42 protein-coding genes, 1 tRNA gene and 2 pseudogenes are annotated in these 45,019 nt (G+C 64.4%); 27 read left to right on the forward strand and 18 right to left on the reverse strand.

Annotated features, from left to right (window positions below):
• The first annotated feature begins 122 nt into the window (after window positions 1–122).
• Window positions 123–1,472 (forward strand): uracil-xanthine permease family protein, encoded by a 1,350-nt coding sequence (locus QZS21_RS05490; RefSeq protein WP_295581121.1) that lies wholly within the window; start codon window positions 123–125, stop codon window positions 1,470–1,472.
• Window positions 1,473–1,740: 268 nt separating this feature from the next.
• Here the strand turns inward: QZS21_RS05490 and QZS21_RS05495 are convergent, their stop codons facing one another.
• Entirely contained in the window at window positions 1,741–3,129 is a 1,389-nt protein-coding gene (locus QZS21_RS05495; protein ID WP_295581123.1) for an MATE family efflux transporter, read from the reverse strand.
• Window positions 3,126–3,575, reverse strand: coding sequence for a MarR family winged helix-turn-helix transcriptional regulator (locus QZS21_RS05500; protein ID WP_295581125.1), 450 nt, complete (start codon window positions 3,573–3,575; stop codon window positions 3,126–3,128). The genes QZS21_RS05495 and QZS21_RS05500 overlap by 4 nt, the downstream gene beginning before the upstream one ends.
• Before the next feature lie 171 nt (window positions 3,576–3,746).
• On the opposite strand from QZS21_RS05500, the gene QZS21_RS05505 reads away from it, so the two are divergent.
• Window positions 3,747–4,592, forward strand: a complete 846-nt coding sequence (locus tag QZS21_RS05505; protein ID WP_295581127.1) for a DegV family protein — start codon at window positions 3,747–3,749, stop codon at window positions 4,590–4,592.
• 134 nt (window positions 4,593–4,726) lie between these two features.
• On the opposite strand, the gene rbr is transcribed toward QZS21_RS05505, so the two are convergent.
• Window positions 4,727–5,341, reverse strand: a complete 615-nt coding sequence (gene rbr / locus QZS21_RS05510; RefSeq protein WP_295581129.1) for a rubrerythrin — start codon at window positions 5,339–5,341, stop codon at window positions 4,727–4,729.
• An 87-nt stretch (window positions 5,342–5,428) separates the two neighbouring features.
• On the opposite strand from rbr, the gene trxB reads away from it, so the two are divergent.
• Window positions 5,429–6,334, forward strand: coding sequence for a thioredoxin-disulfide reductase (gene trxB, locus QZS21_RS05515; protein WP_295581131.1), 906 nt, complete (start codon window positions 5,429–5,431; stop codon window positions 6,332–6,334).
• A 245-nt stretch (window positions 6,335–6,579) separates the two neighbouring features.
• Here the strand turns inward: trxB and QZS21_RS05520 are convergent, their stop codons facing one another.
• The 3 genes from QZS21_RS05520 to QZS21_RS05530 form a co-directional block, all read right to left on the reverse strand.
• Window positions 6,580–8,328, reverse strand: coding sequence for a Na/Pi cotransporter family protein (locus QZS21_RS05520; RefSeq protein WP_295581133.1), 1,749 nt, complete (start codon window positions 8,326–8,328; stop codon window positions 6,580–6,582).
• A 266-nt stretch (window positions 8,329–8,594) separates the two neighbouring features.
• On the reverse strand, window positions 8,595–9,461 hold the full coding sequence (locus tag QZS21_RS05525; RefSeq protein WP_295581135.1) for a patatin family protein: 867 nt from the start codon (window positions 9,459–9,461) through the stop codon (window positions 8,595–8,597).
• 30 nt (window positions 9,462–9,491) lie between these two features.
• Window positions 9,492–9,722 carry a helix-turn-helix domain-containing protein gene (locus tag QZS21_RS05530; RefSeq protein WP_295581137.1) on the reverse strand — a complete coding sequence of 77 codons (231 nt, stop codon included), beginning with the start codon at window positions 9,720–9,722 and terminating at the stop codon, window positions 9,492–9,494.
• A 310-nt stretch (window positions 9,723–10,032) separates the two neighbouring features.
• Here QZS21_RS05530 and QZS21_RS05535 point away from each other — a divergent pair, with 310 nt between their 5' ends.
• The 3 genes from QZS21_RS05535 (at window position 10,033) to QZS21_RS05545 (ending at window position 14,284) form a co-directional block, all read left to right on the forward strand.
• The gene (locus QZS21_RS05535; protein WP_295581201.1) at window positions 10,033–11,508 is read left to right on the forward strand and encodes a DUF1538 domain-containing protein; all 1,476 of its coding nucleotides are present in this window, start codon (window positions 10,033–10,035) and stop codon (window positions 11,506–11,508) included.
• 38 nt (window positions 11,509–11,546) lie between these two features.
• Window positions 11,547–12,212: a P-II family nitrogen regulator gene (locus QZS21_RS05540; protein ID WP_295581139.1), complete on the forward strand. Its 666-nt coding sequence runs from the start codon at window positions 11,547–11,549 to the stop codon at window positions 12,210–12,212.
• A gap of 431 nt (window positions 12,213–12,643) precedes the next feature.
• A complete protein-coding gene (locus QZS21_RS05545; RefSeq protein WP_295581141.1) occupies window positions 12,644–14,284 on the forward strand; it encodes a hypothetical protein in 1,641 nt (546 codons plus the stop codon).
• Between the two features lie 189 nt (window positions 14,285–14,473).
• Here QZS21_RS05545 and QZS21_RS05550 read toward each other — a convergent pair.
• Window positions 14,474–14,565 (reverse strand) — tRNA-Ser (locus QZS21_RS05550).
• 151 nt (window positions 14,566–14,716) lie between these two features.
• Window positions 14,717–14,896, reverse strand: a complete 180-nt coding sequence (locus tag QZS21_RS05555) for a hypothetical protein (protein WP_295581143.1) — start codon at window positions 14,894–14,896, stop codon at window positions 14,717–14,719.
• 131 nt (window positions 14,897–15,027) lie between these two features.
• On the opposite strand from QZS21_RS05555, the gene QZS21_RS05560 reads away from it, so the two are divergent.
• Together QZS21_RS05560 and QZS21_RS05565 are read left to right on the forward strand one after the other, a co-directional pair.
• Complete coding sequence (locus tag QZS21_RS05560; RefSeq protein ID WP_295581145.1) at window positions 15,028–16,137, forward strand: histidine phosphatase family protein; 1,110 nt, start codon at window positions 15,028–15,030, stop codon at window positions 16,135–16,137.
• 291 nt (window positions 16,138–16,428) lie between these two features.
• On the forward strand, window positions 16,429–17,382 hold the full coding sequence (locus QZS21_RS05565) for a calcium/sodium antiporter (protein ID WP_295581147.1): 954 nt from the start codon (window positions 16,429–16,431) through the stop codon (window positions 17,380–17,382).
• 275 nt (window positions 17,383–17,657) lie between these two features.
• Here QZS21_RS05565 and QZS21_RS05570 read toward each other — a convergent pair whose 3' ends face one another.
• Together QZS21_RS05570 and QZS21_RS05575 are read right to left on the reverse strand one after the other, a co-directional pair.
• Window positions 17,658–18,263 (reverse strand): CoA pyrophosphatase, encoded by a 606-nt coding sequence (locus tag QZS21_RS05570; protein WP_295581149.1) that lies wholly within the window; start codon window positions 18,261–18,263, stop codon window positions 17,658–17,660.
• Window positions 18,263–19,159 carry a diacylglycerol kinase family protein gene (locus tag QZS21_RS05575; protein ID WP_295581151.1) on the reverse strand — a complete coding sequence of 299 codons (897 nt, stop codon included), beginning with the start codon at window positions 19,157–19,159 and terminating at the stop codon, window positions 18,263–18,265. Before QZS21_RS05575 ends, QZS21_RS05570 begins: the two co-directional genes overlap by 1 nt.
• Window positions 19,160–19,299: 140 nt before the next feature.
• Between QZS21_RS05575 and QZS21_RS05580 the strand changes: the two genes are divergently transcribed.
• From QZS21_RS05580 to QZS21_RS05610, 7 genes are all read left to right on the forward strand, one after another.
• Entirely contained in the window at window positions 19,300–20,535 is a 1,236-nt protein-coding gene (locus QZS21_RS05580) for an AI-2E family transporter (protein ID WP_295581152.1), read from the forward strand.
• Window positions 20,536–20,769: 234 nt separating this feature from the next.
• On the forward strand, window positions 20,770–22,326 hold the full coding sequence (locus QZS21_RS05585; protein WP_295581154.1) for an ABC transporter substrate-binding protein: 1,557 nt from the start codon (window positions 20,770–20,772) through the stop codon (window positions 22,324–22,326).
• 51 nt (window positions 22,327–22,377) lie between these two features.
• Window positions 22,378–23,331, forward strand: a complete 954-nt coding sequence (locus QZS21_RS05590) for an ABC transporter permease (RefSeq protein ID WP_295581156.1) — start codon at window positions 22,378–22,380, stop codon at window positions 23,329–23,331.
• The gene (locus tag QZS21_RS05595; RefSeq protein WP_295581158.1) at window positions 23,328–24,143 is read left to right on the forward strand and encodes an ABC transporter permease; all 816 of its coding nucleotides are present in this window, start codon (window positions 23,328–23,330) and stop codon (window positions 24,141–24,143) included. Before QZS21_RS05590 ends, QZS21_RS05595 begins: the two co-directional genes overlap by 4 nt.
• The gene (locus QZS21_RS05600; RefSeq protein WP_308588707.1) at window positions 24,140–24,934 is read left to right on the forward strand and encodes an ABC transporter ATP-binding protein; all 795 of its coding nucleotides are present in this window, start codon (window positions 24,140–24,142) and stop codon (window positions 24,932–24,934) included. Before QZS21_RS05595 ends, QZS21_RS05600 begins: the two co-directional genes overlap by 4 nt.
• A complete protein-coding gene (locus QZS21_RS05605) occupies window positions 24,931–25,665 on the forward strand; it encodes an ABC transporter ATP-binding protein (RefSeq protein ID WP_295581160.1) in 735 nt (244 codons plus the stop codon). The genes QZS21_RS05600 and QZS21_RS05605 overlap by 4 nt, the downstream gene beginning before the upstream one ends.
• Window positions 25,666–25,669: 4 nt before the next feature.
• The gene (locus QZS21_RS05610; RefSeq protein ID WP_295581162.1) at window positions 25,670–26,758 is read left to right on the forward strand and encodes a DUF3810 domain-containing protein; all 1,089 of its coding nucleotides are present in this window, start codon (window positions 25,670–25,672) and stop codon (window positions 26,756–26,758) included.
• 50 nt (window positions 26,759–26,808) lie between these two features.
• Here QZS21_RS05610 and QZS21_RS05615 read toward each other — a convergent pair whose 3' ends face one another.
• The 4 genes and pseudogenes from QZS21_RS05615 to QZS21_RS05630 form a co-directional block, all read right to left on the reverse strand.
• Window positions 26,809–28,239 carry an S-layer homology domain-containing protein gene (locus tag QZS21_RS05615; RefSeq protein ID WP_295581164.1) on the reverse strand — a complete coding sequence of 477 codons (1,431 nt, stop codon included), beginning with the start codon at window positions 28,237–28,239 and terminating at the stop codon, window positions 26,809–26,811.
• Window positions 28,240–28,273: 34 nt separating this feature from the next.
• Window positions 28,274–29,260, reverse strand: a complete 987-nt coding sequence (locus QZS21_RS05620; RefSeq protein ID WP_295581166.1) for an LCP family protein — start codon at window positions 29,258–29,260, stop codon at window positions 28,274–28,276.
• A gap of 156 nt (window positions 29,261–29,416) precedes the next feature.
• Complete coding sequence (locus QZS21_RS05625) at window positions 29,417–29,668, reverse strand: hypothetical protein (RefSeq protein WP_295581168.1); 252 nt, start codon at window positions 29,666–29,668, stop codon at window positions 29,417–29,419.
• A 45-nt stretch (window positions 29,669–29,713) separates the two neighbouring features.
• A pseudogene (locus QZS21_RS05630) lies at window positions 29,714–29,860 on the reverse strand (sporulation transcriptional regulator SpoIIID); the annotation flags it as partial.
• A 337-nt stretch (window positions 29,861–30,197) separates the two neighbouring features.
• Here QZS21_RS05630 and QZS21_RS05635 point away from each other — a divergent pair.
• From QZS21_RS05635 to QZS21_RS05675, 9 genes are all read left to right on the forward strand, one after another.
• Entirely contained in the window at window positions 30,198–30,959 is a 762-nt protein-coding gene (locus QZS21_RS05635; RefSeq protein ID WP_295581170.1) for an amidohydrolase family protein, read from the forward strand.
• A 94-nt stretch (window positions 30,960–31,053) separates the two neighbouring features.
• On the forward strand, window positions 31,054–32,208 hold the full coding sequence (locus QZS21_RS05640; protein WP_295581172.1) for a substrate-binding domain-containing protein: 1,155 nt from the start codon (window positions 31,054–31,056) through the stop codon (window positions 32,206–32,208).
• Between the two features lie 95 nt (window positions 32,209–32,303).
• Complete coding sequence (locus QZS21_RS05645) at window positions 32,304–33,791, forward strand: sugar ABC transporter ATP-binding protein (RefSeq protein WP_295581175.1); 1,488 nt, start codon at window positions 32,304–32,306, stop codon at window positions 33,789–33,791.
• A gap of 76 nt (window positions 33,792–33,867) precedes the next feature.
• Window positions 33,868–34,782, forward strand: coding sequence for an ABC transporter permease (locus QZS21_RS05650; RefSeq protein ID WP_295581177.1), 915 nt, complete (start codon window positions 33,868–33,870; stop codon window positions 34,780–34,782).
• 3 nt (window positions 34,783–34,785) lie between these two features.
• On the forward strand, window positions 34,786–35,751 hold the full coding sequence (locus QZS21_RS05655; RefSeq protein ID WP_295581179.1) for an ABC transporter permease: 966 nt from the start codon (window positions 34,786–34,788) through the stop codon (window positions 35,749–35,751).
• Between the two features lie 87 nt (window positions 35,752–35,838).
• Window positions 35,839–36,225, forward strand: coding sequence for a nuclear transport factor 2 family protein (locus tag QZS21_RS05660; RefSeq protein ID WP_295581181.1), 387 nt, complete (start codon window positions 35,839–35,841; stop codon window positions 36,223–36,225).
• 166 nt (window positions 36,226–36,391) lie between these two features.
• A complete protein-coding gene (locus QZS21_RS05665) occupies window positions 36,392–37,147 on the forward strand; it encodes a metal-dependent hydrolase (RefSeq protein WP_295581183.1) in 756 nt (251 codons plus the stop codon).
• A gap of 25 nt (window positions 37,148–37,172) precedes the next feature.
• Complete coding sequence (locus QZS21_RS05670; RefSeq protein ID WP_295581185.1) at window positions 37,173–38,357, forward strand: MFS transporter; 1,185 nt, start codon at window positions 37,173–37,175, stop codon at window positions 38,355–38,357.
• A 4-nt stretch (window positions 38,358–38,361) separates the two neighbouring features.
• Window positions 38,362–39,075, forward strand: a complete 714-nt coding sequence (locus QZS21_RS05675) for a cyclase family protein (protein ID WP_295581187.1) — start codon at window positions 38,362–38,364, stop codon at window positions 39,073–39,075.
• Window positions 39,076–39,282: 207 nt separating this feature from the next.
• On the opposite strand, the gene QZS21_RS05680 is transcribed toward QZS21_RS05675, so the two are convergent.
• The 3 genes and pseudogenes from QZS21_RS05680 to QZS21_RS05690 all read right to left on the reverse strand — a co-directional run.
• Window positions 39,283–40,827, reverse strand: coding sequence for a recombinase family protein (locus QZS21_RS05680; protein WP_295581189.1), 1,545 nt, complete (start codon window positions 40,825–40,827; stop codon window positions 39,283–39,285).
• Between the two features lie 16 nt (window positions 40,828–40,843).
• Window positions 40,844–40,987 carry a hypothetical protein gene (locus QZS21_RS05685; protein WP_295581191.1) on the reverse strand — a complete coding sequence of 48 codons (144 nt, stop codon included), beginning with the start codon at window positions 40,985–40,987 and terminating at the stop codon, window positions 40,844–40,846.
• Between the two features lie 192 nt (window positions 40,988–41,179).
• A pseudogene (locus QZS21_RS05690) lies at window positions 41,180–41,308 on the reverse strand (sporulation transcriptional regulator SpoIIID); the annotation flags it as partial.
• Between the two features lie 181 nt (window positions 41,309–41,489).
• Between QZS21_RS05690 and QZS21_RS05695 the strand changes: the two are divergent.
• From QZS21_RS05695 to deoD, 3 genes are read left to right on the forward strand one after another with little or no spacing between them, the layout of a single operon-like run.
• Window positions 41,490–42,011 carry a nitroreductase family protein gene (locus QZS21_RS05695; protein WP_295581193.1) on the forward strand — a complete coding sequence of 174 codons (522 nt, stop codon included), beginning with the start codon at window positions 41,490–41,492 and terminating at the stop codon, window positions 42,009–42,011.
• A gap of 13 nt (window positions 42,012–42,024) precedes the next feature.
• Window positions 42,025–43,095, forward strand: a complete 1,071-nt coding sequence (mtnA, locus tag QZS21_RS05700) for an S-methyl-5-thioribose-1-phosphate isomerase (protein WP_295581195.1) — start codon at window positions 42,025–42,027, stop codon at window positions 43,093–43,095.
• Between the two features lie 33 nt (window positions 43,096–43,128).
• Window positions 43,129–43,863, forward strand: coding sequence for a purine-nucleoside phosphorylase (gene deoD, locus QZS21_RS05705; RefSeq protein WP_295581197.1), 735 nt, complete (start codon window positions 43,129–43,131; stop codon window positions 43,861–43,863).
• 290 nt (window positions 43,864–44,153) lie between these two features.
• Here the strand turns inward: deoD and QZS21_RS05710 are convergent.
• Window positions 44,154–45,019, reverse strand: an 866-nt coding sequence (locus tag QZS21_RS05710) for a DUF4179 domain-containing protein (RefSeq protein WP_295581199.1), incomplete at its 5' end; no start/stop codon positions are given.

Genomic DNA, 45,019 nt, shown 5'->3' on the forward strand with positions numbered 1-45,019 from the left:
GCTTCTGTTCTGCAAAGATTTTTAGACAATCAAAAATTTTGTTTGCTTTCACCAAAAGCTGTGGTATCATAGAGGAGAAATCGGAAAAAACGACGAACAGGGTTTGAAAGGGGAACACCGCCATGGAAATACCCAACTCCCGCAGTCTGCTGTTTCAGTTCCGGGGCGTCCCGCCGCTGGGCACCTCCGTCTCTCTGGCGTTTCAGCATCTGGTGGCCATGATTGTGGGCTGCGTCACGCCGCCCATCATCATCGCCGGGGCCGTGGGGCTGGGCCAGGCGGACCGGGTGCTGCTGATCCAGGCCTCCCTGGTGATGTCCGCCGTGTGCACGCTGTTCCAGCTCTTCCCCATCGGGGGGCGGTTCGGCTCCGGTCTGCCGGTGATTCTGGGGGTCAGCTTTGCCTATGTGCCCAGCATGCAGGCCATCGCCGCCTCCGGCGGCGGCATCTCCGCCATTGCCGGAGCCATGCTGGTGGGCGGCGTGGTGGCGATTCTGGTGGGGGTGTTCGTCAAGCGCATCCGCCTGCTGTTCCCGCCGGTCATCACTGGGACGGTGGTCTTCACCATCGGCCTCTCCCTCTACCCCACCGCTATCAACTACATGGCCGGCGGCACCGGAAACACGGCAGAGGCCGTGGCGGCCAAGGGCCTTTCGGAGGCGCTGGTCTACGGCTCCTGGCAGAACTGGCTGGTGGCCGCCCTGACGCTGACGGCGGTGATGGTGCTGAACCACTATGGGAAGGGACTTTGCAAGCTGGCCTCCATCCTGCTGGGCATGGTGTTCGGATACGGCGTGGCGGCGCTCTTCGGCATGGTGAGCTTTGCCGACGTGGGGACGGCGGCCTGGTTCTCCCTGCCCCGCTTTCTCCACTTCGGCGTCAGCTTCGACGCCCCCAGCTGCATCGCGGTGGGGCTGCTGTTCGCCATCAACTCCATTCAGGCCATCGGGGATTTCACCGCCACCACCGTGGGCGGCATGGACCGGGACCCCACGGACCGGGAGCTCCAGGGCGGCATCATCGCCTACGGCGCCACCAACATCCTGACGGCCCTCTTCGGCGGCCTGCCCACCGCCACCTATTCCCAAAACGTGGGCATCGTCACCACCAACCGGGTGGTGAACCGGACGGTGTTTGCCCTGGCGGGGGGCTTTCTGCTGCTGGCGGGGGTGTCCCCCAAATTTGCGGCGGTGCTGACCACCATTCCCCAGTGCGTGCTGGGGGGCGCCACCATCACCGTGTTTTCCACCATCGCCATGACCGGCATGAAGCTCATCGCGTCCCAGGAGCTGACCGCCCGGAACACCACCATCGTGGGGCTGTCCGCCGCCCTGGGCGTGGGGATCTCCCAGGCCAGCGCCGCGCTGAGCCAGTTTCCGGAGGCGGTGACCATGATCTTCGGCAAGTCTCCGGTGGTGATCGCCACGCTGATGGCGGTGCTGCTGAATTTGATTCTGCCGCGGGAGAAGTGAAAAGAGGCCGGTCCGGCGTTTGCCGGACCGGCCTTCCTGCGTTCCCGGGAGAGTGGGGGATGGCCGCGTTCTGCGCGGTCGTCCCTCACCCCCCGTGGGGCGGCGTTCTCCCGCCCCTGCGCCGATGCGCGGATTTTCCCGTCCTGCCCCTGGGGCGAAACTCCCCCGCTCCCCACCGGGGCACGGCGGCCCCATGTGGAACAACCCCCCAGAATCCAAGCAGCCGGTCCGGCCTGACGGCCAAACCGGCTGCTTTGGAAGCGGTGCGCTATTTCCCGGAGGGATCCCCCTCCAGCTCCGCCATGCTCTTTTTGAATTGAAGGGCAAACAGAATCGCCGTGGTGCACACCGCCAGAAAGTCCGCCACCGGCTCCGCCAGGAACACGGCGAAGGCCTTGTTGGCAAAGAAATTGGGCAGGATATAGATCAGGGGCACCAGCAGGATGATTTTCCGCAGCACTGCCAAAAACAGGGAGGTCTTGGCGTTGCCCAGGGCGATAAAGGTCTGCTGGCAGGCGATCTGAACGCCGAAAATGCCGGTGGCGGCCATATAGATCCGCAGGGCCCAGGCGGCGTAGTTCACCAGGTCGGGGTTGCTGTTGAAAATCAGGGCGAACATCCGGGGGAACAGCTGCACCAGAATCCACAGCGCCAAGGAGTAGGTGACGCAGGCTTTCAGCAGGCAGAGGAAGGCCGCCCGCACCCGGTGGGCGTTCCGGGCGCCGAAGTTGTAGCTGATGATGGGCTGGGCCCCCTGGGTCAGGCCCTGGAGAGGCATCATGGCGAACTGCATGATGCTGGTGAGCACCGTCATGGCGCCAACGGCGATGTCCCCGCCGTACTTCAGCAAAGAGGAGTTGAAGCACACGGCGATGAGGCTCTCCGTGGACTGCATGATGAAGGGGGCCAGGCCCAGGGCCAGACAGGGCAGGACCACCTTGGCCTGGGGCCGCAGGTCCTCCCGCCGCAGCCGCCACTTGGTCTGCTTCCCCAGCAGGAACCGCAGGACCCACACCGCCGACACCGCCTGGGACAAGATGGTGGCCAGCGCCGCCCCCCGGACGCCCATGTTCAGCCCGAAGATGAAGATGGGGTCCAAAATGGTGTTCAAAACGGCACCGATCAGCACCGTTTTCATGCTGACGGTGGTGAAGCCCTGGGCGGTGATATAGGCGTTCATACCCAGGGTCAGCTCCACAAAAACGGTGCCCAGGGCGTAAATCCGCATGTAGTCCAGGGCGTAGCCGATGGTGTTCTCACTGGCGCCGAAGGTCAGCAGCAGGGGCCTGGCATACACCCGGAACACCACCGACAGCACCAGGGACACCACCAGCAGCATGGTGAAGCAGTTGCCCATGATGTGCTCCGACTGACGCACGTCGCCCCGCCCCTCGGAGATGGAGGCCCGGGGGGCGCCGCCCATGGCCAGCAGGGCCGCGAAGGCGGAGATCACCATGATGATGGGCAGGCAGACGCCCACGCCGGTGAGGGCCAATTGGCCCACGGTGTCCACCGGCGTCATGTGGCCGATGTACACCCGGTCCACCAGGTTGTAGAGCATGTTGACGATCTGGGAGGTGATGGTGGGCAGCGCCAGGGAAAACAGCAGCTTCCCCACGCTCCCCGTGCCCAGATCCACGCCTTTTGGTCCGCTCATCTGCCGCCCTCCTCCGCCAAAGCGTCTCCGTTGTCCAGCACCCGCTCCAAAAAGGCCTGGAACTGTTCCGATTCCTCCGGGGAAAAGCCGGAGAACAGCCGGGCAGCGCAGGCGCTCTGCACCGCCTGGGCCCGCCGGGCCAGAGGCAGGGCCTCCTCCGCCAGGGCCAGGTGGACGATCCGCCGGTCCGTCCCGTCGGGCCTGCGGTGCAGCAGCCCCTGGGCCGCCAGCAGCTCCACCGCCTGGGACACCTGGGACTTGGACAGGCCCCGGAACTCCGTCACGTCCCGGGCGGTATCATAGCCGGGGTTGTTGCTCAAAAACAGCAGCACGTTCATCTCCCGCATGGACAGGCCGCTCTGGGCCAGCAGCGGCGCAAATTGGCGGGCATAAAACCGCCCGAACTGCTGATAGAATTGCAGCAGACGGGTATAGGATATGGCCATGGGACACCTCCGTTTGTTTTGCAAAAAACAGTTTTGAACAGAACAGTTACTACCATACCACCCAAAGGCGGACCTGTCAAGAGGAAGGCGTTTGGGCATTGACAAACAGCGGCAGACGCGGTATGATGGTGTAAAATATGATATACAAAACTATATTACAAGGAGAATCATATGACTTGGAATATTGTGTGTGACAGCAGCTGCGACCTGCGGACCAGCGACTTCGAGAGCGAGCTGATGCGGTTTGAGACGGTGCCGCTGCGGCTGCAGGTGGGCGAGCGGGAATTCGTGGACAACGACCAACTGGAAGTGGGGGAGCTGCTGGCGGCCATGGCCGCGGAGAAGAGCGCCTCCTCCACCGCCTGCCCCTCCCCGGCGGCCTTTGCCCGGGCCTTTGAAAAGGGGGACCGGACGGTGTGCTTCACCATCTCCTGCAACCTCTCCGGCACGTACAACGCCGCCGTACTGGGCCGGGAGATGGTGCTGGAGGAGCACCCGGAGAAGGAGATCTGCATCATCGACTCCAAGGCCACCGCCGGGGCGATGGTGCTGCTGATCCGCCGGGCCAGGGAGCTGGTGGAGGCGGACCCCGAGGCGGAGTTTGAGGACATCTGCAATCAGCTGCGGGTGTACCAGGCGGCGCTGCGGACCTGCTTCACCCTGGAGAGCTTCGACAACCTCATTAAAAACGGGCGGATGCGCCCGCTGGTCGGCACGCTGCTCCACACGCTGGGCATCCACGTCATCGCCGAGGCCACGCTGCAGGGCACCATCCATGTGGCGGATAAGGCCCGGGGGGAGGCCAAGACCTACAAGGCCCTCACGGCCCTGATGGCGGCCAGCAAGGACTGCGCCGGGGGAGAGGTGGTCATCTCCCACTGCGAGAATCTGGCGGGGGCCCTGCGGCTGAAGGAGCAGATTCTGGCGGACCTGCCGGTAAAGCGGGTGGATATCCTGCCCTGCCGGGGGCTCACCAGCTTTTACGCCATGGAAAAGGGCCTCATTGTGGGCTATTGAGGACCGCGCGGTTCCGGTTTTGTCAGGGCGTCCCCGCCGGATGGGCGGGGGCGCCCTTTGTATTGCGGGGGCGGGGGCCCTGGGCGGAAAAAGAGCGCCGCGGCATCTGCCGCGGCGCTCTTTTTGGAAGGTTTTCAGCGGTTCAGCACGGAGGCACCGCCGTAGGGGACCATCTCCAGGCGGATGAAAAAGCCCTGGTCGTGGTCGCAGACGGGGCAGCTCTTGGGGGCCTCCAGCCCCTCGTGGATGTGTCCGCAGTTCAGGCACATCCAGCCGCACTGGGTGTCGGAGACGAAGAGCTTGCCGCTCTCCAGCAGGTCCGCGAAGTGACCGAAGCGGTTGCCGTGGGTCTGCTCAATCCGGGCGATCTGCTGGAAGGAGGCGGCCACCGGGGCGAAGCCCTCCTCCCGGGCGGTTTCGCCGAAGGCCTTGTACACCGGGTCGAACTCCTCGTACTCGTTGTGCTGGGCGTAGCGCAGCAGCTGCACCACGTCGCGGGTGTAGTCCACGGGGTAGCCGCCGTCAATCTGGACGGTCTGGCCCCCCAGCTCCTTCATGTGGTTGTAAAAGATTTCCGCGTGCTCCTTCTCCTGGCTGGCGGTGAACTGGAACACCGCCTCCAGCACGTGGAGCTTTTGCTGCTTGCACAGCGAGGCGGCGAAGGTGTAGCGGTTCCGGGCCTGGCTCTCGCCGGCGAAGGAGCGCATCAGGTTCTTCAAAGTCTCGCTGTCCTGAAAAGAAACGGCCATGGAAAGTTCCTCCTGCTTTCGTTGATGGGGGTATTTTTTGCAAAGCGGCGGATACTATGCATGATTTTCAACGGACGGAGGGGCCATATGGAGGATGTTTTGATCGTTGGCAGCGGCCCGGCGGGAGACGCCGCCGCCCTGTACGCCGCCCGGGCAGGGCTGCGGACGTTAGTGCTGGCGGGGACGGAGCCCGGCGGACAGCTGGGCACCACCGAGGAGGTGGAGAACTACCCCGGGGTGGAGCTGGTGGGCGGCATGGAGCTGGCGGAGCGGCTGCGCCGGGGAGCGGAGGCGGCCGGGGCGGTGTTCCGGTGGGAGGCGGCGTCGGCCCTGGCGCTGGCGGGGGAGGCCAAGCGGGCGGAGACGGCCCAAAATACCTATACCGCCCGGGCGGTGATCTGCGCCATGGGCGCGGCGCCCCGGCGGCTGGAGGTGCCGGGGGAGGAGGCCCTGCGGGGCCGGGGCGTCAGCTACTGCGCCACCTGCGACGGGGCCTTTTTCAAGGGAAAGACGGTGGTGGTGGCCGGAGGCGGCAACTCCGCGGCGGGAGAGGCGCTGACGCTGTCCCGCCTGTGCCGGCAGGTGTACCTCCTCCACCGGCGGGACACCCTGCGGGCGGAGCGGCAGTACCTCCGCCGGCTGGAGGCGGCGGAGAACGTGGCTTTCCTCTGGAACGCCCGGGTGGAGGCCATCCTGGGGGAGAGCGCCGTCCAGGGCGCGGCCTACACGGACCTGCCCACGGGGGAGCGGCGGGAGGTGGCCTGCGACGGGGTGTTTGTGGCGATTGGCCGCCGTCCCAGCACGGCGCTGCTGGCGGGGCAGGTGGCCCTGGACGAGTGGGGATACGTGCTGGCGGACGAGACCACCCGGACGGAGGTGCCCGGGGTGTTCGCCGCCGGGGACCTGCGGGCCAAGCCCCTGCGGCAGATCGTCACCGCGGCGTCGGACGGCGCCGTGGCGGCCCACATGGCAGAGCGGTATCTGGACCGTTGAGACAGGCCCTCCGGCGTCAACCAGAGGGCTTGCGACTGCCCGAGGGAGCCGCGGGTACGCGCCCGGGAGGAGTGCGGTCCGCCGGGAGCGCACCCGGGGATCGAAACGCCCGCTTTGCCGCGCACACGCCGCGGCAAAGCGGGATTCCCTTTGCGGCTCATGGTCCCGGCGGCGAACCGCTGGGAGACCTTATCGGCAAATGAAAGCCCTCCGGCCATAGGCCGGAGGGCTTGTCCCTTTTTCGTTTAAGGGGTGGGCAGGCGGTATTTCTGCATGTCCTGCTTCAGCGTGGTGTTGAAATCCCCTGCCACCTTGACGTCGTGGAGGTAGGCGTGGCGGTTCAGGCCGCCGTCTCGCTCTTCGATGATGCATACGGCGATGTTGGAGCAGTGGTCGGACACCCGCTCGAAGTTGGTGAGCAGGTCGTTGAGGACGAAGCCCAATTGAATGGTGCACTCCCCGGTCTGGAGGCGGCGGATGTGACGCAGACGGATTTCCTCGATCAGCTGGTCGATGGTCTCCTCCAGGGGCTCCACGGTCCGGGCGGCCTGGGGATCGTCGGCGGAGAAGCAGGCGAAGGACAGCGCCATGATGTCCCGCAGGGCGTCCAGCAGCACCTGGAGCTCCGCCTCGGCGGTCCGGGAGAAGTGGAGGTCCTTCTCGTGGAGCTCCTGGGCGGACTCCTGGAGGTTCAGGGCGTGGTCGCCGATGCGCTCAAAGTCGCTGATGGCGTGGAGCAGGCGGGAGACGGTCTGGATGTCGCTCATGGACACGCCGTGCTGGGAGATCTCCACCAGGTAGGCCCCCAAATGGTCCTCGTAGGTGTCCAGCTTGTCCTCATTGGAGAGAATCTGGGCCTCCCGGGTTTCCGTGTAGCCGGAGAGCTGGTCGATGGCGAGGAGCAGCGTCTCGTGGGCCAGTTTGCCCATGCGGTTGGCCATGGACACGCACTCGTTGATGGCCACGCCGGGGGTCCGCATCAGCAGGGGGTCCAGGAAGGCGAACTGCTCGGTCTTGTTCTCCGTCCGCACCAATCTCCGCGCCAGCTTTTCCAGCTGGCGGGAGAAGGGCAGGAGCAGCAGGGTGGTGAACACGTTGAACACGGTGTGGCACAGGGCGATGCCCACGGCGCCCACCGAGAACTCCATAAAGCCGAAGTGGAAGATGGCGTGGCCGCCGTAGAAGAGGATCAGGCACACCAGGGTGCCGATGACGTTGAAGGAGATGTGGATGACCGCCACCCGTTTGGCGTTGCGGTTCACGCCAATGGAGCTGAGCAGGGCGGTGACGCAGGTGCCGATGTTCTGGCCCATGATGATGGGAATGGCCATGCCGTAGGTGATGGAGCCAGTGAGGGCCAGGGCCTGTAAGATGCCCACGGACGCGGCGGAGGACTGGATGACGCCGGTGAACACCGCGCCCACCAGCACGCCCAAGAGGGGATTGTTGAAGGCAGTGAGCAGGCTGGAGAACTGGGGCATGTCGGCCAGGGGACTGACGGCCTGCTTCATCAGCTCCATGCCGTACATCAAAATGGCGAAGCCCACCATGATCCGGCCGATGTCCCGGCGGCGCTGCTTTTTGGACCCCATGATGAGGATGATGCCCGCCAGGGCCACCAGGGGGGAGAAATTCTCCGGTTTGAGCAGGTTGATGAACACGCTCTCGCTCTCAATGCCCGTCAGGGACAGGATCCAGGCGGTCAGGGTGGTGCCGATGTTGGAGCCCATGATGACGCCGATGGTCTGGCCCAGCTCCATGACGCCGGAGTTCACCAGGCCCACCAGCATCACCGTCATGGCGGAGGAGGACTGGATGGCGATGGTGATGCCGGCGCCCAGCAGCAGGCTCTTCAGGGGGCTGGAGGTCATGCGTTTCAGGAGGCGTTCCAATTTGCCGCCCGCCATCTTCTCCAGGCTCTTGGACATGGTGTTCATGCCGTAGAGGAAGAAGGCCAGGCCGCCGCAGAGGGTAAAGACAGAAAAGATGTCCATGCCAATGCTCCTTTATCCGTTCCCATATTTACAAGATTTGCGCCGTGCCGCAAGGAAACACCATCAGCCGCCGCGGCGGCTAATGGTATCAATCAGATATGCTTATGCAGCGAATCCATTATATATGTAAATGCCGGGGGAGGAAAGAGGCCGGGGCGATTTTTGTAAGAAATGGGTAAAATGCCGGGGCGCGGCCGGGAGAAATGGGAAAAACTTTGTGAGAAACACAAAAAGAGGCGCCGGCCCTCCGGACCGGCGCCGCGGGATCAAAGGGGGGCGCCGCCCTCCCACAGGACGCGGACCGCCTCGGCGGAGCGGCGGCCGGCAAAATAGCCGGACTGCCACAGCGCCCGGAGCACCTCCACGTCCCGCTCCGTCCGGGAGCAGCCCAGGGTGTCCTCCGGCGCGATGACCAGGGCGCCGCCCGCCGCCTCCAAGGCGAAGAGGGCCGCCCGGCTCTCGTTGTAAGCCGTCGCCCGGCGGCGCATGGTCTCCAGAAACCGGGGGTATTTGCGGAAGGTCCGCTCCAGCACCGGGAGGCTCCGGTCCGTCTCCTTGCGGTAGTCCCGCTCCCGGGTCAGGACCACCACCAGCCGGTCGCAGCCCAGCTCCAGGGCGCGGCGCCAGGGGATGGGATCGGCGCAGCCGCCGTCCAGATAGGGCTGGCCGCCGATGTGGAACACCGGGAACATCAGGGGAATGGCGCAGGTGGCCTCCAGCAGCAGGTTGGGGCTGTCCCGCCGGGGGACGGGCAGGTAGTCCGCCCGGCCGGTGTCCAGATTGGTGACCACCGCCTCCACCGTGCCGGGGTAGGCGTCGAAGGTGTCGTAGTCAAAGGGGAGGAGCTGGTTGGGGATGGTCTCGTAGGAGAATTTCAGCCCGAAGTAGCACCGGTTCTCCCGGTCGGCCAGGTTCCGCCAGCCCATGTAGCGGCGGTCATTGGCAAAGGTGGTCAGCAGTTTCAGGTTCCGGCGGCTCTGCCGGGAGAGGTAGCTGACGCCGTAGGCAATGCCGGCGGAGACGCCGATGGTGTAGTCCGGCAGGGGCAGCCCCCCGTCCAAAAAGGCGTCCAGCACGCCGGCGGAAAAGATGGTCCGCAGGGCGCCGCCCTCCAGAACCAGACCGGTTTTCATACAAGGTCACTTCCTTTGAAGAAATGGAACTCACACTTGGAAAAAGGCGTCGTACTCCACGCCCAGGACCTGCTTGAGCGCCTGAAGGTCGCCGGCCTTGATGTTCCGGCGGCCGGACTCGATGCCCGCCAGGGTGCTGCGGGACATCAGGCTCCCCAGCAGCTGGAGCTGCTGGGCCACCTGGGACTGGGTCATGTGCCGGGCCAGGCGGGCCGCCCGGATGTTTCGCCCCAGCGGAATGTCCTGGATCAGACACTGCATGGAAAGCCCTCCTTTTTCGCCGGCGACGGCGGAGTGGATTCTTTTCCAATTATACCGGAACCGGCCGAAAAGATTGTGACCAATCCGTAACATTTTCCGCAGGATGCCAAAAACCCGCCCCTGTGAAGAAACCGCTAAAATCCCAAAAGCGGGCCATTTCGCGTGGAGAAGCCCCTCCAAATATGGTATCATGGAACACACGAGGCTTTTGTCGGCTTTTGGAATGTTTGTGGAGGTGAAGCGATTGGGCGTCCTGCGGACGGAGTGGCGGGAGAGTGCGGGCCAGACCAAGACCATCCTGGGGGAGAAGATGCGGGAGGCCCTGGCCTCCGTGCTGCCCATCACCGCCATCGTGCTGGTGCTGTGCTTCACGGTGGCGCCGGTGCCGGTGGAGGTGCTGCTGGCCTTTCTCATCGGCGCGGTGCTGCTGATTGCCGGCATGGGGCTGTTCACCCTGGGGGCGGAGACCGCCATGATCCCCATCGGCGAGCGGGTGGGCGCCCGGATGACCCGATCCCGGAAGCTGTGGGTGGTGGTGTCGGTGAGCTTTCTCATCGGCGTGGTCATCACCGTGTCGGAGCCGGACCTCCAGGTGCTGGCGGAGCAGGTGCCCGGCGTGCCCAACGCCCATCTGGTGGGGGCCGTGGCGGTGGGCGTGGGGATATTCCTGGTGGTCGCCCTGCTGCGGATTTTGTTCCGGGTGCCTTTGCGATGGCTGCTGATCGTGTCCTACGCGGCGGTGTTTCCCCTGGCGGCCCTGGTGCCCGGGGACTTCCTGGCCATCGCCTTCGACTCCGGCGGCGTCACCACCGGGCCCATGACGGTGCCCTTCATCATGGCCCTGGGCCTGGGCGTCTCCTCCATCCGCAGCGACAAGGACGCCGCCCAGGACAGCTTCGGCCTGGTGGCACTGTGCTCCGTGGGGCCCATCCTGGCGGTGCTGGTGCTGGCCATGCTGTACCCCGCCGCCGGGACCTACGTGCCCGCGGCGGCGCCGGAGGCGGCGGACAGCCGGATGCTGTGGCACCTGTTCCAGGAGGGGCTGCCGGAGTACGCCCGGGAGGTGGCGGTGTGCCTGGCGCCCATCGCGGCGTTCTTCGCGGTGTTCCAGGTGGTGTCTTTGCGGCTGAAGCGAAAAAAAGTGTTGAAAATCATCGTGGGCCTTCTGTATACTGGTATGGGGCTGGTGCTCTTTCTCACCGGCGTCAACGTGGGCTTTCTGCCGGCGGGGACCTACCTGGGCCGCCAGATCGCCGGACTGACGTACAGCTGGGTGCTGGTGCCCATCGGGATGCTGATGGGCTGGTTCATCGTCCAGGCGGAGCCGGCGGTCCACGTGCTGAACCGGCAGGTGGAGGAGATCACCTCCGGAGCCATCCCCGGCAAGGCCATGAGCACCAGCTTGTCCATCGGTGTGGCGGTGTCCATCGGGCTGGCCATGACCCGGGTGCTGACCGGTATCTCCATCTTCACTTTTTTGGTGCCGGGGTACCTGGCGGCCATTGTGCTGTCTTTCTTCGTGCCCAGCATCTTCACCTCCATCGCCTTTGACTCCGGCGGCGTGGCCTCCGGCCCCATGACGGCCACCTTCCTGCTGCCCTTTGCCATGGGTGCCTGCGAGGCGCTGGGGGGAAACGTGGTCACCGACGCCTTCGGCGTGGTGGCCATGGTGGCCATGACGCCGCTGCTGACCATTCAGCTGCTGGGCCTGGTCTACCAGCGGAAGCTGGCGAAGGCCGCCCCGGCGGAGGAGCGGCCGGCGGACGAGGAGATCATCGAACTTTGAACAATTGGAACGAACGGCCGGAAGGGGGGACGCGTGGCATGGACGGCGCTGTGCTTGTCATCACCATCACAGACCGCAGCCGCAGCGGGGAATTTGCGGCCTGGTATCAGGCCCAGGGCATCCCCCTGGTGCTGACGGCCTTCGGGCAGGGAACCGCCACCACGGAGATTTTGGACTGCCTGGGCCTGGAGGCCGCGGAGAAGGCGGTGCTGCTGTGCGTGGCGCCTCGGTCGCCCCGCCTGGTGCGGCAGGCGGCCCGGGACTTGTGGCTGGACGTGCCGGGCCGGGGCATTTTGCTGACGGTGCCGGTGTCCAGCATCGGCGGCGCGGCGGCCCGGGACTATCTGCTGCAAAAGGAGGCGGAGGCGCACATGGAACGAGAGGGGACCCACGAGCTGATCGTGGTCATCACAAACCAGGGCCACACGGACCTGGTGATGGACGCCGCCCGGGAGGCCGGGGCCACCGGCGGCACCGCGGTCCACGCCAAGGGCACCGGCACGGACTTGGCGAAGAAGTTTTTCGGCGTGTCCATTGCCTCGGAGAAGGAACTGGTGTTCATCCTGGCCCGGGCAGAGGACCGCAGGCCCATTATGAAGGCGGTCATGGCCCAGGCGGGGATGCAGACGGAGGCCCAGTCCCTGGTGTTCTCCCTGCCCGTCAGCGACATCGCGGGACTGCGCCGCCTGGACGGGGACGCGTGATCCCACAGGAGAGATCCGTTTGAACAATGAGGGGCCGCAGCCTTTGGTTGCGGCCCCTCGTCTGCGGAGGACAGGGAGACAGGCGCCGAATCAAAAAGAAGCCCCGCCGCAGGCGGGGCTTCTTTTTGATTCGGGCATTTGGGAGGAAGCACCGGGCAAAGCGCTTCCCGCATCCCCCGTCCCACCCACGGCGAAGCCCAACGGCGTGGGTGCATGGCCTCGCGTTGACCAAAAAGTTGTAAGTCACAAATTCTTGATATGCAATGATAGGCTGCCTTCAGAAATCAATGGTATTAATCACGTTGTTTCAATTGATCCAGGATATAAAATGTGATAAAATTAAACAAAATTCATCAAAAATTTAAAAGTGGTCTATGCTGATTGCTGAAACTAAAGGGGATGAATGAATTATGCCAGGCTTGAATTCAACCATGTTTTATAAAGTCAAGTTTTCCATTTCTGGAAAGGATGCTGAGACCGATATTTTATGGAAGATTATCATGCACATTAAAAGTTGGCAGAGCAAGAAGTGCGCGAAACGGCATCTGATTATTACAAAAACGCTTCAGGACTGGAGCCAACTGAAATGGGGAGGGCAGATTTCTTCTATAGATAACAGTGTTTATATCAAATCGGAATATTTCAACTGTAGAGAAAATGAGAGCCAGTATTGGGCTTGCCAAGTCATTGAAAATTTGCAGCCTCAACCAGGGTGTGCCAACCGGGAATGGGTTACGGAAATCGGCTATGAACAGGAGTCGAGGGATGTAGCGGTTTTCTCTTGCGTCGTTTCCTACAGTGACCGGGCAGGGTTTATCGGTCCCTATATGGATACGCCGGAGCCCAGTATTCCAAATCTCATCCGAAATATCATTGCGGATAAGGAGATCCGTGCCTTTTGCGGCTCGGATACTTTGACAGGTAACGCCAAACAACTAAAAGCCGGGGACTGGCCAGAATTGTATGCGAAGATCAATGATCCGAATCGGCAGCTTCCCTATGTATTTATCAGCCCCCAAATTGTAAATAGAGAGACTGGGGAGAGTATCCATCTAATTCAAGCAGCACCGCTGGCCGACAAACTCTTTGGAAATGCCTTAATTTTCTATACCTCTGCTCCGGAATTTTCTCAAGAAATGCAGTATATGAACGATACATACGCCTGCTATGGGGGAGCACTCCGAGTCTATCAACCAAATACATTTGATTCAACGAAGCACCGTTATTTAAGTGCACGAGATATCGAGACCTATGGAGAGGAGCGAGTGGTTTCCTTCCTGGTGCGGGCTTTCGCCCAGAATGTCCACTTTTATGACTCCTTTTTCTGCCTGGACGAGTGCCGAAAAAAGAAGGCAGAATACAATCGGAACAAACGTCTGGAGGCACTTCGAGCGACGCATCAGGAACAGTTGAATCAGATGGAGACTGAGAAAACCGCTACTTTTGATTTGGCGATTCAGGAAGAAGAAAAATACCTAAGAGCAGAGGCAGAGCTTGAGCAACTACAGCAGAGCATCGATGAAGAACGGCAGAAAAACTTTAGCCTGAGGAGCCAAGTGGAGCAAATGCAAGCGGCAGCTGAAGAAAACAGCAGTCTTCGACTTGCTTTGGATGCTCGCTTGGATGTGTCGCTGTTGCCTGGAACGGTAGAGGCTGTCGTCACATACTTTGCTCAGATGTTTGCAGACAAACTTGTTTTTACTAACGATGCCCTCAGATCAATCAAGGATTGTACTTTAGCACCGGAGGAGTTATGGAAAGACTTTTTTGCTCTTGCAAATACAATGCGGGATCTTTACAAAACAGGTAGTGGAGATATCTTTTCAGTCTTTCACGAGAGAACCGGGATTGAGGCAAAGCGAGGAGAAGGTGCTGCGACCAGAAGTGACAAAAAACTTATGAAACAGTTTGAAACAGATTTGAACGGGGAGATTGTTGATATCGAAGCACATATTACCTATCCCAAACAGAAACAAAGTATCCACTTCGGCTACTCTGAAAAACTAAAGAAGCTGGTGATCGGACACTGTGGCGAGCATCTGGACAACTATTCTACCCGTAAGATAAAATAAGAAATGGCTTTAGTCAGTCCGATAGGTTTCACGAACGTAGTCGGATTGGCTGGGGCCGTTTGTAGCGAAGCAATTGCAAGTGCGCCGCAAATTTGGAGCCGTCAGCGGATAAGAGTGAATCAGGTGTTTGCTGTGCGGGGCGGAACAAAAAAGAAGGAATTTTGTCAAATGACAAAATTCCTTCTTTTTTGGCGGAGAAGGAGGGATTCGAACCCTCGAGACCCTTTAGGGGCCTACATGATTTCCAATCATGCGCCCTCGACCAACTAGGCGACTTCTCCATAACTGCCGGAGGCCCCCCAAAGGGAGACGCCGGCCCGCCGCCGCAGAGCGACAGCGTTATTATTATAGCAGAGGGCGGCGGAAAGTCAAGCCTAAAATACAAGTTTTTTCAAAAAAGGGCGGGGGGCTTCCGCCCTCCGCCCCCGCGCGTCAGCGCATTTCGGAAACGATGTTGTCCACGGCATGGTCCACGGCGACACCCAGCTTGTGAATGCTCTTCCCAACCTGCGTTTTCATGGGGTCCTTGCCGCCGGGCATCATCATTCCCACTGCGGCACCGGTCAATAATCCGGCGCCCATACCGACCCAAAATCCGGCACAGCTTTTCATTTCAGTCACTCCTTTTCCGGCTGGAGCTAGTATGACCCGGATTTCGCGAAAAAATCACCGAAAGCCGATTTGCCAAAATGTGTGCAAAGGGCTATACTACTCCTTGAAAATCATTTTTTTCAGGAGGCACTATGACCAGCATCTATCTCATCCGCCACGCGGAGGCGGAGGGCAACCTCTACCGCATCGCCCAGGGCCAGTACGACAGCATCCTCACCGACCGGGGCTGGCGCCAGGTCCGGGCGCTGGAGGAGCGGTTTGCCGGCGTGTCCATCGACGCCGTATACGCCAGCGACCTCTACCGCACCTGCGCCACCGCCGGCGCCGTCTGCAAGCCCCGGGGGCTGCCCCTCCACCGGCGGCGGGACCTGCGGGAGATCTGCGTGGGGGACTGGGAGCAGCGGACCTGGGGGGAGATTTGCCGCCGGGATCCGGAGCAGATGGAGAATTTCAGCCATCACTTCACCCGCTGGCACGCGCCGGGGGCGGAGACCGCCGCCCAGGTCCGGGACCGGATGTGCGCCGCCCTCCGGGAGATCATCGCGGAAAACGAGGGCAAGACCGTGGCGGTATTCTCCCACGGATACGCCATCCGGGTGCTGCTGGCCACCCTCCAGGGCCTCACGCTGGAGCAGGCCGGCGAGACGCCCCACGGGGACAACACGGCGGTCTCCCTGCTGGAGGCGGCGGACGGCGCGGTGCGGGTGGTGTACCGGGACGACAACCGCCATCTCCAGATCCCGGCCTTTCTGGCGGGGGAGAAGGTCCATCGCCGGGCCACCGCGCTGGAGCCGGGGCTGTGGTTTGCGCCGCTGCGGCCGGCGGAGCAGGGGGCCTTTTTGGCGGCCTGCGCCGCGGAGGCCTGGGCGGACGCCGCCGAGGACCGGCCCTTCGACCCGGGGCACCTGCTGGCGGACGCGGCAACCCGGCGGACGCTGGTGGGCTATTTGCAGGAGGAGCCGGTGGGCGTGGTGCAGTTGGGGCCGGAGCCGGGGTGGATCTCCCTGGCCTGCATCCGGCGGGGCCGCCGGGGCCGGGGCTTCGGCGTGCAGCTCATCGGCCAGGCGGTGCAGCACACCCGCCCCCTGGGCGGCGGGGCTTTGCGGGTGGCGCTGCCGGAGCGGTGCCCTTCCCGCCGCTTTTTCCAGGAGTACGGCTTCGCCCCCGCCGGACAGACGGCGGAGGGCCGGGAGGTGCTGGAGAAGGACATCGGCTTCCACCGGGAGTTTTTGGGAGAATAAGGAAAGGACGGGCCGCATATACTCCCTCTGCCGGGATGCCCGTCCCGCCGCCCCGGGCGCAGATCGCCATTGACAAAGGGACGGCAGGTCCGATATAATATCCTTGGAATAAAAGGGAGTAGCTTGCGCCGCCTGCGGCGCGGCGCGGTTCGTCAGCACGGCGGCGCAGGCCGTCCGGAACGCGCTGAAAAAGCGAGACTTTTATGGCACACGGCAGGGCCGGGGGAGACCCCGGCTGCTTGGGGAGCCAAAAAGTCTCGCTGATTTTTTTGGCGGAAAGGCAGGAAGGACATGGAAATTTGGCTGACTGTGCTGCTGTTTCTGGTGGGGCTGGTGCTGATTGTCAAGGGGGGAGACTGGTTCTTGAACGGCGCCGTGTGGATTGCGGAGGCCACCGGGGTGCCCCGGTTCATCATCGGCGCCACCATCGTCTCCCTGGCCACCACCCTGCCGGAGCTGACGGTGTCCCTCACCGGCGTGCTCCAGGGGGAGGTGGACCTGGCGGTGGGCAACGCGGTGGGGTCCGTCACCGCCAACCTGGGGCTGATCCTGGGGCTGTCAGTGGTGTGCATTCCCTCCGTGGTGGACCGGCGGCACTTCAACCTTAAGGCGGTGCTGATGACGGGCGGCGCGGCGCTGCTGACGGCGCTGTGCTGGAACGGCGGGCTGCGGGTGACGCCCAGCCTGCTGCTGCTGGCGGTGTTTGTGGTCTATCTGGGGAACAACCTGGCGGACGCCCGCCGGGGCATGGCGGCCAGCCGGGAGACCCGGGGGCGTCACGGTGTCTCCCGCCGCCTGCTGGCCGGGAAGCTGACCGCCTTTGCCGTGGGCATCACCGCCATCGTCCTGGGCTCCCGGCTGCTGATCGACCACGGCAGCGAGCTGGCGCTGCTGCTGGGGGTGCCCTCCAGCATCATCGGCGTCACCATGGTGGCCATCGGCACCTCCCTGCCGGAGCTGGTGACCACCATCACCGCCATCCTCCGGCGGGAGGCCTCCATGTCCGTGGGGAATATCATCGGGGCCAACATCATCGACCTGACCATGATTCTGCCGGCCTGCGCCGCCGTGTCCGGCGGGCGGCTGACCATCGGCGCCCAGACCACGCTTTTGGACCTGCCCGCCTGTCTGCTGCTGTGCTGCGTGGCGGTGGTGCCGCCGCTGGTGAAGGGCCGGTTTTACCGCTGGCAGGGGATCGTCATGCTGGCGCTGTACGGCGGATATGTGACGCTGCTGGTGACATGAAAGGAGCGCGTCCCGGGAGGAATCGGGGACGCGCTCAGACTTTCCCCAAAGTGCCGCAGCCTCCTCCCCCAAGTGCCTACGGCACTTGGGGGAGGAGGCTGCGGTCTGCTGCGTGCTGTGCGCCGATGGCGCTCGGTTTACACGGGCAGGCCGGGATGCCTGGCCGCGTACACGCCGCGGCAGAACAGGGAATTCCTTCGCCGCTCCGGCGGCGAACCGCCGTGAGACGATGAAAAGCGGAGCGCGTCCCCGGAAAGCCGGGGACGCGCTGCTTTTTACGGTTTTGCCAGGTCCTGGACGATGCGGGCGGTCATGCCCCAGATGGCGTGGCCTTGGTAATACCACACCGGCACCTCCGTCCTTCCCCGGGCCCAGGGGTAGTCCCGGGGGATGCCCACGTCGCCGTAGGGGAAGTCCGGCGGCACCTGGGGGACCAGGTCGTAGCCGTACACCGCCGGCGGCGTCTCCTGAAAGAAGGAGAGGGGCACGGTGAAGGCCTCCGCCACCTCCGCCGGGGAGGGCGCCATGCGGCCCAGCCCCTCCGCCGACACCAGGCCCAGCACGGGCCGCAGCAAAAAGCCCCGCTGGTTGCAGATGAAGTCCGGCGTCCCCAGCAGGCGCACGGCAGCGGGGGGGATGGACAGCTCCTCCTCCGTCTCCCGGAGGGCGCAGTCCGCCGCCGTCTCCCCCGGTTCCATCCGCCCGCCGGGGAAGCACACCTCGCCCCCCTGCCGCAGCCCCGCTGCCCGGACCTCGAACAGCAGGGACAGGCCCTCCGGCCCCTCCACCAGGGGGCAGAGGACGGCGTAGCAGTTCCGGGCCCCCAGAAGGCCCGGCTCGTGGCCGCCGTACCGGCGGCGCAGCCGCTCCAGCGCCTCCATCACAGCAGCATGGCCAGGGCCTGGCGGCGGTTTTCGATGTCCACCGCCGCCACGCTGGGGGCGTACTCCCCATCCAGGGACCAGGGCAGGTCCTCCTCCGTCTCCAGGTGGACGGCGGAGACGTGGCGGAAGACTAGGCCTTCCCGGTCGTACCGCTGCTCCAGCAGGGCCATCACCAGATTCTGGAGGTCCGCGGGATTCTGGGGACTGGGGACCAGCAGCATCTCAAACTTCCCGTCGTCCAGCACCACCCGCTGCGGCTCCAGCCGCATCAGCCCGCCGATGGAGGTGGAGTTGCACACGGCGCCGAAGAGGTACTCCCCGTCCAAAACCTCCCCGTCGGCGGTGAGCTTGATCCGGTAGGGCCGCAGGGAGTTCAGGTCCTTCATCCCCTCCAGGATATAGGCAAAGTGGCCCAGGGCGTTTTTGGCGGCCTGGGAGGCGGTGTAGGAGCTGCGGGTGAAGGCGCCGAAGGAGGCCACGTAGATGAAGTGGCGGTCATTCCAGCAGCCCACGTCCAGGCGCCGGGGGCGGCTGGGATCCCGGCGCAAAAGGGCGGCCGCGGCGGCGGCCGGGTCCGCGGGAATGTGGAGGCTGGAGGCGAAGTCGTTGGTGCTGCCCTGGGCCAGATAGCCCAGCAGGGGCGGCCTCTCCAGCCGCATCAGGCCGCAGGCCACCTCGTTCAGCGTGCCGTCCCCGCCGGCGGCCACCACCACGTCGTAGTGCCCTCCCTCCGCGGCGGCGTAGTCCGCCGCGTCGCCGGGGGCGGTGGTCTTGTGGATGGAGAGCAGGTACCCGGCCTGAGAGAACAGGGCCGCCGCCTCGAACAGCGGCCCCGGGGACTTGTTCCTCCCCGCCCGGGGATTGACGATCATCAGCAGCTTTTTGCCCGTCATGAAAAGAAACCTCCCGATCGTGGCAGACTACAACAGAAGCCCTGTTAAAAGAATGTGAAAGACAGTATAGCACGGGAAAATGAGGATTGCAATTCCCCGGGGGGCCGTGTAGAATGATTTTAATGAAAGGGGGCGGGGCCGTGTCGCAGCAGAACCGGTATGTGAAAATGGGGCTGACGGTATTCCTGGTGGTCAGCGCCATTTTGCTGTTTTACGACACGCTGTTCGGCGGCCGGGTCGTCCCCCGATTCTGCCGGCAGTTCACCGGGGCCCTCCGGCCGGTGCTGTACGGCGCGTTTCTCGCGTATCTGCTGGCGCCGGTGGTAAATTTTTTTGAGCGGCGGCCCGTGGCCGACCGGGCGAAACAGCTTCCCGCCCTCAGCCGCCGCACCGCCATAGCGGTCCGCGGGGTGAGCATTCTGCTGACCTGGCTGGTCATTGCCTTTTTGGTGTACCTGCTGGCCTCCGTGCTGCTGCCGGAGCTGTATCAGAGCATTTTGCAGCTGGTGGCCAACGCGGAGAACTACTACCGCACCATCAGCGGCTGGATGCAGCACCTGCTGGAGACCAACCCGGCGCTGGAGGAGTGGATGGCGGGGCAGATGGAGGGCGTGTACCAGGGGTTCAGCAACTGGCTCAAGCAGGACATGCTGATCCAGGCCCAGACGCTGATGGTGGCGCTGTCCGGCGGCCTGTTCAGCATCCTGGGCTTTTTCGGGGACCTTCTGGTGGGCATCATCGTCTCCGTCTACCTCCTGGCCACCAAGGAGCGCTGCGCCGCCTACTGCCGGAAGGTGGTCCACAGCCTGTTCCCTCCCAAAAACGTCTACTGGATTCTGCGGGGCGCCGGGAAGGTGGACCGCATCTTCTCCGGCTTCGTCCGGGGCAAGCTGCTGGACTCCCTCATCATCGGCATCTTGTGCTTTGTGGGGTGCAGCATCCTGGGCTTTCCCTATACGCCGCTGGTGTCCGTCATCGTGGGCGTCACCAATGTGATTCCCTTTTTCGGCCCCTTCCTGGGGGCCATCCCCAGCACCTTCCTCATTCTGCTGGTCTCCCCCCTCAAGGCGCTGTACTTCGTGATCTTCGTCCTGGCCCTCCAGCAGCTGGACGGCAACGTGATCGGCCCCAAGATTCTGGGGGGCAAGACGGGGCTCTCCAGCCTGTGGGTCATCATCGCCATTCTGGTGGGCGGCAGCTTTTTCGGCCTGCCGGGGATGTTCTTCGGCGTGCCGGTGTGCGCCTGCCTGTACAGCGCGGCCAACTTCTTCGTGGAGGTCCGTCTGCGGCAGCGGGACCTGCCGGTGGACACCCGGGCCTACGGCGCGTCCGGCCCGGAGACGTCCCCCTCCCCGCCGGCGGAGGACGGGGACTGACCGCCCGGAAAAAAATCTTGCAATCGGCAGGGGAATCGTGTACAATACAGCCCTGTAGGCACTGCTCGTTATAAAAATAACGACGCGGGCCACAGGGCTGTATTCATTATCCGCCGCGCAGACCATGCGCCGCGGCGGCCTGACAACTGAATAGAGCCGAACCATTCTGTCAGGGCGGGGCAATTCCCGTCCAACACTGACCCAAAGCGGCAGTGATGAAAAGGAGAACGCGACATGAAGAAGCACCTGATGGCACTCCTTCTTCTGCTCGGCCTCCTGGGCGCCGTACTCAGCGGATGCGGAGACGGCAGCGCAGGCCAGGCGGCGGGAGACGGACAGGAAGACGGCTCTACCGCCGAAGCGGAGCCCCGGGCGAACGAGATCACCGTGGGCATCGCCCAGGATTTGGACGACAGTCTTGACCCTCACAAAACCGTGAAGGCAGGAACCCGCGAAGTCATGTTCAATGTGTTTGAGGGGCTGATGAAGCCCGCGCCCAACGGAGAACTGACCCCCGCACTTGCCGAGCGCTACACGGTTTCCGAGGACCACAAGACCTACACCTTCACCCTGCGGGAGGGGGTGCGGTTCCACAACGGAGACGCGGTGACGGCAGAGGACGTGGTCTATTCCATCCAGCGATGTGCCGCCGCCACCGAGACGGGAATCGTCCAGGTGGAGGCGTTTTCTGTTATTGAGGCGGTGGAGGCCCCCGACGAGGGCACCGTCGTCATCACCATTTCCGAGCCCAGCAACGAGTTTCTCTCCTATCTGACCACCGCCGTCGTACCGGCGGACTACACGCAGCAGGACACCGCCCCCGTGGGCACCGGTCCCTTCCGCTTCGTCTCCCGCGCCGCCCAGGACGCCATTGTGCTGGAGCGGTTTGACGACTACTGGGGCACCCCGGCGTACCTGGACCGGGTGACGCTGAAAATTGTCGAAAACGCCGACAGTTTGATGATGAGCCTCCAGAGCGGCGCCATCGACCTGTGCGGCCACCTCACCAGTGCCCAGGTGGCCCAGCTGGGGGACGATTTCGACGTGGCGGAGGGCACCATGAATCTGGTGCAGGCGCTGTATCTGAACAACGGGGCGAAGCCCTTCGACGATGTGCGGGTGCGCCAGGCGCTGTGCTACGCCGTGGACAAGCGCCAGATTCTGGACCTGGCCTTCGACGGCTACGGCAGCCCCATCGGCTCCAGCATGTACCCCGCCTTCGGCAAGTACTTTGACGAGAGCCTCACCGACTACTACACCATCGACACGGAGCGGGCCAAGGCCCTCCTGGCGGAGGCCGGATACCCCGACGGCTTCGACATGACCATCACCGTGCCCAGCAACTACAAGCCCCACATGGACACGGCGGAGGTGCTGGTGCAGCAGCTGGCGGCCATCGGCGTCCGGGCCGTCATTGCGCCCATCGAGTGGGAGAGCTGGGTGTCCGACGTGTACATCGGGCGGCAGTTCCAGTCCACTGTGGTGGGCGTGGACGCCTCTGCCATGACCGCCCGGGCGCTGCTGGAGCGGTTCACCTCCCAGGCGGGGGACAACTTCATCAGCTACAAGAGCCCGGCCTACGACCGGCTGTTCCAGGAGGCCCTGTCCACCTACGACGACGAGGAGCAGACCGCCCTCTACAAGCAGATGGAGGCGGATTTGACGAAGAACGCCGCCAACGTCTACATCCAGGACCTGGCGGACCTGGTGGCGGTGCGCAAGGGGCTGGAGGGCGTCCGCTTCTACCCCATCTACGTGCTGGACCTGTCCGGCATCCGCTACACGGCCTGATATGACCGGCGGCAACACAGCCGCCGCTGACCTGAGAGGGAGGCGAAGACCATGAAATACGCGGCAAAGCGCATCGCCATGCTGCTGCTCACCATGGTCATCGTCTCCCTTTTGGCGTTTGTGGCCTTTGACTGCATCTCCGGCGACCCCGCCACCGCCATGCTGGGCACCACCGCCACGGAGGAGAAGGCGGCGGCCCTGCGCGCGGAGCTGGGGCTGGACCGGCCCCTGCCGGTGCGCTACGGCGAGTGGCTGGCGGGCTTTTTCACCGGGAATTTGGGTGTCTCCTACAGCTACCGCCAGCCGGTGTGGGAGCTGATCGCCCCCAAGGCGGCGGTGACGCTGCTGCTGAGCCTCATCAGCTTTGTGCTGATCGTGGCGGCGTCCATCCCTCTGGGCCTCCGGTCCGCCGGGCGGGCCGGGGGAAAGCTGGACGGGCTGCGGACGGCGGTGAACCAGCTGTGCATGGCGGTGCCCCCCTTTTTCACGGGGATTCTCCTCTCCTTCCTGTTCAGCACCGTGCTGCGGTGGTTTGTCCACGGGAAGTTCCCCGCCTCCCTGTCGGCGGACTTTGCCGGGGCGGTGCGCTACCTCTTCTTCGCCGCCGTGTCCATCGCCATCCCCCGCATTGCCATGACGGTGCGGATGCTGCGCAGCACCATCCAGGAGGAGTTGCAAAAGGACTACGTGCGCACCGCCATCTCCCGGGGCAACGACCGGGGGGCGGTGCTGCGCCGCCATGTGCTGAAAAATGCCCTGGTGCCGGTGGTGACCTTCCTGGCCCAGACCATGGCGGAGATTGTGGCGGGCAGCATCGTGGTGGAGCAGGTCTTCGCCATCCCCGGCCTGGGGCGGATGCTGGTGGCCTCCATCTCCAACCGGGACTATCCCACGGTCCAGGCCATCGTGGTGATTCTGGCCTTCTGGGTGGTGCTGTCGGGCACCCTGGCGGACCTGGTGAACCAGCGGATCGACCCGCGGCTGCGGCTGGGAGGGCGGAGATGAGAAAGACGCGCATGAACGGCTATCTCCGGCTGGGCCTGGTGCTGAGCGGCCTGCTGGCGGCGCTGATCCTCTTGGGCTTTTTCTGGACGCCCTACGACCCCGCCGCTATGAGCGGCGGCGAAAAGCTGCTGGGCCCCTCCCTGCGCCACCTGCTGGGAACGGACAGCTTCGGCCGGGACATCTTTAGCCGGGTGCTCCAGGGGGCGGGCACCACCTTTTCCATCGCCCTGGCCACCGTGGCCATCGGCGCGGTGTGCGGCACCGCCGTGGGGGCGCTGACCGGGTATTTCGGCGGCGCGGTGGACGAGGTGCTGATGCGGCTGAACGACGCCCTCACCGCCTTCCCCAGCATTCTGCTGGCCCTGGTGGTGATCTCCATCCTGGGGCCGGGGCGGAAGTTCAACGTGGTGGCGGCCCTGGGCCTGGTGTTCATTCCCAGCTTCGCCCGGGTCACCCGGACGGCCTTCGCCTCCCTGCGGGACGTGAACTATGTGAAGAGCGCCCGGCTGATGGGGGCCTCCCCCTGGCGGATTCTGGTGGTGCACATCCTGCCCAACACCGCCCAGGTGCTGCTGCCCGCCCTGACCATCGGCTTCAACAACGCGGTGCTGGCGGAGGCCTCCATGAGCTTCCTCGGCATCGGCGTGACCCCGCCGGACGCCTCTCTGGGCTACATGCTCTCCGAGGCCCAGAGTATGCTCACCGCGGCCCCCTGGTACGCGGTGGGCACCGGGTGCGCCATTGTGCTGCTGGTGTTCAGCGTGGGCCTTCTGGGCGAGGGGCTTCAGCGCCGGGACAGGGGGGTTGGATGATGCTGGAGATTCGGAATCTGCACGTGAAATTCCACAGCCGGGACCGGGAGGCGGTGGCCGGAGTGTCCCTCTCCATCCGGGACGGGGAGATTTTGGGCCTGGTGGGGGAGTCCGGCTCCGGCAAGACCGTCACCGCCATGAGCGTGGCGGGCCTTCTGCCCCGGCGGCAGTGCGACTACGCCGGGGAGATTCTGCTGGACGGCACGGAGCTGCTTCACGCGGACCGGGCCCTGCTGCGCCAGGTCCAGGGCCGGGCCATCGGCGTGGTGTTTCAGGAGCCCATGAGCTGTATGGACCCTCTGATGCGCATCGGCCCCCAGGTGGAGGAGGTCCTCCGCATCCACACGGACCTGGACCGGGCCCAGCGGCGCCGCCTGGCGCTGGAGGCCCTGGCGGCGGTGGAGCTGCCGGACCCGGCGGGGGTCTATGAAAAGTACCCCCACGAGCTCTCCGGCGGGATGCTCCAGCGGGCCATGATCGCCGCGGCCATCGTCATCCGGCCCCGGCTGCTGCTGCTGGACGAGCCCACCACCGCCCTGGACGTAACCATTCAGGCCCAGATCCTGGAGCTTTTGAAAAAGCTGAACCGGGAGTCCGGCGTCTCCATGCTGTTCATCTCCCACAACCTGAGCGTGGTGCGCAAACTCTGCGCCCGGGTGGCGGTGATGCAGCGGGGGGTGCTGGTGGAGGAGGGGGAGACGGACCGGGTCTTCCACCGCCCCGCCCACGACTACACCCGGCGGCTCATCGCCGCCATCCCCACCCGCAGCCGGAAGGAGGATGCCCCATGAACGAGGAGCTGGTCCTCTCCCTCAGCCATGTCACCAGCGGCTATCACGGCGGCGGCCTGCTGCGGCGGGGCGCCCGCCAGGAGGTGCTCCACGACGTCAGCTTCGACCTGCGCCACGGGGAGATTCTGGGCCTGGTGGGGGAGTCCGGCAGCGGAAAGAGCACCCTGGCCCGGACCATCTTGGGCATGGTGCGGCCGGAGAGCGGGCAGGTGGTCCACTACACCAAGCGGCCCCAGATGATCTTTCAGGACCCGTACAGCGCCCTGAACCCGGCCTACACCGTGGAGTGGACGCTGGAGGAGCCCCTGCGCATCTACGGGAAGTACGGCCCGGCGGAGCGCCGCCGCCGGGTGCGGGACATGCTGGAGCGGGTGGAGCTGCCGGAGGAGTGCCTCCGGGCCAGGCCGGCGGAGCTGTCCGGCGGACAGCGCCAGCGGGTCAGCATCGCGGCGGCGCTGATCCAGCGGCCCCGGTTCCTCATCGCCGACGAGCCGGTGAGCGCCCTGGACGTGACCATCCAGGCCCAGATTCTGCGGCTTTTGCAGGATTTGCGCCGGGAGCTGGATTTGAGCTACCTCTTCATCTCCCACGATCTGAATGTGGTGTACCAGCTGTGCGACCGGGTGCTGGTCATGCGGTCCGGCCGCATCGTGGAACAGGGGACGGTGGCGGACATTTTTGAGCGGCCCCAGGCGGCCTACACGAAGCAGCTGCTGGCGGCAGCGGAGTGAACCGATGAAACATCTCTTTAGGCACTATCCAAAACTGCATCTGTGGCTGGGGCTGGACCTGCTGGCCCTGGGGGCCTACTTCGGCCTGCGGGGGAACCGGGCGTGGATGAACGCCCTGGCCCAGACCGTCACCACCCCCCTCAAGCAGGCCCTGGGCCGGCTGTGCTACCGGACGGACGTCTCCGTGATGGAGGTGCTGTATGTGCTGGCGGTGCTGGCCGGGGTCCTCTACGCGGCGTGGAGCGTCCGGGCGGTGGCACGGGCCCGGGGCGCCCGGGGCCGTCGGGCCTACGGCGCGGCGCTGGGGGCGGTGAGCGCGGGGCTGGCGGTGTACGCCGGGTTCTGTCTTTTGTGGGGGGTCAACTTCTGGACGGACAGCTTCCAGGACCGCTCCGGCATCCGCGCTCAGCCGGTGGCGCTGGAGGAGCTGGAGGACGTGACGGCATTCTTTACTCGGCAGCTCTCCGCCACCGCGGGGGAGGTGCCCCGGGACGAGAACGGCCTCTTCGCCGTGCCCTGGGAGGAGATCCTGGAGCGGAGCACCGGGATATACGGCCCCCTGGAGGCCCGGTTTCCCTTCCTTACATTCGACGACCCCGGCGTGAAGGCCATGGCCTTCTCCCGCCTCATGAGCGTCATCGGCTTCACTGGCGTCTACTGCCCCTACACCGGGGAGTCCAACGTGAACATAGACAGCCCCGCCTGCCTGCTGCCCTCCACGGTGGCCCACGAGCTGGGCCACCAGCGGGGCGTGGCGTCGGAGCAGGAGTGCAACTTCCTGGCGGTGCTGGCCTCCACCACCAGCGGCGACGCGGCCTACGCCTACTCCGGCTGGCTGATGGGCTTCATCCACCTGGGCAACGCGCTGTACGCGGCGGACCCGGAGGCCTATTGGGCCATCCGGGAGGCTTTGCCGGAGACGGTGAAGGCGGACCTGGCGGACAACAACGCCTACTGGGACCAGTTCCGGGACAACGTGGCGGAGCAGGTCACCAACAAGGTCTACGACACCGTGCTGAAGGCCTACGGCGACCAGCGGGGCATCCAGTCCTACGGCACAGTGGTGGATTTGCTGGTGGCGTATTATAAATGAAGAGAGAAGCACCGGCGCCCATGCGGGCGCCGGTGCTCGTTTTCTGCCGTTTACCAGGTGTGCTCCCGCCAGGACTGCTCTGGGGTCATGGCGAAGTAGGTGTAGCTGATGGTGTTGCCGCTGTCGCCCCAGGTGGTGTCGATGTGGACTTGGGCGCCATCCAGGGTGGCCACGGTCCAGATGTGGCTGTCGTTGGCCAGGGCGGTGCAGTCGATGCCCTCCAGCTTGAGCAGCAGGTTGTAAGCGCCGGTGTAGCCGTCGCAGACGGCGGTGCCGGCGGCAAAGAGGTTGTAGGGAATGTGGCTGAGGGAGTCGTCCCCGGCGCTGTAATCGTATACGCAGTTGTCGCAGATCCAGGTGTAGTACACCCGGGCGATCTCCGTCTCCGTCATCTCCTCCGTCAATTGGCCGCTCTCCCAGAGCTGGTCGTGGACGGCCAGGGCCGCGTCCATGGTGGCGGTGCGGTACTCCTCCAGGCGGTCCCCGGCGCTGGCGGCGGAGAAGGCCAGCTCCAGATTGCCGCCGGGGAGGAAGGTGCAGGAGACGATGTTGTAGCTCTGCTCACAGTAGCTCTTCACGATGGCCAGGGCCTCCTGCATCTTGAACCGGGCGGCGATGGGGGAGATGCCCGGGTAGTGGAGGGTCAGCGTGGCGTCGCCGGCGGAGAGCATGTAGCGGACGCTCTCCGCCATCTCCGCCTCCGTGGCGGGGGAGGGGATCAGGACCCCCGGCTCCACCAGGCTGGCCAGGGAGGAGCCGGCGGCGGCGCCGGCGGTGGCCACCCACTCCAGCTGCAGCCGCAGGGCTGGGTCCACCAGCCGCGTCAGCATGGCCGCCGCGGCCCCCCGGGTGATGAGGGCGTCGGGCTGGAAGGTCCCGGCGGCGTCCACTCCCGCGGAGACGCCGCAGCGGTACAAGAAGAGGATGTCCGGCTGGTAGGGGGTGTACTCCGTCACGTCGGTAATGAAGCGGCGGCTGGCGTAGCCCTCTGTCACCTGGCCGTCGTTCACCAGGGGCAGGGCCTCCTCCGGCAAAGTCCGGGCCAGCACGTGGGCCACCTCCGCCCGGGTGGCCAGGGCGGAGAGGCTGTCCTCCAGCTCCGCCCCCAGGACGCCCTCCGCCTGGAGGTAGCGCAGGTACGGCAGGGCCGGGGCACCGTCCTCTTCGCTAAAGGCGGCGGCGCCCCGCTCCGGGTCACCGGTGCGGTACAGGCTGCGGATGCGCCCGGCGAAGATGAGGACCTGGCCCACGGTCATGGGGTCCTGGAGGCCGAAGGTGCCGTCGGGCTTTCCCACGGACAGCCCGTATTCGTACAGCGCCGCCACGTTGTCGTAAAAGGCGGAGGCGGTGGTCAGGTCGGAAAACTGTCCGGCGTAGGCCTTGCTGCGGATGAAATTCTCCTCGCTGTCCGGCGCGGCCAGGGCGGGCGCCGTCATCAGCAGGGCGGCGGTGAGGAACAGAGCCAGAATGCGGGCCTTCATACGTACCTTCTTTCTTCTGCGGGAGGCGGAAGGATCATCGGGAGGGGATGTCCAGGTCGGCGGACACCCGGTCCTCCACATAGGGGTTCAGGTGTTCGTTCACCAGGGTCAAAACCTCGTCCGCGTCGAGGTAGATGTAGGGGTTGTGCCACTCGCCGGGCAGGGTGGAGAACTGGATGCTGTCGGACCCCATGGAGATGGCCTCGCTGCCCAGCCACGCCAGATTCCCCAGAGTCAGGTCCGTCTTCACATACTGCTGGAAGATCTTCACGAAATTGTCGATCTTGGGGATGTTGGAGATCTGGAGCACCTGCTTGGCCACGGCCTTCAGGAAGTTCTGCTGGGTCTGCATCCGGCCGATGTCCTGGGTGGCGTAGCCCTCCCGGAAGCGGACCACCTTCAGTGCCTCTTTGCCGCTGAGGTGCTGCATCCCCTTGGGAATGTGGATGTACAGGTCCTGGTAGGGGTCCTCGTAGTCCATGTCGATGGGCACCTCGAAATCCACGCCGCCGATGGTGTCCACCAGGGCCACGAAGCCCTGGAGGTTCACCAGTACCGTGAAGTCCACCGGAATGCCCAACTGGCCGGAGAGGACCTTCGCCAGCTTCTCCATGCCGCCGGCGCCGTAGGCGGCGTTGATCTTATGGGACTTTCCGCCCCACACCGCCTTGGAGTCCCGGGCAATGCTGACGCCGTAGATGGCGCCATTCTCGGTGTCCACCGCCACCAGGATGTTGGTGTCGGTGTTGCCGTTGCCGTCGTCGATGCCTGAGACCAGAATCGTGTAAAAGCCGGGCTTGCGCTCCTGGTGGGAGCGCAGGGCCTCTGCGGCGGCGTCCTCCTCCGAAGCCTGTCCGTTGGGGGTGGAGAGGGTTTCCGCCGGGGGCGTCTCCACCTCCGGCGGCTGGAGCAAAAGCCGCTGGGCGCCCACCAGCAAAACGGCGGCGGAGAGGACCAGCAGCAGAATCACAAGGCCGGTATTCCGGCTGTGCCGCTTGCGGCGGCGGGTATTCGTGGACATCAGAAACAACGCTCCTCGGCAGCGCGGCGGAGCCGCGGCAGTATCGTTTGAAAGATTTACATAATATTAATCCCCATTATACGACCCGCCGCAAAAAAAGACAAGAGGAAAACACCGCCTGGAACCGTGCGGGCAGGAAAAATAGCGGCTTCGCCGCTATTTTTCCTCCTCGGCAGGCACCGTCATCTGCTCCAGGAGGGCCTTGATGTCCGCCAGCAGCTGATTTTGATAGGACAGGGCGCAGTGGATATAGTGCAGCGCCGGGTCCGCGGCCTGCAGGGGGTCCGTGCCGTCCACCGGATGGGGCCAGCGCCGGACGGGGGGCTCTGCAGCCGGGGGCGCGGGGTCCGCGGGCCGCGCGGGGACGGCCCGGACCTGCCGGTTCCGTCCGCAGGAACGATTCACCATATTGATTCCTCCGATACAAGTGTTCTGACGAGACATGCGTGCACGCTAGGTGCCGCGGTACTTCTTGCGGGTGGCAATGCCCCCCCGGATATGCCGCTGGGCCTTGTTGACATCCAGCACCTCCTTGACCTGGAGATACAGCGCCCGGTTGAACTGGGGCAGCCGCTCGGAAATGTCTTTATGTACGGATGCGGCAAAAGGGAACGGTCCGGGACGCCGGGCGGGCGGCCCCCTGCCGGCGGAAACGCCCTTTTTTTGGGGGCGGAGGCCCTCTGCGGCGGTGCGGCTGCACACCCCGGATAGATGCGCAAATCAAGGAATGCCAGCGTTTGCATTGGTCAAAACACACAAAAATAGTGCGCAATATTGTTAAGGGGATGTAAAGATTTCCTTGCATTTGCAGATGGGCACTGGTATAATTCATCATGTGATTTGCCGAATTATGTATAATTTGGTCAATTATACCAATGGACAATACAAAGGGCAGGACGGAACTTTGAAAAGGAAAGGTGTGGAATGAATGGGCGTCATGATTGATTCTCACGCGCATATCGGGAGCTCCTGGCTGAATACGATCAAAAATCCCTTTTCGCCGGAGCGGCTGATGGAAATTTACACGGAGCTGGGGATTCAGTATGCCTGCATCAGTACCTGGGACATCCTCAACGATATCCCCCGGGGCAATGAGGAGGCCTACCAGCTCAGCAAGCAAGAGTCCCGCTGGATTCCCTACGTGGTCTGCTGCCCGCTGCAGGAGGAGCAGTCGGTGGAGCAGATCAAAAAGTACGTGGGGGACTGCGGCTTCAAGGGCATCAAAATGCACCCCACCGTCAACGGCTACCGGGTGGACTCCCTGCGGATCATGGAGCCGGTGATGAAGCTGGCCGCGGAGTACCATGTGCCGGTGATGTTCCACGGGGAGCATGACGCGTTCGGCAGCCCCTACCAGTTTGCCGCCCTTGCCGAGGCATTCCCCGAGGTGGACATCATTGTGGCCCATCTGTGCCACAACCTGTGGATTGACGCCATCGAGGTCTGCCGGGCCCACAAGAACATTTATCTGGATACCGCCGAGGTCAGTACCCATAACTTCAAGCTGGAGAGAGCCATCCGCTTCTGCGGGGCGGACAAGATCATTTTCGGCACCGATTCCCCCTGCACGGACATCCAGTCCCATATGGCCATCATCCAGAACATCAACACCTACTATCCCGGCACCCTTGACCAGGCGGGCCTGGACAAGATCATGGGCGGGAATATCGCAAGACTGCTGCATCTGGAGCTGAAGTGAGAGCAGCCCGCCGGCAGGGCGGGCAAGGCTGTCCCGCCGCCCTGCCGGCGTAAGCTACTACAATATTGATGCATTGTTGAAAGGGGAAAATCTGATGAAGAGCAAGAGAATCGCCGCCCTGTTCCTGACGCTGGTGATGGTCATCGGCCTCGCCGCCTGCGGCGGCAACGCAAATTCCGGCACCACCTCCGGCGGCTCCAGCGGCGGCACCACCTCCGACGGCACGGACTCCGGGGAGAAGACCTACAAGATCGCCCTGAGCAACTCCTACCTGGAAAACGGCTGGAGACAGGAGATGATCGCGGTCTGCGAGCTGATGGCCGCCACGGACCCCTACTATGAGAACGTCCAACTGGACGTCTACAACACGGACAACACGGTGGAGGCGCAGGTGGCCTCCCTGGAGTCCCTGATGGAGATGGGCTATGACGCCTTCCTCATCGACGCCTGCTCCGACAGCGGACTGAACAACGTGATCGACCAGGCGGTTGCCAAGGGAATCGTGTGCGTGACCTTCGACTCCAACGCCACCACCGATAGCTGCTACACCATCTCCCTGGACTATGACGCCGCGTTCGGCCTTGTGGGCGCGGTGATCTGCGAGGCCATCGGCGGCAAGGGCGAGATCGCCATGGACCAGGGCATCTGGTCCACCTCCAACGGCCAGGCCATGCACGACGGCGCTTTGAAGGGCATCAATTACTTCCCTGACGTGAAGGTGGTCGCCGAGTATGAGGGCGAGTGGAACGACGGCCTCAACCAGGACAGAGTCAGCACCATTCTCGCCACCCAGCATCTGGACGCCGTCATCGGCGAGTCCCACGCCGCCAGCATCATCAAGGCCTTCAAGACCGCGGGCATTGATCCGGTCCCCACCTCCGGCGACGTGTACAACATGAATATGTGCGAGCTCTACTACAACGATCTCGTGGGCGGCTGCGTGGCCACCTACACCGGACTGTCCATCATCGCCATGGATACCGCCATCGACATTCTCAACGGCAAGATCCCCGACTCCAAGGAGATCGTGATTGTGCCCGACGCCAACATCGTCAACGCGGAAAAGATCGGCGTGGACGTGGTGGACAAGTGGGCCAAGGAGCTGGGCGCCACCTACGTGCTGGTGAAGGAGAACGAGAACTTCTCCAAGGACTGGCCCGAGCAGTTTATGTGGCCCTGCCTCCCCGCCAGCTATCCCCGCCAGCTGACGGCCCAGGCCGTGATGGACTACATGGCAAGCGTCTTCTAAAAAATTCCACACACTCTTTTTTAACAATAGGTTGCCTGCTACGGGCAACCTATTGTTAAAAAAATGATGATGAGAATGCCCAAAGGAGTTTTTTCATGGCAGATTTTGAAATGCGTGGGATATCCAAGAGCTTCGGCAATGTGCACGCCCTGATCGATGCGGATTTTTCCGCCAACAAAGGGGACATCATGGGGCTGCTGGGGGAGAACGGCGCGGGCAAAAGCACCCTCATCAAGGTGCTTGCCGGCGTGGTAAAAGCGGACTCCGGTAAAGTGGAGCTCTTTGGAAAACCGGTGGACCACTCTACGCCCAAGGCGGCGATGCACGCGGGCATCCGCGTGGTGCACCAGGAGCTGAGCCTTGTGCGCAGCGCGACCGTTGCGGAGAACATCTTTATCACCGAGGACGAAAAGCCATTCTCCAGAAAATCCCTTAAAAATTTGAATAAACGAGCTCTTGAGCTCTTTGAGACCCTGGACGTCGACGACCTGGACCCGTCGGCATATGTGGGCACGCTTCCCCTGGCCTCCTGCCAGAAAATTGAGATCATCAAGGCCGTGGCCTTTGATTTCGACGTTCTGGTGCTGGACGAGGCCACCTCCGCCCTGACGGAAAAGGACACGGAGTGGCTGTTCCGCCTGATGGAGCAGCTGGCGTCCCAGGGGAAGATCCTGATTTTCATCTCCCACCGGCTGCAGGAGGTGAACCGCATCTGCACCCGGATCATCGTGTACCGGAACGGGACGGATGTGCGGGTGGCCGAGAAGGACGAGCTGACCACGGACGAGATCGTGACGGAGATGCTGGGGCGGAAGATGTCCGGCTATTACCCCGACAAGGAGAATCTGATCCAGGACCGGGTGATGCTGCATGTGGAGGATCTGCGGAACGAGACGCTGAACGGCATCAGCTTCGACCTGCACGCAGGCGAGATTCTGGGCGTGGGCGGACTGTCCGGCCAGGGCCAGGCCGCGCTCTTCGAGGCGCTCTACGGCGCGTCCAAGTGCACGGGGACCATTGAGGTGAACGGTGAGAAGGTGCGGATGACCCATCCGGCGGCGGCGCTGGCAAAGGGCATCGCCCTGGTGCCCGAGGACCGGGCCAACGAGGGGTTGGTGCTGCCCCTGTCCGTCAAGGAGAACATCTCCCTGGCGTCCCTGAGCAAGTTCGTCAAGGGCGGCCTCCTGAATTTCAAGGCGGAGAGGGAAGCCGTTGACGAGATGATCCGGGAGCTCCAGATCAAGACCGACACGCCGGAGGTCCCCGTGGTCAACCTCTCGGGCGGCAACCAGCAGAAGGTGGTTCTGGCCAAGCAGCTGCTGGCCAAGCCGGACATTCTGCTGATGTACGACATCACCAGAGGCGTGGACGTGGGCACCAAGCGGGAGATGTTCAACCTCATGGTGGAGCATTGCAGGCAGGGGAAGGCCGTCCTGTTCTTCTCAACGGACACGGAGGAGCTGACCCACATGTGCAGCAGCGTTTACGTGATGTACGAGGGGCGCTTCAAGGCGCATCTGGAAGGCAGTGAAATCACGGCAGAGAACATCATCCGTGCGTCCGTGGGTGAAGCCGCCATTTGATATTTGAGAGGTACATATGTTTAAGAAAGAGCCGAACAGGCTTCCGCTTCCGAACATTACTCCGGACGGAAAACGCATGTTCATATCATTGATTATTTTGGCCGTGCTGCTGGTGGCCACCGGCGTCGTCATGCCCAGCATGATCAGCGTCTCCCGGTTTTCCAGCATCACCAACGGCCAGCTCACCACCCTCTTGGCAAGCCTTGGCCAGACGCTGGTCCTGCTGGTGGGCGGCATCGACCTGTCCGTGGGCGGCGTGATCTGCATCATCAACTCCCTGGCCGCCGTGGCCATGCCGGAGAGCGGCGTGGGCATTCTCCTCTTCTGCATCGGCTGCCTGGTGATCGGCCTTGCCATCGGCGGGTTCAACGGCTTCATCGTCACCAAATTCAACGTGCAGCCCTTCATCGTCACCTTTACGGTGAACTACATCCTGCTGGGCATCTCCCAGCTGATTCTCGACCGGGACGGCGGCGCCCCGGCCAAGGCCTTCACCAAGGTGCTGATGGCCAGCTTCGGCCCCGTCTCCCTGGGCGTCATTTTGATGCTGCTGATCGTGGCGGCCTGGACCTTCCTCAGAAGGACCAAGTTCATCCGCGACGTCTTCGCCGTGGGCACCAACGCCAAGGCCAGCGCCATGAACGGCATCAATGTGGTCCGGGTGAAGCTGCTCACCTTCGCCATCTCCGGCGGCTGCGCCGCCCTTGCGGGCCTGTGGCGCACGGCGCAGCTGGGCTCGGGCTCTCCCACCGCGGGCAACGCCCTCACCACCCCCACCCTCACCATCTCGGTGATCGGCGGCACCAGCATGATGGGCGGCATCGGCGGCATGTACGGCACGGTGGTTGGCGCCTATATTCTCCGCATCATCTCCGACTTGCTGACCTTCCTGGGGACCAAATCCTTCTGGTCCACGGTGTTCCAGGGCATTTTCCTCGTGGCAACCGTGGTTGTTTGCTCTGCAATTGATAGAAAGAACAGGAGCAAGTGAGATATGAGTAAGACTAAATTGTTTATGGAGAAAAACGGGACCATCCTCTCCCGCTACTTGATCGTCATTATCCTGTTTGTGATGATTTCCATTCTCCGCCCCGGCTTTTCCAGCGGCTCCCACGTGAAGGTGCTGCTGCTGGAGGCCGCCATCATCGGCATCGCCGCCATCGGCCAGACGTTCGTCATCCTGACCGGCGGCATCGACATGTCGGTGCCGTGGCTCTTCACGGCGGGCGCCATGGCGGCCTATGTCTCCGGCCGGGTGGAAAATGTGAACTCGGTGCTGGTGATTTTGCTGATCCTCCTGGGCGGCTTTGCCCTGGGCATGATCAACGGCGTGGCGGTGGCCTACCTGGGGGTGCCCTCCATCGTCATGACCATCGGGCTGAACACCATCTTGCAGGGGTCCGTGACGGGCCTCACCTCCGGCGCCGTGAACGGCGTTGCGCCCGGCATTATCTATACCCTCGCCACAGGCTCCATCTTCAACATCTCCTACGGCTTCCTCCTCTGGATGGTGCTGATCGCCGTCGTGATGCTGATTTTGAGGAAGACCAAGTACGGGCGCTCCCTCTATGCCCTGGGCAACAGCAGGGGCGTGGTGTACTTCTCCGGTATCAAGCGCCAGCGGGTGGAGGCCCTGGCCTACGGCGTGAGCGGCCTGTTCGCGGCGCTGGCGGGCATGCTCATGGTGGGCAAGACCGGCTCTGCCTATCTGGGCATGGGCAACCCGTTCCAGTTTGAGTCCATCGCGGCGGTGGCCCTGGGCGGCGTGTCCATGGCGGGCGGCAGCGGCAGCTATATGGGGACGGTGGCGGGCTCCATGACCATCGCCGTGCTTTTGGCGGTTCTGACCGCCTTGAACCTCTCCCCGGCGCTGCAGCAGATTTTCTACGGGCTGATCCTGTTTGTGGCCATCCTTGCGGCCACGATTCAGAACAACCGGAAGATGAGCTCCAAATTATAATGGTCCCAAGAGCAGATCCGGCCCGCGGCAGTGGGCCGGATTTGTCAAAGGGAAGGAATTTCCGATATTGCAGAAAGGACGGAGCGTATGGAAGACCTGACAAAGAGGAGCACGGAAGAGGTGCTCCGCCATCACCTCAAACACGTGCAGAGCTGCAATCTGGAGGAGACCCTTGTGGACTACACGGAGCAGAGCACCCTCATCAATTTTTCGGGCCCCAAGCACGGCCTGGAGGAGATCCGGGCGTTTTTCGCGGACTCCATGAAGACCTGCCTGCCGCCGGAGTCCGTCTGGGTCAACGAGACCACCTATGTGGACGGGGAGATGGCCTACACCATCTGGACGGCGGAATCCCCCTTTTACAGCATCCCCTACGGGACCGACACCTACATCATCCGGGGCGGAAAGATTATCCAGCAGACCTTTGCGGGCATTTTGAACGAGAAGCCGGCGGAGGGCGGGGAGGCGCCGTGACCCCCCGCAGGGGACGGACGCGGCACGCCGGCGGTGCGGCAGAGACGGGGGAGGGCCGATGGGCCGGACCCCGCGGCGGCCCGGTTCCAAAACACCCGGCGCGGGCGACGGGGTCTTCCTCCGGCCCGCCCGCCCACGCCTTTTTGAGAAAGGGATGGTCATACCGATGAAACAGCAGACGATTACCTGGGTGGGACACGGCTCCTGGAAGATGGTGACGCCCTCCGGCACCGTGATCTATGTGGACCCCAACATCCGCAGAAACCCGGCCTGCCGGATCTCTCTGGAGGACTGCTATGACGCGGACATCGTGTGCATCACCCACGGGCACGACGACCACATCGGCTGCGGCGACGCCATTGAAATTGCAAAGGCCGCCGATGCCACCCTGGTGGCGCTGGCGGACTTGTGCCTGTATGCCAGCCGCCACGGCTATCCCTATGATAAGGGCGGCGGCGCGACGGGCGTAGGCGCCAATGTGCGGGTGGCGGACTGCGCCATTCACTGCGTGCACGCCGAGCACACCTCCGCCATCTGGGGGTACGAGTATGAGACGGACGGCGTGATGATGCCCGGCACGGGCTGCTGCGGCTTTGTCATTGCGCCGGACGGCGGGGTGCCCGTCTACTTTGCGGGGGACACGGGGATTTTCAGCGACATGAAGCTGATCGGGGCCCTCTACCACCCCGAGGTGGCGGTGCTCCCTGTGGGGGACAAGTACGTGATGGGGTTGATGGAGGCCTCCGTGGCCGCGGGGCTGATCGGGGCGAGGACCGTCATCCCGGGGCACTACGACACGTGGCCCCCCATCCGGCAGAATATGGACGAGTTTGCGCGGCTTCTCGCGGAACATGCCCCGGACTGCACCCTGCGGGTGCTGAAGCCCGGCGAGAGCACGGTATGCGAAAGCGACCGGCACTGAGGGGACCGGACGGAGGGACGGAGCGATGAGGGGGACACGAGACAACAAGACCGCGCTGCTGCTGGCGGCGGTGTGCTTCTGGTTTGCGCAGTATGTCTACATCCCCTTCCAGACGCCGTACCTGATCGCCATGGGCGTCACCAGCCGGGCGGTGGGCGCCGTCGTCGGTGCGTACGGCGTCTCCCAGATGCTGCTGCGGCTGCCTGTGGGCGTTCTGGCGGACACGGGCGGCACCCATAAGCGGCAGATCGTGGCGGGCTGCCTCGCCTCCGGCGCCGCCTCTCTGGTGCGGCTGGCGCTGGACAGCGGCGGGGGGTACTTCCTCGCCAACCTGCTGTCCGGCCTGGCCAGCGCTATGTGGATCTCCTTCATGGTGCTCTATATGAGCTACTACGCCGGGGAGGAGCAGCAAGCGGCGACCAGCGATCTGATCCTGTGCAACAACCTGGGGATTCTGCTGGGCTTTGGGGCCAGCACGCTGTGCTACGACCGGCTGGGAATGCGGGCGGTCTGCGCCTTCAGCGTGGCGGCGGGCGTCCTGGGCATGCTGTCGGCCCTGCGGCTGGAGGAGGCCCCGGCGGCGCCCCGGGCGCTGCGGCCCGGCGCACTGCTGGGCGTGTGCAAAAACAAAAGGCTGCTGCTCTTCTCCTGCCTGGCCCTGATCCAGCAGGGGGTGCAGCTGTCCACCACCATGTCGTTTACCACCCAGATCGTCCGGGACCTGGGGGCGTCCACGGCGATGGTGGGGGCGTCCTCCATCGTGTACATGCTGGTGGCGGTGTCCTCGGCAAAATTTGCGGCCTCCCGGCTCTGCGCCAGGCTGGGGGCCCGGTTCTGGGTGCCGGTGATTTTCGGGGCAATGGCGGCCTACTGCCTGCTGGTCCCCCGCATCGGCTCCGTGGCGGGCATCTGCGCGCTGCAAGTGATTCCCGGGCTGGCCTCCGGCATCCAGTACACCTATTTGACCGCCGGGGCCATGCAGCAAATTCCGCCGGAGAAGAAGTCCACGGCCATGGGGTGCTATCAGGCGGTCTACGCGCTGGGGATGACGGTGCTCCCCGTGCTGTGCGGTCAGGCGGCGGAGCGGACCTCCATGAAGGATGCCTATTTCCTGCTCGCGTGTGTCTGCGCCGCCGGTATGGCCGCCGCAGGCTGCTATGGTTTTGGGGAGCGGAGAAACAAGCGGTACCATTTGACGAAAGGAGTATGAGGCCATGAGTTTGAACGCGCTGCAAGAGGCCCTGCGGGACATGGAGATCGTGGAGCTGGGCCAGTATCTGGAGGAGGGGATGCCGGCGCATCCCAGCCACTCGAAGTTTTACAAGGTCCGCTGGCACGGCTTTGCGCTGGGGGACAGCTGCAACGACTTCCAGCTGATTTTGAACGAGCACAACGGCACCCATGTGGATTCCTTCGGCCACTATGTGGACCGGCCCGGATTTGAGATGATCGACGGCGTGCCCCTGGAGAAGCTGTGGGGCCCCTGCGTCACGGTGGATGCCACCTTTTTGCAGGCCCATGAGACCCTGGAAAAGGAGCATCTGCTGGCGTGGGAGGCCGTCCACGGCCCGATTCGGGAGGGGGACGGCGTGCTGGTGGACTTCGGCTGGATGCAGTACTGGGCCCTGCGGCCCGACGACCAGAAGTTCTGCCACGACTACCCCGGCGTGGGCGCCGGTGCCGCCGCCTATCTGGTGGAGAAAAAGGTGCGGATGGTAGGGGTGGACACCCTGTCCGTGGACCGGGACGGGGCGGGCACGGACCCCGCCCACAACGCGCTGCTGGCCAACCGGATTCCGGTGGTGGAGAATCTGCGCAACCTGGGCCGGCTCCACAACCGGCGCGGGTATTTCGTGGTGCTGCCGCTGTTGATCCGGGACGGCTCGGCCTCTCCGGTGCGCCCGGTGGTGCTGGTGGACCGGGAATAGGGCCGGGCGGGCCCGGCGTTTCTCCCGGGCCGGATTGGCGCGGCAGGGACCCGTTCCCCCAGGGGAGGCGGGCACCGCGGCCAGGGCCGGGAGGGCGCCTGGAAAAAAAGAGAGAGCCCCGCCGGGGACCGCGTGCGCGGTCCCCGGCGGGGCTTGTCCGTAGTCCGGGCCCGGGGCGGCCGGAACGCCGCCGGTTTTGCGGACGGCTTAGAGGCCCGCCCCGGTGGCGCCGGAGGGCTGGGGGGAGAGACGGAGATAGACGTCCACGGTCTCCTCCCCGTCCACCTCGATCTTCTCAATCAGCTGCTTGAGTTGCGCGTTGTTCAGGTTCTGTACGGTGAGATAGCCGCCCAAGTTCTGAAAGAGGCGGTCCGTCAGCTCGTCGGCGGCTGCGGCGCCTCCGGCGGTTTCCGCCAGGCGGCGGAGCTGCTCCTCCAGCTGGCCCACCTCGGCGCGGGTCTGGGTGAGCCTGCGCTCCAGCTCCTGCCGGGTGATCAGGTCGTCGGTGTAGAGGTCCAGATGCTTTTGGCGGCTCCGCTCCAATTGGTTCAGGCGGGTTTGCAGCTCCCGGCGCCGCGCCTGGGCGTCGCCGCCCTCCGGCCCGGCCCGCTTCAGCGCCCGGCGGACGGCCTGGGCGATCTGCCGGCGGTTTTGCAGCAGCGATTGGAAATAGGCGTCCAGCTGCGCAATGAGCATGTCCTCCCGGACGGAGGCGGCGTTTTCGCACTGGCCGCTCCCCTGGCCGTTCCGGCGGCTGCAAACCCAGCGGACGTAGGTGCTGCGGTAGGTGCGGCTGATGCGGCGAAAGGACCAGCCGCACGCCTTGCACCGGATCAGCGTGGAGAACAGGTACTTGCCGCTGTGGCGCGTCCGCTCCTGGTGAAACATCCGCTCCCGGGCGGCCATGATCTCTCCGGCCTGCTGGAACTCCTCGCTTGAAACGATCTGCAAATCCGGCCGCTCCGTGACCAGCCAGTGCTCCGCGTCGATCTCCCGGCGGGCGCTGGTGAGGAAGTCGCAGATCTCCTCCTTGCCGTTGACGACGGTTCCCGTGTACAGCGGATTGGTCAGAATGCGGCAGACGGCGGTCTGGTTCCAGGCGCAGTTTCGCTTGGTCCGGAGCCCCTGCTGGTTGAGCATGGAGGCGATCCGGCTGCCGCCCCAGCCGTCGTGGATGTACCAGTGGTAGATTTGGCGGACGGTCCGGGCCTCCGCAGGGTTGATGGTCAGGTGGAAGATGTCCCCCGCCGTTTTGTCGTACCCGTAGACCAGGTTGGGCACCCGGCCCCGCTCCGCGTTCATGCGCTTGCCGAATTTGATGCGCTTGGACATGTTGGCGGACTCCTCCTGAGCCAGGGCGCCGAACACCGTCAGGATAAACTCGCTGTCCCCCAGGGAGGTCATATTGGCGGTGAGGAACAGGGTCTGGATGCCCAGGGTCTTCAGGCGGCGAACACTTTGCAGAAGGTCCACCGTGTTTCTCGCCAGGCGGGAGATGTCCTTCACCACCAGCATGTCGAAAAGGCCCTGCTCCGCGTCGGAGAGCATCTGCTGGAACTGCCTGCGGTGCTTGACTTTGGTGCCGGAGAGGCCCTCGTCGGCATAGAGGCGGACCAGCTGGTGGCCGGACTTCTCCGCATAGCCGATGAAGAAGGCCTTCTGGGTCTCCAGGCTGTTGAGCTGGTCCTCCTTGTCCGTGGAGACGCGGCAGTAGGCTGCAATGTTGATGGTGAATACCCCCTTTCCGTCCAATCTGCAGTGCGTCAGGTCAGGCCCCGGGCTGGCCGGAGGGGCGCCGCCGGGCCTGGAGGGCCTCCTGCTGCAACTGCGGCAGCGCGGCCTCCACCAGCAGGGCCAGCAGCGCCTCGGCATACGCCTCCGGGGGCTGGGGGGGATGGATACGAATCGTCACGGCTTGTCCAACTCCTTTTGCTTCGGGATGCTATATGCTATGTGCGCCGGTGCGGATTAGAACGGCGGACGGCAAAATTCCGCTCCCGGGACGGGCCGCCGCGTCCCCGGAGCGGAGCGGCGGAAGAGGGCGTCCGCCGGCCGGCGGGCGCCCTCTTCGGGGGGAAGCGTGATGGGGGCGGCGGCCGTTCCCTTTTGTCACATCCATATGTACCGTCGATTTGCTGATGCCGAATTTCTGTGCAGCGGCGCGGACCGTGGCCCGGTTCTCTATGATGTAAAGAGCCAGGCGCTCCGCCCGCTCCTCCATATTTCCTTTCAACAAACAACACTCCCCGCCTCTTGTTGGTTTATCCTATGCGGCGCCGGGACGGGATATGAGCGCCGGAGAGGGAGTTTTGCGCCCGCCGGAAAAGCGGGGGGCGCAAATAAGTGGTTGGACCGGGCCGGGGAATGTGCTATGATGAAGGCAGCAGATAATCAGCAGAAAGGAAGTCGGTTTTATGAATGAGACCCTGCGTGTTTTGAGAGAGCGCCGCAGCATCCGCGGCTACCGGGCGGAGCAGGTGGAGGAGACCGCGCTGAACGCCATTTTGGAGGCGGGGACCTGGGCCCCCAGCGCCATGGGCCGCCAGTCCGCCGTGATGGTGGCGGTGCAGGACCGGGAGACCATCGCCCTCATGTCCCGGCTGAACGCGGAAATCAAGGGCTGTCCCGGCACGGACCCCTTCTACGGCGCGCCCACCGTGGTGGTGGTCCTGGCGGACGGCGAGCAGCCCAACTGGCTCAAGGACGGCTCCCTGGTCCTGGGGAACCTGATGAACGCCGCCGCCTCCCTGGGCGTGGCCTCCTGCTGGGTCAACCGGGCCACGGAGCTGTTTGAGCTGCCGGAGGGCAAGGCCCTGCTGCAAAAGTGGGGGCTGCCGGAGACGCTGCGGGGGGTGGGCAACTGCCTCCTGGGCTATGCCGCCGAACCGGCCCCCGCCCCCAAGCCCCGGAAAGAGGGCTACATCGTCCGGGCGTGAGGGGCGGGAGAGTATGAAGGACGCCATCCATGACGTGACCCACGTCCAGAACATCCGCTACGACAAGGCGGCGGAGGCCCTGTATATCATTGACCAGACCCTGCTGCCCGGGGAGGAGCGGGAGATCCGCCTGGAGACGGCGGAGGAGATGGTGGAGGCCATTCAAAAGCTCCGGGTCCGGGGGGCGCCGGCCATCGGCATCTGCGCCGCCTACTGCATGTACGCCCTGGCCCGGACCCTGCCAGAGACGGACTTTTTTGAGACGCTCCAGACCTGCGGCACCCGGCTGAAGGCCGCCCGCCCCACGGCGGTGAACCTGGGCTGGGCGGTGGAGCAGATGCTGGCCGCGGCGGAGGCGTGCCGGGCCGGGGGCCGGGAGGCGGTGCTGGATGCGCTGTACCGCCGGGCGGTGGACATCCACCAGGACGACATTGCCAAGTGTACCGCCATTTCCGAATACGGCTTGAGCCTCCTGAAGCCGGGGGACGGGGTGCTGACCCACTGCAACGCCGGGCCGCTGGCCACCTCCCGGTACGGCACCGCCCAGGGGCCCTTCCTGCTGGCGGCGGAGCGGGGCATCCCCCTCCGGGTGTTTGCCGACGAGACCCGCCCCCTGCTCCAGGGCGCCCGGCTCACCAGCTACGAGCTCCACCGGGCAGGGGTGGATGTGACCCTCATCTGCGACAACATGGCCTCCATGGTGATGAAAAACGGCTGGGTTCAGGCCTGTTTTGTGGGCTGCGACCGGGTGGCGGCCAACGGCGACACCGCCAACAAAATCGGCACCTCCGGCGTGACCATTCTGGCCAAGCACTACGGCATTCCCTTCTATGTGCTGGGCCCCACCTCCACCATCGACATGGCCTGCCCCGACGGGGACCACATCCCCATCGAGCTGCGGGACCCGGAGGAGATCCGCTCGCTGTGGTATGAGACCCCCATGGCCCTCCCCGGCGTGCCCTGCTACAACCCGGCCTTCGACGTGACGGACCACAGCCTCATCGCCGGGATCGTCACGGAAAAGGGCATCTGCCGCCCACCCTATACCAGGAGCTTGGCGGCGCTGTTCGACAACAAAGGGTAATTTTTGACGAGAATTCTACAAGGAGGAATTCATATGGCAGTGAAAGAGTCCCCCTCCGCCTGCATCGCGGCGGACGAGGCCCTGGTGGCCAAGGCGGTGCTGATGCCCGGCGATCCCCTGCGGGCCCAATATGTGGCGGAACACTATCTGGAGCAGCCCGTCTGCTTCAATACCGTGCGCAACATGCTGGGCTATACCGGCACCTACAAGGGCCGCCGTCTCTCCGTCATGGGCCACGGCATGGGCGTGCCCTCCATCGGCCTGTACACCTATGAGCTGTACCAGTTTTACGGCGTGGAGTCCATCCTGCGCATCGGCTCCGCCGGCGGCGTGGGGGACGGCGTGAAGGTTCGGGACGTGGTGATCGCCATGGGCGCCTCCACCAACTCCCGCTTCGCCGACCAGTACCGCTTCCCCGGCCAGCTGTGCGCCACCGCCTCCTGGCCGCTGCTGCGCACCGCCGTGGAGGCGGCGGAGCGGCTGGGGGTCCGGGCGGATGTGGGCCAGGTGTTCACCGCCGACCAGTTTTACAACGACAACCCCGAGGCCGGGGAGGCCTACCGGAAGTTCGGCATCCTGGCCCTGGAGATGGAGACGGCGGGGCTGTACTGGACCGCCCAGCGCCTGGGGAAGCAGGCCCTCTCCATCCTCACCGTCTCCGACCACATCTTCACCGGGGAGTCCCTCTCCGCCCAGGAGCGGCAGGACTCCTTCCACGAGATGATGGAGATCGCCCTGGAGACCGCCTGGAAGTCCCTGGGGGAGTGAGCCGCCCGCCCCGAAGCGCGGAAGCAGAAAAAACACGTCCCCCGCCGTTCGGCGGGGGACGTGTTGAACTTTTTCGGGAAGCTGCGGCCCACGGCGCGCACGTGCGGGGGATCGAAGCCGCACCGCTTGCACGTGTGCGGCCTGGGAGGGCTGTTCCGCCGCGGACATGCCGCGGCAGAACAGCGTGCTATCTCCGTCTGCCGCTCCGAAAGCGAAACAGACGTTTGGACAAGCGGAAGCGTCCCCCGCCGAACGGCGGGGGACGCGTTTCATGGAAGGAACCGCCGGAATCAAGTTCCGGAGAGGGGGTAGACCACGCCGCCCACGGAGATGCTCTCCAGTTCCTCCAGGGGGAGAAGCTCCTCCAGCACGCAGCTCTTGGAGCAGACGGTGGTTCCGTCCCGGGGCTTCAGGCTGCCGCCGGCGCCGCTGAGGTTGATGACCGTGCCGTCGGTCCGGGTCAGCAGGATTTCCACGTTCTCCAGGTACCGGGCCATCTGGCGGCTGTCCTCTTCGCTCTGGCGCCCGCTCCCGGCGTTGCTCCAGACCACCGCGCTGTCCGCGGTGTAGTCCACGGTCACCGCCACGGGAGAGACGGTGACGGCGTCCACGGTGAAGGTGATGCCGTCCTGGCGGAAGGTCTCGCCGCCGCCCAGGGCCACGGAGGCGTCTCCGTAATCCACGTCAAAGCGGAACTTCCAGTGGCCGTCCACCACCGGGACGCTGGTCCCGGCCGTCTCGTCCCAGCGGAAGAGGCCGTTGAACTCCGCCGTGGCGGTGGTGCCCATGAGGGAGCGGTCGGCGCTGATGGTTTGGACCATCTGGATGGCATTGTCGGCGGGGTCCTCATCCACAAACCAGGCGCTGCCATGGGACCCGCCCGGAATGGAGATGTCCGCGCCGCCGGTGCCGCCCGCCAGCAGGGAGCGGGCCTCCAGGCCCTCCGGCAGGAGGGGGGCGCCGTCGTCCCGGCTGATGGTGTAGATGATGCAGGCGTTGTAGGGGTCGCCGATGATGGCGTCGGCGGTGATGGTGATGCCGTTGCTCGTGTCGCCGGCGCCGATGGGACGGCCGATCTTGTCGATGATCTCCGTCTGGGCCACCGCCCCGCCGAAGAGGGGGGCGAAGGCCTCCGCGGCGGATTTCAGCACGCCGG

The sequence above is a fragment of the uncultured Oscillibacter sp. genome (assembly GCF_900544955.1).
Lineage (GTDB): Bacteria > Bacillota > Clostridia > Oscillospirales > Oscillospiraceae > Oscillibacter.

Bases quoted from the DNA above. Each gene is read 5' to 3' on its own strand.
- QZS21_RS05545 (WP_295581141.1), top strand. From the start codon at position 12,644: ATGTTTTATAAAGTCAAGTTTTCCATTTCTGGAAAGGATGCTGAGACC.
- mtnA (WP_295581195.1), top strand. From the start codon at position 42,025: ATGAAGGACGCCATCCATGACGTGACCCACGTCCAGAACATCCGCTAC.
- QZS21_RS05530 (WP_295581137.1), bottom strand. From the start codon at position 9,722: ATGCAGTGTCTGATCCAGGACATTCCGCTGGGGCGAAACATCCGGGCG.
- QZS21_RS05675 (WP_295581187.1), top strand. From the start codon at position 38,362: ATGAGTTTGAACGCGCTGCAAGAGGCCCTGCGGGACATGGAGATCGTG.
- QZS21_RS05655 (WP_295581179.1), top strand. From the start codon at position 34,786: ATGAGTAAGACTAAATTGTTTATGGAGAAAAACGGGACCATCCTCTCC.
- QZS21_RS05500 (WP_295581125.1), bottom strand. From the start codon at position 3,575: ATGGCCATATCCTATACCCGTCTGCTGCAATTCTATCAGCAGTTCGGG.
- QZS21_RS05600 (WP_308588707.1), top strand. From the start codon at position 24,140: ATGATGCTGGAGATTCGGAATCTGCACGTGAAATTCCACAGCCGGGAC.
- rbr (WP_295581129.1), bottom strand. From the start codon at position 5,341: ATGGCCGTTTCTTTTCAGGACAGCGAGACTTTGAAGAACCTGATGCGC.
- QZS21_RS05495 (WP_295581123.1), bottom strand. From the start codon at position 3,129: ATGAGCGGACCAAAAGGCGTGGATCTGGGCACGGGGAGCGTGGGGAAG.
- QZS21_RS05640 (WP_295581172.1), top strand. From the start codon at position 31,054: ATGAAGAGCAAGAGAATCGCCGCCCTGTTCCTGACGCTGGTGATGGTC.
- QZS21_RS05540 (WP_295581139.1), top strand. From the start codon at position 11,547: ATGGACGGCGCTGTGCTTGTCATCACCATCACAGACCGCAGCCGCAGC.
- trxB (WP_295581131.1), top strand. From the start codon at position 5,429: ATGGAGGATGTTTTGATCGTTGGCAGCGGCCCGGCGGGAGACGCCGCC.
- QZS21_RS05635 (WP_295581170.1), top strand. From the start codon at position 30,198: ATGATTGATTCTCACGCGCATATCGGGAGCTCCTGGCTGAATACGATC.
- QZS21_RS05535 (WP_295581201.1), top strand. From the start codon at position 10,033: ATGCGGGAGGCCCTGGCCTCCGTGCTGCCCATCACCGCCATCGTGCTG.
- QZS21_RS05565 (WP_295581147.1), top strand. From the start codon at position 16,429: ATGGAAATTTGGCTGACTGTGCTGCTGTTTCTGGTGGGGCTGGTGCTG.
- QZS21_RS05615 (WP_295581164.1), bottom strand. From the start codon at position 28,239: ATGAAGGCCCGCATTCTGGCTCTGTTCCTCACCGCCGCCCTGCTGATG.
- QZS21_RS05590 (WP_295581156.1), top strand. From the start codon at position 22,378: ATGAAATACGCGGCAAAGCGCATCGCCATGCTGCTGCTCACCATGGTC.
- QZS21_RS05660 (WP_295581181.1), top strand. From the start codon at position 35,839: ATGGAAGACCTGACAAAGAGGAGCACGGAAGAGGTGCTCCGCCATCAC.
- QZS21_RS05645 (WP_295581175.1), top strand. From the start codon at position 32,304: ATGGCAGATTTTGAAATGCGTGGGATATCCAAGAGCTTCGGCAATGTG.
- deoD (WP_295581197.1), top strand. From the start codon at position 43,129: ATGGCAGTGAAAGAGTCCCCCTCCGCCTGCATCGCGGCGGACGAGGCC.
- QZS21_RS05620 (WP_295581166.1), bottom strand. From the start codon at position 29,260: ATGTCCACGAATACCCGCCGCCGCAAGCGGCACAGCCGGAATACCGGC.
- QZS21_RS05585 (WP_295581154.1), top strand. From the start codon at position 20,770: ATGAAGAAGCACCTGATGGCACTCCTTCTTCTGCTCGGCCTCCTGGGC.
- QZS21_RS05555 (WP_295581143.1), bottom strand. From the start codon at position 14,896: ATGAAAAGCTGTGCCGGATTTTGGGTCGGTATGGGCGCCGGATTATTG.
- QZS21_RS05505 (WP_295581127.1), top strand. From the start codon at position 3,747: ATGACTTGGAATATTGTGTGTGACAGCAGCTGCGACCTGCGGACCAGC.
- QZS21_RS05625 (WP_295581168.1), bottom strand. From the start codon at position 29,668: ATGGTGAATCGTTCCTGCGGACGGAACCGGCAGGTCCGGGCCGTCCCC.
- QZS21_RS05650 (WP_295581177.1), top strand. From the start codon at position 33,868: ATGTTCATATCATTGATTATTTTGGCCGTGCTGCTGGTGGCCACCGGC.
- QZS21_RS05575 (WP_295581151.1), bottom strand. From the start codon at position 19,159: ATGACGGGCAAAAAGCTGCTGATGATCGTCAATCCCCGGGCGGGGAGG.
- QZS21_RS05560 (WP_295581145.1), top strand. From the start codon at position 15,028: ATGACCAGCATCTATCTCATCCGCCACGCGGAGGCGGAGGGCAACCTC.
- QZS21_RS05490 (WP_295581121.1), top strand. From the start codon at position 123: ATGGAAATACCCAACTCCCGCAGTCTGCTGTTTCAGTTCCGGGGCGTC.
- QZS21_RS05670 (WP_295581185.1), top strand. From the start codon at position 37,173: ATGAGGGGGACACGAGACAACAAGACCGCGCTGCTGCTGGCGGCGGTG.
- QZS21_RS05610 (WP_295581162.1), top strand. From the start codon at position 25,670: ATGAAACATCTCTTTAGGCACTATCCAAAACTGCATCTGTGGCTGGGG.
- QZS21_RS05525 (WP_295581135.1), bottom strand. From the start codon at position 9,461: ATGAAAACCGGTCTGGTTCTGGAGGGCGGCGCCCTGCGGACCATCTTT.
- QZS21_RS05665 (WP_295581183.1), top strand. From the start codon at position 36,392: ATGAAACAGCAGACGATTACCTGGGTGGGACACGGCTCCTGGAAGATG.
- QZS21_RS05695 (WP_295581193.1), top strand. From the start codon at position 41,490: ATGAATGAGACCCTGCGTGTTTTGAGAGAGCGCCGCAGCATCCGCGGC.
- QZS21_RS05570 (WP_295581149.1), bottom strand. From the start codon at position 18,263: ATGGAGGCGCTGGAGCGGCTGCGCCGCCGGTACGGCGGCCACGAGCCG.
- QZS21_RS05595 (WP_295581158.1), top strand. From the start codon at position 23,328: ATGAGAAAGACGCGCATGAACGGCTATCTCCGGCTGGGCCTGGTGCTG.
- QZS21_RS05520 (WP_295581133.1), bottom strand. From the start codon at position 8,328: ATGGACATCTTTTCTGTCTTTACCCTCTGCGGCGGCCTGGCCTTCTTC.
- QZS21_RS05605 (WP_295581160.1), top strand. From the start codon at position 24,931: ATGAACGAGGAGCTGGTCCTCTCCCTCAGCCATGTCACCAGCGGCTAT.